The following is a 50276-nucleotide window of genomic DNA, read 5'->3' as shown; positions in this document are numbered from 1 at the left end:
GCTGGATATACACTGAAGTCGGTTGAATGGAACGCTGACCAATAAAATTGGTAATTGAATCAGTTTTTTCTACGGCGCTGCTTCTATGGAAGCGAATGTTGCGGCGTTCTAAGGCACTAAATTGCGAATTATCATCAATTAAACGAAGCTTCTGTGCTTGGATTTGTTCTGTTGAGCTCGATACTTTAAGCTGTGCTTCATCGATCAGCCAGTTAATCCCTTCACTTCTCATCAAACGGGTCAGGAAGTCAAAATCACTTTCAGATGCCTGCATAATGAATGGGCGCACATCATAGTCTTTGCTCAGTCCACTCTTATCTAATGTCAGACTTGAAGCAAACAGTGGGCTGCGTTGTACCCATTCTTGGAACACGGTCTGGATCACATCCACAACAGACTTATTCATAAATACTCTAGAGTTTCTACGGTGTTTCCAAAGTGCTGTTGGGTCTTCTACAGTCAAACGATAGATGGTAAGAGAACCATCAGATGCGCCAATATCGGCTTGGGTCACAATTCCTGAAATACGGGTTAATTCAGATTTATCTGTGACAATATCGATTGCAGCTTGCGTTCCAATAAAGCTTTTTAAAGGAATGCTTGCTGACGTTGCAAGACAGATGAGCTGAAGTCGAACACCCTCATTGATTTGATGTGTTCCATCGATACGTTGTAGGAATACTTGTTGGCTCAATGCCGAATTAGAAAATTGTACGTGGATCGCACGTTTTTGTGCTGATAAGCCAAGCTGCTCCAAAGCAGAGTAAATATTGTTAGACATAAATTTTTTAATATTTATTCAAAAAATCCAACCCAGTCTACAAAAAAAATTCTTATTTTGTCTATGCTTAATTTTATTTAAATAACAACATCTGTTTCATTTTATTTCAGCTTTTTAAAAAATTACGACGACATACAACTCCATTTTAGTAAATTAATTTAATATTTTTTTATTATTATCTACACATCAATGAATTTTAAAAAAAGCTATTCACAACTTCCTAAGACTGATTAACTGGATACAATATTAGAAACCAATTTTTAATTTTATATTTATTAAGCATATTCTTTAAGGTACTATCTAAAATCATTCCTATTAAAGATAAAAACACAACCCACCCAAATATTTTATTAACTATAAACCATCCCATATTATATTTTATCCTTGATTCAAGACAACATAAATCAACAAAAGTAGTTTCCATATTGATTTAAATAAACCACACCCAATTGAAGTATTTAATATTATTTATTACAATAAAAAGATTCTTTACATTTTGTTATTAAATTTAAACTTTTGGCTTATAACAATGAACTTTTAAACAGATACATCATGGTGGGTACAATTAGTAATACAGGCACTTGTTGGGGCTGGTCTCATATTTTTTTAAGAAAATTTACTTAATACTTTCTACTAAAGTAACCAATCCATTCAGAAAAAAAGAAAGGTTTTATAGGAAAATTAGTACGAAAATCGAATTTAAAACAACTTCTAAAAGTAAGATCCTTAATCAATAATGAAGTTAAAATTAACCGTGAAGTTATTAAATAATATACTTATTTGTGTATATTTCTACTAACCATAGTAGTTTATTTATATACATTCATTTCTCTTATAATAATCAACAACTTGCCCAGTATTAAAAAGAACATCCATTTGAATTTAATATCGTTTTTTCAATAGTAACATTACCCATCTATATTTTTGAAATTCTATATTTAGTTCAAAAATTTTTTGTAGATAAAATATTTAATTTTAGAAAAAATTAATTATTATGCTAAGCCCAATCACTGGTAAGGCTTTATCTTTATTATTTAAATAAGCGCACTGAAAGTGTATAAGATTAATCATCAACAATTATTAGAATTTATAATTAATTTTCAACAATTTAAAGACATAGTATAGCTTATTTAAAACAAAATCATTAGAATAATTACAAATACAAAATAATATAAATAAAAAATTTAAATAGGCGATAAAAAACAGAGCGCAAACAGATTTTTTTAATTCTCTCTTAAAAAAATTATAAAAACAAACTGATCATTGTTAGTAATCATAGTATTCTTATCAATTACTTATAGTCAATAATATGTAAGTCAAGCTGGGTATATTCATCAGTAATTATAATTTTTTAATTTATGACCTCTTTGCTGCATCACCTGAAAACTGGTCTTGTTTTTCCACCCATCTTCAGCACACCACTTTTTACAAACATATGCAGATCAACTGTGCATTTTTAAATCTTGGTGGAAAGATGTGAGACAGCATGCCCTGACACACCAAATCAGATATTCAAACCATATCTCTCTGAAACAACAAAACCCCAAACTCTATATAAAGCTTGAGGTTTTGGAGAATATTACTATTCTATATTCTGGTCCCGAGGGTCGGACTCGAACCGACACGTCATCGCTGACAGTGGATTTTGAGTCCACCGCGTCTACCAATTTCACCACCTCGGGAGAAGTTGTGTGCGTATAATAGCGCGTTTCATTTTCTTGTCAACGACAAGTTTTCACATTTGTTTAATTTTAAGGCAGATCTGGTTTTTTTGGATTATAAAACATCAATTTCAGCCATTAATTTGAAAAACGACTATACTAGCGGCAGTTTTTAAATCCCAAATGTCAGTTTTTCTTCCTCATGATGCAACTCTCCGATTTTAATTTCGAACTTCCCGACGAACTCATTGCGCGCTACCCACTTGAAACACGTAGCGCTTCTCGCCTTTTACATCTCAATGCAGAGGGTTCATACCAAGATCTTCACTTCACCGATGTTTTTGATTTATTCAATGAAGGTGATTTATTGGTACTTAATGATACCAAAGTGATGAAAGCACGTTTAAAAGGTAAACGCGCCTCTGGTGGTGCTATTGAAGTTTTGGTTGAACGTATTTTTGATCAGACCATTGCACATTGTCATATCAAAGCCAGTAATTCGCCTAAAGCAGGTGCTGAGTTATTTATTGGCAAAGATGAAGTTAAAGTGACGGTAACAGGGCGTCATGAAAACTTATTTGTGGTGGAGTTTTCACAGCCTATTTTGCAAGTTTTAGATTTATATGGACAATTACCTATTCCGCCTTACTTTAACCGTGAAGCAGAAGCCATTGACACAGAACGCTATCAAACCGTGTTTAACGATCCAACCAAATTGGCAAGCGTAGCAGCACCGACAGCAAGTTTGCATTTCGACCAAGCCCTATTAGAAAAATTAGAGCAAAAAGGCGTAAATAAAGCTTTTGTAACCTTGCATGTAGGTGCTGGAACATTCTTACCAGTACGCACAGATCAGATCGAAAATCACATCATGCACAGTGAATGGTGTGATGTGCCTGAAGCAACTGCAAAATTGATTCAAGAAACCAAAGCACGTGGCAACAAAGTAATTGCCGTCGGAACGACAGCAACACGTGCCTTAGAAAGTGCAGCGCAAGCGTCTGGGGGAAAAATTGCCGCATGGACAGGCGATACACAAATCTTTATCTATCCAGGGTATCAGTTCTGTGTGGTTGATCGCTTGATCACCAACTTTCATTTACCAGAATCTACCTTGTTAATGTTAGTATCTGCATTATCCAACCGTGACAATATTATGAACGCATATCAACATGCTGTTGCAAGCAAATATCGTTTCTTTAGTTATGGCGATGCAATGTTGATTGAAAACGCAAATGGCTAAGGTCTAACGAAGCGCAACCTATTTAAAAGTTATTGCTTAGTCAGACTACCAATATGCAAAGTGTGGTTTAAACACGACACTTTGCATTCAAAATCATTTTTTCGTTACAATCAGGCATCTAAGCACTTGCCACAATAATGAATAAAGATGAATGATTTACTCACAAAAATTCAAAATGCTTTTAGCCAACAACACGCCAACAATGGCAAGACTCAGCACAATATACATGCGATCAATCAGTTACTCTCATCAAATCAAGATTTTGAACAGATCATTACAAGCTTAAAGAATTGGCAAGATGATCCGAGTCTGTCTATTCAAAATTATACTTTTTGGCTTTTTATCGCGATTGCGATTGGCTTATTTGTACTGGCTATTTTTACCCACCCGATACTCTTACTAGCAACAGTCGCTAGTGTGGCTTTTGCTTTCTATAAGCGCACTTCGACAAAAGCCCTCAATCAATTGATTGAGGATACTCATCAAAAGAACCTAGAAGTGAAATATCAAATTCGCTTCTATCCCAATGCCTTTGATGAAAATATTGAGTCTCCCTATAATTTCCCGTTATTTGGTTTAGGGGATCATGAAAATACCATTGGTCATTGCATTTATGGCGCTTGGCAGATCAACAGTATCAACTATCCATATATGCTGTTTAATTATCATTATGTGGATGAAGTCGAAACTCGTGATTCAGACGGTAAGAAAAAGATTGAATATCGTCATTATGATTTATGGGGGATCATCCTAGAGAACTTCCCTGCTCAAGGTATCAGCATTTCATCTAAACAAAATCGAGCCTGCCGTCTTGGCGTAAAATGGTCGAGTGGGGATATTCGTTTCGACAATCAGTACCAATTAAGTGGTACAAATGAAATGCAACTTGCCAGATTTTTCACACCAAATCATGTATTAATGCTTGAACAAGCCATGGCTTATTTTAAAGGTGATTTTTATGTTCAAGTCCAGCGCCCTACTTTGTGCTGGCTGTTTAAAACGGATATTACCAAACCGCAGATGCAAGTCGATAAAGTTCAAACTGTACATGATTTAGCTGCACAACTTGAAAGTATGAACATGCCTAATTATGAACAGCTAAAAGATTCAATGATCACAATTCTACAAGAAATCCAACCCCATTATGAGACAAATAAAGTTGAACAATAAACAATTTACTTTGTCGATACAATAATTTATCGCATACTTATCAATCTGGAATTTGAACTTTAATATCCTTTAATCATGATGATTTGCCATGCCTATAGAAACCGTTGAGCGATTACTTCACCTACGCACAAGAAAAAATAAACATGTGATGCGCAATATCGCTCGGCTTTGGGAAATTGGACAACAGGCTCAATCTGCACAAGATATTTTAGATGGGTTACATCCGTGGGGAGAATGTAGAGAATTATTTTTTCATAACCTCATCCCCAGACTGCTATTTATGATTGGGGTAATGACTGCACTTTTTGGTTGGCTGATTCATCACTATATTCCCTATCCACTGAGCCTATTAGCAGCCTTGTTATGCTGTTTTGGTGCTTATTTAATTTATGAGCAAAGCGATCCAATTGATGAAGTCATAAATTTTTTAGAACAGCGCATGATGTTTCTCCGCTACGAATTAGATTTCAATAAAACTCCAAGTCATATCTCCACAACAAGCAATACCTTTTTGGTCATGAGCAAGTTAAAACAAAGTTTTCCATTGTTTTCGCAAGGCAATGTGTTGAACGAGATTGAACAATTTGCATCCACCAAATGGTTTGATGGTGAACAAGAACATCATGTGATGTTGTTTCAGTATCATTATGTCGATGAGTTTTCACTGCCCAATACTCAGGGTGAAAAACAGAAAATTAAGGAAACCCATAAAAACCACTGGGGCGCTTTTATTTTTCAATTACCCGCCCTCGGCTTTGCTGCCAGTAATAAACACCATGAATTTATTCCGCCCTATACCCAAATATGGAAAACTGCGGATATTCTGGTCAATCAAAATTTATATATTTTTGGCTATAATCAACATCAACTTGCCCGTACCATTAGTCCAAGTATCACCTTAAAATTAAGTGATTTTTTTCAACACTATTCAGGTGATATTGTTTATCATTTTGAAGAAAATATGCTGTGCTATATGGGAGATCAAGATCTCTTTCGCATTCGTCGTAAAAAACAAAAGCTTCAGGATATTTCAGCACTTCGTGGACATTTAAGAACATTAACCATGCCTGAATATGAAAAATTTAAACAGTGCATGCTAAACTTGATTTCATAAATTAAAAGGAATAATCAAAATGGGTTTAATCATATTTATTGGGATTTTTATTGTTCTGATCGCTTGGGGTATTCTGGTTAGAAATAACATTGTGCGTTATTTCAATGCGACACAACGTGCATGGGCTGAGGTTGCCAATTTTGAACGCCAGAAAGTAAAAACACTGGAAACTTTAGAGCAAACTTTGGTGCAATATACACAGTTTGAAAAATCAACTTTAGAAAAAGTGACCGAGTTACGTCAGCAAATTTTGAATCTAAATCTAAACAATACCGATGTTTCTCAACTGCAACATGTTGAAAAACTCAATCAAGATTTAATGAAAAGTTTAAATGTGGTGGTTGAAAATTATCCTGAACTCAAAGCGGATACTTTGTATGCAAAAATGATGGATGATATTCAAGAACAAAATGAAAATGTCGGTGCAGCAATCACCATCTTTAACCGTAATGTTGAAGAATTTAATAACACCATCGAAATTTTTCCAAACAATATGATCAATACCATTACTTTGGCAAAGAAAACAATTCGTCCATTTTCAGACAATGTGGTCACTCAGAATTTTGATTACAAACCTAATTTTAACTAAGGTCTGTAGACAATTCGTCGAAGTTTGCGACTACGTGTGTTTTTTAAGCGATACTAGCTACGAAATACGAAATTTAGTTATTCTAAATGATGAAAAATATCGTTTCGCAAGGTAATACGTAGCGGTAAAAACATGCTAGTCTCAAAGAAATGTTGGGAAGATTCTTTGATCAAACATCCCTTGATTAACTACATAAAAATGAATCATGATAATGCATATATAAAAGGCTTGGTAAAAAACAATAGGCAACAATCCAGTCCTTGCATACGATTAAACTGAAATTTCAAATCGTCTGTAAGATTTAAATCCGGTATAAATTACCAGCAAATAACACCAGCAGCATTCGTTAGAATTACAAACCCTATGTTGAAACTCTTTTTTCCCTCACCCTTTCGGCTTCTTTTCAAAAATTGGAATGTATTTGAAATTGTTTGGCTTTTTAGTTTTATTTTCATCGGCTGTATCATTACCTTAGTTCAACAGGATACATGGTTTAATTTCGTGGTATTACTCAGCGGAATTCTCTGTGTGGTATTGGCAGCAAAAGGCAATATTCTCAATTATAGTTTTGGTTTATTCAATAGCTGTGCTTATGCATGGATTTGCTATAACAACGGGCTTTATGGCGAAATGGGACTGAATCTCTTGTTCTTTGTCCCAACTGCTTTGATCGGCATGCTACTTTGGCAGAAACACACCAAAGAAAAACAATTACAGCAGGCGTATGTCCTTCGGCATGCTTATTTGATTTTGATCATCCTGAGCAATATAGGTTGTATTGCTATACTCGGTTACCTACTTGCCCAAATTTCCACTCAAAATACGCCTTATATAGATGCAACCACCAATATTCTTGCAATCTCGGCAACGATTTTGATGCTGCTGCGTTTTAAAGAGCAATGGTGGTTCTATATTGCATTAAATATATTCAGTATTTTAATGTGGGCGATCCGAACCCTTGATGGGAGTGGTGATGGTGCAATGATGTTATTGATGTGGTCGGCCTTTCTGATCAATGCCATCTACGGTTACTATAATTGGAATAAACTTGCACAAAACCATTCAAACTCATTCTATTGAATTTAACAACTATGAAAAAAATCGGACTGACACTTGGTAAATATGCCCCCTTACATGCAGGGCATGTACATGTATTTGAAACAGCATTACAGGAAGTGGATGAGCTATATGTATTGATCTATCAAAGTTCAATTACAACCATTCCCTTGAACATTCGCGCCCAATGGATCAGAGATTTATTTCCTCAAATTTATGTGATTGAGGCATGGGATGGGCCTGAGGGTTATTCCAATGATCGGGCTTTTGAAATAGAACAAGAAAATTACATCATTCAAAAGCTCAATGGTGTGAAAATTTCGCATTTTTATAGTAGTGAATTTTATGGTACGCATGTCAGCAGGGCACTCAATGCAATTGATCGTAGAGTGGATGAGCCACGTCTACAGGTGCCGATCTCCGCTACAATGATTCGAGCAAATGCCTTCCAAAATCGGAAGTTTATTCCCAACTGTGTCTATGCAGATTTGATTAGCAAAGTCGTCTTTGTTGGTGCCATGTCTACAGGCAAGTCTACCTTAGTTGAAGCACTTGCGAAAAAGTATGCAACAACTTTTGCCCCAGAATATGGGCGTGAATATTGGGAAACTTACCAAGTTGATCGTCGTATCGGTTTTGAGGATTTCAACATTATTGCAGATCGTCATATCGCCTACGAAGATCAGGCCACTTTAGATGCAAACTGTTATTTATTTGTAGACACCAACGCGATAACCACAGCGATGTTTTGTATGGATTATCATGGCCGACTACCGGAGCACCTCAAACAACTTGCACTCGAAAATGCACAGCGCTATGACTTATTTTTCTTATGTGAAGATGATATTGCTTATGACGACACCTGGGATCGTAGTGGCCCACAAAAAAGAGCTATTTTTCATCAACAAATTATTGCAGATCTCAAACAACGTCGGATTCCATACATCGCTTTAACAGGAAGTTTAGAACAAAGGATTGCCAAGGTTGAACAAGTGTTAAATCAGTTTGATAAATTCAATAATTTTTTTGGGTCAGCTTTAAAGCCATGATCAGGAATAGATTATGGCGATTGAGCATAGTTGACTCGAAACATATTACCTAAATCACTACAGGGAAATTTGAATAAAAATTTAGCCATAATTGTGTTTATTTTCAACATAAAAAATGACATTTCGATCATTTTCTGATATTTTCAAACCGCTAAAAAATGACTATTTTTAGAACAAAACGATCAACTAAAAATGATCAACTTAATAAAAAGACAATCTAAAGATTGGAGTAAATCAAATGTTAAAAAAATTATTCATGATGTTATGTCTGTGTTTTCTCTGGCAGGCGCCTGCTCAAGCGAAAGGCCTGTTAGTTTTCAATACAGGCGATGAAATGTTTAAGGTTGGACCATTTCCACAAGAAATATTAAGTCAATATGAAGATCTTAAAAGTTTAAATGCAGGATATAAATGTAGTCACTTTGGAGTCTTATGGGCAGATGTCAAAACTTGGGACTGCACCTTGGTCGGCATGACTGATGCAGAGCCAGATACTTTTTATGAATTGCCTGATGATGTCATTGCAACATTAGGTAAAAATCCTGAATACCAAGAAAATAAAATGCAACGTAATTTTTGGAATCATTATGGGATATTTATCATGATTCTGGGAATTATCGCCTTGATTATTATCGGTCGTAAGGCAAAAGACTAATTTTCTATCTTGTCCAAATCTAAGTTAAAAAAGCGAACCACTCTTCGCTTTTTAACTGCATAAAAATAATACCTTGATATTCAAACAATAATTATTCAACTATAAAAAATGATTCTTGCATTAATCTATTGATGTTCACAGCGCTAAATCAATAATTTTAAATTTAACATTATGAAAAACAACATGACTGGTATTCGACCATAAAATCAGGGAAAATAGCCCCCTTTTGCAATTATCAATCAGCGAACTGTTTTTTCGCCAGATTTAGGTTATTTATGAAGTTTGAAAAATTAGGTCAGTCGGGGCGTGCTCGTCGTGGTCGTTTAACTTTAGAACATGGTGTAATTGAAACACCTGTGTTCATGCCTGTGGGAACTTATGGCACAGTTAAAGGCATGTTGCCACGCGATATCGAAGATATCAAAGCACAAATTATTTTAGGCAATACCTTCCACCTTTACTTACGTCCTGGACTAGATGTTATCCGTGAACACGGCGGTTTGCATGAGTTTATGAAATGGGGCAAACCGATTCTTACTGATTCAGGCGGCTTCCAAGTATTCAGTCTGGGTGCTATGCGTAAAATCAAAGAAGAAGGGGTTACTTTCCGCTCACCTATCGATGGTTCAAAAGTCTTTTTATCTCCTGAAATTTCAATGGACATTCAACATACATTGAAATCAGATATTGTGATGATTTTTGATGAATGTACGCCATACCCAGCAACCCATGAAGAAGCACAGAAATCGCTTCAACTGTCATTACGTTGGGCGAAGCGTTGTAAAACACAGCATCACGATGTTTTAAAAAATAGAAACGCATTGTTTGGAATCATTCAAGGCGGAATGTATGAAGACCTTCGTGAAGAGTCTTTAAACGGTCTTAAAGAAATTGATTTTGATGGCTTTGCGATTGGTGGTTTATCTGTAGGTGAACCCAAAGAAGAAATGATCAAAGTTTTGGATTACCTGCCTGCAAAAATGCCAGAAGATAAACCACGTTATTTGATGGGTGTGGGTAAACCAGAAGATATCGTTGAAGCAATTCGTCGCGGTGTCGATATGTTCGACTGTGTGATGCCAACTCGAAATGCACGTAATGGTCATTATTTTGTTACTGATGGTCTGGTCCGAATTCGTAACAGCCAATATCGTCATGATCAAAGTCCACTGGATCCACATTGTGACTGTTATACCTGTAGCAACTTCACCCGTGCTTATTTATTCCATTTAGAAAAATGCGGTGAAATGCTTGGTTCTATGTTGGGCACGATCCACAATTTACGTTATTACCAACGTTTTACCCAAGATATTCGTGATGCTTTAGATCAGGGAACTTTTGATGAATACGTGACTGATTTCTATCAACGTCGCGGTTTAGAAGTTCCAGCTTGTCCTGCTGATTAGTGCCCCAATGTAAAGTTGAATTGAAGATTAATTCAACAGTATTTGCGCTGAAACCCAAGACAAGGTAAATTGCTGAACAAGTCAATTTAAAAGCCATGAAAATGGCAGATAATTTTTAACATTAGGAAATTAGAATGAGCTTATTTATTTCTTCTGCTCACGCTGCAGCAGCGCCTGCACAAGGCCCAGGCATGATGGCAAACATATTAATGATTGTGGTATTTGTTGCCATCTTTTATTTTCTGATCTGGCGTCCTCAAGCTAAGCGTGCAAAAGAACACCGTACGTTAATCGAGAGCTTAGGTGTTGGCAGTGAAGTTGTATTTGCAGGTGGATTAATGGGTCGTATCCTAAAAATTGATGGCGACTTTGCAGTGGTTGAATTAAGTAAAGGCAATGAAGTCAAAGTTCAACGTGCAAGTGTTATTTCAGTACTCCCTGAAGGCACATTAAATAACCTTTAATCATAAAACGGTCGTGCACTTAGCACGACTTTTTCATTTTAAGAAGAAAGCGAATGCGTTACCCTGCATGGAAATATATATTGATTCTAGTGGTCCTAGTAATCAGTACATTATATGCGCTGCCGAGTTTGTATCCTGACGAACCTGCTGTTCAAATTTCTGGTGCCAAGGCTGGTACCACAATTGATCAGTCTGTCATACAAAAAGCAGAGCAAATTTTAAAAAGTGAAAATATTAGCAGTCATGATAATACCTTCACTAACAATGCTGCCCTTCTGCGTTTAAATACGTCTGAAGCACAGTTAAAAGCAAAAGATGTCCTCAGCAAAGGTTTGGGTGATAACTATACCGTTGCATTAAACCTTGCACCAACCACACCTGAGTGGTTGCAAAAAATTGGCGCTAAGCCAATGAAGCTTGGTTTGGACTTACGTGGTGGTGTTCATTTCTTACTTGAAGTAGATATGGACAAAGCTATTGCACAACGTATGGAAACCTCAGCAACAGACTTACGTCGTGAGTTCCGTGACAATAAGATTAAATTTAATAGTCTTTCATTGAACAACAATACCATTACGATTCAGTTTGCAAATAATGATGACCGTGCAGCGGTAATGGACTTTTTACGTCGTGATGGGAATAAGTTCAATCAACAAGCTCTAGCAACAGATACAGGTTCTACGCTTAAGTTGACCTATAATGATGCGACCAAGCAAGACATTCAATCTTATGCACTCAATCAAAACTTAACCACCTTACGTAACCGTATTAATGAGTTAGGTGTGGCTGAAGCTTTGGTACAAAGTCAAGGTAGCAATCGTATTGTGGTTGAACTGCCTGGTGTACAAGATACTGCTGAAGCTAAACGTGTCTTAGGGCGTACTGCAAACCTAGAATTCCGTTTAGTGTCCGATTTAAATGATCAATATATTGACCGTTTCTCAGGTAAATATAATGGTCAACCGTTACCGCCTGGTACTGAAGTTTTTGCTTACGAATCTTTGGACAGTGGTCGTGAACTATTATTAAATCGCAGTCGCATCCTTACCGGTGAACGTGTACAAAATGCATCAAGTGGTTTTAGCCAAGATAGTGGTGGTGCTGAAGTAAATATTACTTTAGATACTGCTGGTGGTAAGTTGATGTCAGATGCAACCCGTACTGCTGTTGGCAAACGTATGGCGGTTTTGTTTATTGAAAATAAACAAAAAATCACCTCTGTTGCTGATCCAGTTACAGGTGCTATGACAGAAGTTCGTACACCATATACTGAATCTGTGGTAATCAATGCTGCAAATATTCAAGCGGTTTTAGGTTCATCTTTCCGTATTACTGGTTTAGATTCTCCTCAAGAAGCGGCTGAACTTGCATTGATGCTACGTGCTGGTGCTTTAGCTGCCCCAATGTACTTTGTAGAAGAACGTGTTGTTGGTCCAAGTTTGGGACAAGAGAACATCGACAAAGGCGTATTATCAACTCAAGTTGGTTTCCTGCTTGTTGCAATCTGGATGATCGTGTTCTTCCGTCTATTTGGTTTAATTGCTGATGTAGCATTAGTGATTAACTTGGCAATGCTTCTCACCATCATGTCTTGGATCGGGGCTTCACTTACCCTACCAGGTATTGCGGGTATCGTCATCACCATTGGTATGGCGGTCGATGCCAACGTACTGATCTGTGAGCGAATACGAGAAGAAATGCGCTGGGGGGCCTCGCCCAAACAGGCCATTATTGCCGGTTATGATCGAGCCTATAACACCATTCTCGACTCAAACTTAACCACATTCTTGGTTGCATTTATTCTGTTTGCAATTGGTACAGGTCCGATCAAAGGCTTCGCTGTAACGCTGATGATTGGTATTATTTGCTCAATGTTTACTGCAATTACAGTAACACGTGCAATTGTCCAATTGGTATATGGCAGAAAACGTAACTTGAATAAGTTGAGCATATAGGAGATCGATGATGACTGATGTGACTCAACCGAAAAAGAAATATGGTCGCCCTGATGATGAGCATGTAATTAATTTCATGAAGATTGCCAAACCAGCGGCAATCATCTCAATCCTTTTGACCATTGCAAGTATCTTCTTTATTGCAACCAAAGGCTTAAATCTTGGTTTAGATTTCACTGGTGGTGTTTCTGCAGAGTTGAACTATCAATACGCAGCAAAACCAGCAGACGTTATTTCGAATTTGGATAAAGCAGGCTTTAAAGATGCAGTTGTACAAACCTTAGGTTCAAACAAAGACTTAATTGTACGTATGCCTGCGCAAGACCTCAAAGTTGAAGACTTAAGCAATACCATCACTAAAGCGGTTCAACTGCCGAATAACGCTGCTGTTGTTCATAAGGTTGACTCTGTCGGTGGTCAAGTCGGTAATGAGCTATATTTACGCTCTGCAGGTGCTGTAGCGCTTGCAATGCTACTTATGCTGATCTACGTGACCATTCGCTTCGAGTTTAAACTTGCAGTGGGTGCAGTGCTTTCATTATTGCACGATGTGATCGTAACGATTGGTATTTTTGCAATGATGCAATGGCCATTTGATCTTACTGTTTTAGCGGCTATTCTTGCCTTAATCGGCTTCTCGTTAAACGATAACATTGTTGTATCGGATCGTATCCGTGAAAACTTCCGTAAGATTCGTGGCGCGACACCGTTAGAAATTGTGAATATTGCGTTAACTGAAACCTTAAAACGTACCATTCATACCTCGATGACATTATTGCTGGTTGTACTTGCAATGATGTTCTTGGGTGGTGATGGTCTACACTGGTTCTCAGTTGCTATGTTTATTGGTGTATTTGTAGGTACGTATTCTTCAATCTATATCGGTACTGCATTTGCATTGTGGCGTGGTCTTAACCGTCAAGACTTTATCGTACAAGTTAAACCTGAATTTGAAGATGAAGAGCATATTCCTCATTAAGTTTCAGTTTTAATTGAAAAAGCTCATCTTTGGATGGGCTTTTTTATGCTTAAAATTTAACATCACACCGAAAAGAAGTCATTCTATTCATAAAACCTTACTCTGCCCCACAATTTAGCATCACGCTATAGTCAACCTAGCAAAAAACTCATACATAAGAATATAATCTCTCTTAGTTAATATTTTTTAATTAAATCAATTATATGGAAGAATAATTTTTTTGATTATAAAAAAGCTTGCAATGCCACACCTTACACTCAAAGTTTAAATACCTTTGCGCAGGCGATGCCTCACTTTTCAAAGATGACAAAAATCTTTCGTTTAACAGGGCTCTTGCGCTGCAAACAAAGCAGTGCTTTATTTTTGCTCATATACCCTCACCCAACGACGACATCCATGTCGCCCCACGGTAGGATAACCATCTAGGATCCAAAAGCACAAAAAACCAATTGATAACCAATAGTTTCTAAAAGTTCATACAAAAATATAAGCTTCATTTCTGATCAATGACTCGATGCAAGTCACGTGTATGAACAATTAGGTAGAGTTTGGCTATAGGTCAATACAAAATAGCGATACGAGGTAAATTGTGACTACTGAGCATAATATTTTGCAGTTGGATAATACTTGGTCTTTTCCTTCCATTTTCCATTGACCAGATTGCGATCTGTGACTTCAACTTGATCACCTCTTGGTGAAGTAGCATCCTCAATAAACTCTCGAACCAGCAATAAACCTTTTCTAGGTACAACTTTATACTCAGAACGAATATGGTAGCAACAGCCACTTTTATTAAAGGCGATGATGCGTTTGCGCTTTTTGTCTAGCTCGAACATGCCTAAATTTTCTTGAGTGAGTGCAGACAGTTCCTGACTCAAAACAAATTTATTCTTGCTTTGATTAAATACATAAATGTCATACACAGGACCGCCATAAGAACCATAATTACCGTTTCTAATCGCGAGGTCTTCTGTTCCATCGAAGTTAAAATCATCAAAAATCAAAGGACTTTGTTCACCATAAAGCTGTATAACATTGACACTCGGTTTAAACTTTTCGTCTAAATACATAGTCAACTCATCAGAGTGAAATGTTTGAAATACCGCTTTACTGCCCTTTTTTAATAGCTTTACTTCGGCCTTAGCCCCACATTCATCTTTTTCACATGCAATATCAATTACGGCATCATAGTGTTTCGAACCATCTTGAATTTCAAAAACTTGTGCATTCGTTATAGACAAGGAAAATGCCAAATAGATGCCTAAGCTGTTACAGATTATTTTAAATGGTTGATTCATCATTTTTTATTCAGTCGATTTTTATCAAAATCATAACATCAAACTGTGAATAATAAAAAACCGCCCGAAGGCGGTTAGGCTCCCTCCTTTCTCAAAGGAGGGTTGGGGTGGATTTAATCCAAGAGCAGCTTAGTGCCCACCACCATTGATTGCTTTCGTCATCTCTTCAACAACTTTCTTGGCATCACCAAAGATCATCATGGTTTTATCATTGTAGAATAAGTCATTGTCTAGACCCGCATAACCTGTTGCCATAGAGCGCTTGATCACCATAATGGTACGTGCTTTATGTGCTTCAAGAATCGGCATACCATAAATTGGTGAGCTTGGATCATCTTTAGCTGCAGGGTTAACAACGTCATTTGCACCAATTACCAGTACAACATCAGTCGCTGGGAAATCAGAGTTGATCTCGTCCATTTCCAAGATGTCTTCATAAGCAACATCAGCTTCCGCCAACAATACGTTCATATGACCAGGCATACGACCCGCAACTGGATGGATTGCAAAACGAACTGTTACACCTTGCTCTTTCAAGATTTCACACAATTCTTTCACTGCGTTTTGTGCACGACCTTGCGCCATACCATAACCCGGTACAATCACAACGCTGTCAGCATTTGACATCAAGAAACCCGCATCATCCGCAGAACCAGAACGGTAATTACGTTGAACTTGCTCACCTTTATCAACCGATGCTACAGCCGTACCACCCATCGCACCACCAAACAATACATTGATGATTGAACGGTTCATTGCTTTACACATGATGTAAGACAGAATCGCACCTGATGAACCCACCAATGAACCAGCAACAATCAACATGTTGTTTTCAAGTGTGAAACCAATACCTGCCGCAGCCCAACCAGAGAATGAGTTCAGTAGTGAAACCACAACTGGCATATCACCGCCACCGACTGGTGCAATCCAAACCCAACCAAATGCCAGCGCCAGTGCAGTCATCGCCCAGAATGCTTGCATGTTACCTGTGGTAAAGAAGTACACACCACACGCCAGCATAGCGAGGAAAATAATCGCTTGAACGGGTTTAACCCAAGCACCTGAAATGGTTTTTGCCCATTTCTTTGCAGCTAACTTACCATAAGCAAATACAGATGCAGTAAAGGTAATCGCACCTACGAAACAACCGACGAATAATTCAAATAAATGAACTTTACTCATATGTGCATGCTGTACACCAGCAGCCGTTAAAGCAGATTCATTTTGAGCAAACAAAGCAGTCAGTTGGTTATTATGTAAAATTGCAGCAATTGCAATCAGTACCGCAGCCAAACCGACAAGTGAGTGCATCAATGCCACTGTTTCTGGCATTTGTGTCATTGGAACTGTACGTGCACGAGCAATACCCACAATTGCACCCAACACCATGGCACCACCTATCATCCATACAACAGGATGATCTGCGACAAAGAATGTGGTGATTACTGCAATCGCCATGGCAATCATACCGTAACGGTTACCAGCAATCGCAGTTTTAGGACCTGAAAGACCACGTAAAGTTAAGATGAAAAGGACAGCACCTACAAGGTAGAACCAATCCGCATATTCTCGAATAAATTCCATAGATTAGCCCTCTTTTTTCTTTTGTTTTGGCTTAAACATTTCAAGCATACGTGCAGTCACTGCAAAGCCACCAAAAATGTTAATACTTGCCAAGAACACTGCAATTGCACCAAGTACACTAACAACATTCACGGACTGGAATTGTACACTTGCCTCTACAACACCAGGAATTCCAACAGTTTGTATCATCGCACCCACAACGATAATTGAGGACAATGCATTGGTTACTGCCATTAACGGCGTATGCAATGCAGGTGTTACACCCCAAACCACGTAGTAACCAACAAAGATGGCTAAGACGAAAATAGTAATAGTTTCAACCATGATGACTCTCCTTAACCACGCTTCAGCAGTACTTGACCGCCATGAGTTACTAGAAGTGCTTTTTGAATTTCGTCTTGTTGATTGATCGCAAAGTTTTTCTCTTGATCAAACAAAGTTTCTACGAAATTGAAAACATTACGTGCATACAGTGCCGAAGCTTCTGTCGATACTGTAGAAGGAATATTTGGAATACCTAAAATCGTCACGCCATTGTCAGTGACAACATTTTCACCATTCTTAGAGCCTTCAACGTTCCCGCCTGATTCAACCGCCATATCTAGGATGATTGAACCCGGTTTCATTTTGGCAACAGTTTCAGCTTTGATTAAGCGAGGTGCATCACGACCTGGCAACAACGCAGTGGTAATCACGATGTCTGCATTTGACACGGCTTTATCTACGATGATGGCTTGGTCTTGAATATATTGCTCACCTGGCATCCAGCCATAACCATTTTTAGCGGCATCAGCAGCTTTTTGTTTTTCTTCATCAGACATCGGTACATCTAACCACTTACCACCAAGCGATTCGACTTGGTCACGTGCAGTTGGGCGTAAATCTGTTGCTTCAACAACTGCGCCTAAGCGTTTTGCAGTTGCAATGGCTTGAAGACCTGCGACACCCACGCCCATAATCACGATACGAGCGGGTTTTACAGTACCTGCAGCGGTCATCAGCATTGGGAACATACGTTGATATTCCGCAGCGGCCAGTAACACCGACTTATAACCTGCAAGGTTGGCTTGAGAAGACAATACATCCATATTTTGCGCACGAGACAGTGTTCGTGGCAAAAGCTCTAACGCAAATGCAGACACTTGTTGTGACGCAAATTGGTCAAGTTCAGTATTACGGTATGGGTCAAACATTGCTACCACAGCTGTTCCTGCGGCAAGCTTTTGAATTTCCTCACCTTGTGGTGCACGAACTTTCAAAATAATTTGACTACCTGTATAGGCATCATCTGTAATTTTAGCGCCGACTTGTTCATAAGCACTGTCAATATAAGCCGCTTTTTTACCAGCGCCTCGTTCAATGACAATACTATGACCAGCACTAATCAACTTTTTTACTGTCTCTGGCGTAGCGGCTACGCGGTTTTCACCGACGACAGATTCTTTTGGGATTCCAATCTGCATGAGCGTTCCTCAAGCTAATTTTTCTTCAAGTAAACATCGTAAATAACCCGATGTTTCCCCCAGATGCGTTGTTATGAATTTTTGGATTCTAATTGAACTTTTTTAAAATACCACCCAATATTTATTTAATAAATACCCATATTTTGAACTGATGATTCATAAATATAATTGTGCGACATACCCTATATTTAATTTATTGTATTTTTCTTGCATTATCCTGCTCAGTTTTTTTGACATATCCTGTCTCCAATTTTTAAAAACGATGTTTTTTTAAGCTTATCTGGATGTTTTAAGCTGCTTACCCTACCCTACCGATTGGCATTTACAGCAGTATGATTCACTTTTAAGCATTCCAACTTGCTGTTTAAATACTCCATAAAACAATAGATTTAGCACAAAAAAGAACATCCCTATTGACCTTTCTGACAAATTACATGGTTTTTTTATCAGCTTATATTGGCCTTTTCTATCATTTTTTCCGTCAAAAATGTAAGTCGGTTTTTATAACATTTTTTAATTTCATTAATAAAAAAAAGTACTTGGGATAACCATTAGAATTACACTAGACCCGAGCCTAAAGCAATTACAAAAAATTTTAGTTTTTTTTTATTTGCCATTTTGTCAGTTAATAATACTCGAACAGCTTGAACCAGTCATGGTGATATTGCACCTTTTTTGTGCAAAAAAATAACATATAGAATTTGAGTAATTTATAAACAAGAATTTCAAGATTGATTTTTATACATTTTTTGTTTCCATCTCTTTAAATAACACTTAAATCCACAAAGAATTAAGTAAGCAATTGTGCTTTATATTCCTTTTATTGCGCCAATTCATTCTTTTTTTGTATTTCCACTGATTGAAAACAACATTTATACTGCTTGTTCAAATTTACATGTCGTATAGCGACATTGTCAATGCAGTCAAATTCATGAAACTTTCGTTATCCAGTACTCAACTCGGTTCGATTTTCGCACTTGGTGCGGCTTTCTTATTTAGTACCAAAGCTATTTTTATTAAACAGGCTTACGCATTATCGCCATTAGTCGACAGCACCGTGCTCATGGCATTGAGAATGGCAAGTGCCCTGCCTTTTTTCCTTTTATTGTGTTGGTTCAATCGCCATCACAATAAAAATATGACAGGAAAAGACTGGGCCTTCTTAGTTGCTGCTGGTTTGATGGGCTATTACCTTTCAAGTTGGCTCGACTTCGCTGGTCTGATGTATATCAGTGCTTCGTTAGAACGTATTATTTTATTTCTCTATCCAACACTGACAGTGATTGCCACAAGCTTTATTTATAAGCAAAAACTCAACTTTAGAACCATCCTAGCGATTGCATTAAGCTATGGTGGTACAGTGATTGTGATGCTGCAAGAGCAAAGTACAGTACCCCATGAAGGAAATTTCTGGCTAGGCGTGAGTTTAGTCTTTGCCAGTGCGGTCTGTTTTGCGACGTATTTACTCATGACCCCGCGTTTAATTCAAAAATTTGGTTCATGGAATTACACTGGTTTGGCATTAAGCATTGCATGTTTTGGTACGCTAACCCATTTTATCATTGCAACTCCCCAGCCGATTCAACTGCTAATTCAACTTCCGACACAAGTCATTTGGTATGGTATCGCCTTAGGCTTATTGGTGACGGTTTTACCGACGATTTTGGTCGCGCAAAGTATTTCTCGTTTAGGTGCTGCACAAGCAGCTATGATTGGTTCGATTGGCCCGATCCTAACCATTATTTTGGCTGTGGCTTTGCTCGGTGAGCATATGAATGCGATACAATGGTTTGGTTGTTTACTGAATATCATCGGTGTCATGATGATTACTTTGTCTAAAAAGAAACTTGCACACTAAATTGTGCAGAAACTTGGAAGGAATATGCATTTTAAAATTGTATCGCCGAGTGCCTGTGTAGATGTTGAAAATATCCAGTTGGCACAGTCGCATTTGGAACAGTTAGGTCATACAGTCAGCTTAAGTGAACATGTATTTTCACAACATCGCTATTTGGCAGGTACAGTTGAACAACGTATTCAAGATTTAAAACAAGCATGTATAGATCCAGACATTGATGCAATTTGGTGTGGTCGTGGTGGTACTGGTGCTGCCATGTTATTGCCATTTTTAGATGAGTGGATTTTAAATAAACCCATTATTGGCTATTCAGATACAACGGTGTTATTAAACTATATCGCGATGCATCATGGACAATCTTTACATGCGCCTGTATTTCAGGAAATTGCCGTTAAAAATTTAGACAATAGCTCCCTGTCGTATGATGCTTTAAAAACCATTAGCCTGTTATCAGCGGATATAAACCAACACGGTCATTATCCCTTATCCAGCGCAAATGGTTTTGCTCAAGATCAGCACATTGAAGATGTTAAAATCTTAGGCGGGAATCTTACTGTACTGTGTACTTTACAAGGCACACCGTCTGCGTTAAAACTGAATCAGCCGAGTGTTTTACTGATTGAAGATGTAGGCGAACCGTATTATCGAATTGAACGTTCATTGACTCAGCTCCTACAAAGTATTGATACTTCAAACTTAAAGGCTTTGGTCTTGGGTGATTTTTATCAATGCCCACAAAAAAATGTCCCGCAAAGTATTGTTGAGATTGTGAAAGAACATCTCGATCCACTGCACATCCCACTTTACCAATGTGACTGGTTTGGTCATGGTGAAGTCAACCGTCCATTTTGGTTAGGGAAAACGGGCAAGATTGTAGATTCACAACTCATTATTTAACGGCTAGGTTATTTAATGACTGAGTTATTTAAAGTACAGTGCCATTTCAGCACATTGAATATAAAAAATAGCCAATAAATTGCACAAGATATGCCTCTATGGAATCCTAGTCAGTGCTTACTGGGATTTTCTAAGAGTATCAAAGCAAAGATAAACAACCTATATACTTTTAATACTGAGCAATACTTCACTTGTATGCCCTCTCTTCTGATCACTTTTCTATATGACGGTTTTCTCGTTTAACAGCCCGTTGAATGTCCATTCATAAATACGATCAGTTGCTTCGGTTTTTTCTAGGTATTTTTACTTGACCTTAAGTTAACTTGAGTTTTGATACTAACGGAAATTTCCAGTCAATCAAAAGAGTCATCCATGAATTCCAGATCAGAATCTGCACAGATCAAATCGTTCCAAATGATTAACCCAAATACACTTTATAATCCAACAGCATTTGCGTATAGTCATGTGGCCGAAGTACGCCATTATTTACGTATTTTGCATATATCTGGACAAGGTGGTGAAAACCAACAAGGACAATTATCCCAAGATTTTGCACAACAAGTTCATCAAGCTTTTGTCAATCTGCAACATGCCCTACAAGCGGCTGATGCATCATTATTGGATATTGCTGTTTTAAGAGTGCTTGTGGTCGATCACAGTACCAAAAAACATCAGTTTTTAATTCAGGAAATGCAACAACTTTGGAAAGATCAACCTTTCCCTGCGTGTACACTGATTCCTGTCCCGTGTCTTGCTTTACAAGGAATGCTCATTGAAATTGAAGCAACTGCCTATTGTATGTAACTCCAAGAACTAGGATATTTTTATGAATGCTCAACTCGATATTAGCCAAAATAAAGCATTACTTTGGCTGATGGCGATTGCCTGCGGTTTATGCGCAGGAGCAAATTATTATAGTCAGCCGCTGATTCACTCGATTCAACTCTATTTCAACATGCCAGAATCACAAGTGGCACTTACAGTGACCTTTGCTCAAGTGTCTTATGCACTTGGTCTTTTATTCATTGTGCCCATGGGCGATATCGTCAATAAAATCAAATTTATTCCGTGGTTAATGTTTTGTGCTGCGATTGGTTTATTGATGTGTGCTTTTGCAGTCAATTTACCCATGCTTTGGGTTGGCACAATTATTACAGGTCTATTTTCAGTTGCGGCTCAGGTGTTAATCCCTCTTGCAACGATGGCAGTTAAACCTGAAAAAACAGGAGAAGTTGTTGGCTTTTTAATGAGTGGACTATTGGTTGGATTACTACTTTCCACCAGTCTTGCCGGTTTGTTGTCTAACCTGTTTAACTGGAAACTGATTTACTTTGTTAGTGCGGTATTGATGTTAATACTTGCCTATTTATTGAAAAAACGTCTGCCGCATGTACCTGTGTTTAAAATGAGTTATGGCAAAATTTTCTACTCGATGGGTGTGCTGTTAAAAGAAGAACGTCGTTTAGTCTATCGTGCAATTATTGGTGGCTTTGCATTTGCAGCCATGAGTATTTTATTTTCAACGATTGCTGTTTTACTAACTTCTGAACCGTTTAAATTACCTGATGTTTTGGTTGGTGTTGCAACGATCATTGGGGTATTTGGTGCTTTAGCCACTGCAAAAATTGGTAAAATTGCAGACCGTGGACATACCAGTATCCTGACATGGATTGGGGTAGCGTTGATGATCATCAGTTGGGCGCTGCTTTATTTCGGTGGAAAGTACCTCACCAGTTATATTTTAGGGTATGGCCTGATTAGCTTTGGACTCGCTGTGGTTCATACCAGCAATCAAAATATCATTTTCCGTTTACGCCCAGATGCGAAATCTCGGATTAACTCTATCTATATGACAGCCTATTTCACAGGTGGTGCATGTGGTTCTGCTTTAGGGGTTTATGCATGGCATCATGGAGGTTGGACCATGACTTGTCTTGTTGGTGTATGTCTGGTTATGGGGTCTGCACTATTTTCTCTGCTAGATCGTCTATATCTCAATAGAGCACAGACCATTTAAAGCATTCTAAAATCACAATCCTTCAAAATTTGAGGGATTTTGATTTTTTAAGAGACTTATTATTTTAATAAAAAAACGGATACCCAAATCATTCTATTTGAATAATATTCACTGTAACTATTGTGTGAAAAAACCGATCATAATATATTCATACAAATAATATTCTAACGTGGGTTTGACCTAGCTATATCTTTAACTTATTGAAAAAAATGATCTTGGCGGAGTCTTGTTTAACTCTCATCGAATTTCAGGATCAGCCTGCGGCTTGCCCTACTTTTCTTTTGGGAAAACTAGGCAAAACCATTGTCACCCGCAAAACTCGTCGACGACCAGCAATGCATTTAATAAATCACAGAAACAATACTTTATGAATGAAGTCCTGCCTCAGACAGTTGCGGATGACGTTTCCGAGTATCATATTTCATCAAGACTTTTATATCGAACTCAGGTTATTCTATAAAATTCAAAAAAATGCGATGTATACAATTTTAATTTAAATGGATATACGGGTTACTATCTTGAAGCTATATGAATAAATAGTTGAGGAGCAGAATTATACGGAAGATAAATTTTAGAGCTTTAAAGAAATTTGTACAGGGCAATCTATGTTTTTTGGAAAAAATATCCATGATTATTCAAGTTTAAAATTGGTACACTTTGGTCAAAATGATAACCCTGTTTGTCTTTGCTAAAGCGTGATTGACGATACTCAAGCAAAGTTTTATTTAGCTCGCACAGTAGCGAACATTGATCCTCAATCAATCATACAGCACAATAGTTTGCCTATAACATACATCCTGATAAATCAACCAAGAGCTTATCCCTTATGAAAAAAATACGATTAGCATGCTTACCGATTAGTTTTTTATGTACTTTTTCAAGTTTGGTCTTCGCTGCGCCAATAGGTAATGAAAACTTATTAAGCCAAGCTTTTATAAACTGTGACAACAGTGCCCAAGGTATCATTGAACAGGCAACTTGTCTAAAAGATGAGGCTAAACGTCAAGATGCGCGATTGAATAGTACCTATAAAAAATTACAATCGCATTTGAATGCTAACCAGAAAACAAAACTGGTTGCATCGCAACGCATTTGGCTACAATCACGTCAAAGTGATGCTGAACTGGAAACAACGCTGTATGGTCAATCACAGCCAGACAACTTGCAAACTGAACTTAATGATATACAGCGTATCGCAGGCCGTACTGCACAATTGCAACGCTATCTGAATTTACTTCAATAATGCGAATTAAAGCATAGAGATATTCAAGAACACATAGCGAGATCAATATAAAACTAAAGGTTAAATATATGAAAAAAATTAAAAGTATTACATTGTTGTTCATCTTTCTTCTGCCTTTTGCAACTTTTGCCGATGATGAAATGTCTCGTCCCCTTCCAGATGATTCTTATATTCATGCCAAATTAAGCAGCAGTTATGGCCAATGTATAAAACAAAGTGGTGCAGTAACATTTGAAATGCAAAGCTGTATGGACCAAGAATATGCTCAACATAAGAACCGCGTTCAACAGGCCTTTGCCAAAATCATCAGTCGTCCAGACAGTGTGAAAAAAGACCGGCAGATGGATGAAATCGCAGCATGGTGGGAAAACACCGACAAGTATTGTAATTGGGATCCAAAAACCGAAGGACAAGGACAAATGTTAGATGCACAGTCTTGCCGTCTGAACCGTATTGCCAATCTTGCGGATAAAATCAGCCACTATTGAGTCTCACAAATTAAAACTGAGCATCCCATAGTATTCAATAAAGTACTGTTGATTGGCATATTGTAATCCGTGAAACTGGGCTTACCTATGCCCAACGGTTGCATACTTATCTTCACCTACTCACTTGGACTTTCTGAGAGTCTGTCAATCTTGTTGAGTAAGTAATTGATGCCCGAATGTAGCTAAAAAGTATTTTTATAAATTATTGTCATTCACAATCAATACAATAGCGTATCTGCTATTTTGAGGTTGTACTTTTGGATAAATTTGCCTTCTTAAAGAATATTCAGGAATGGTCTGATCAGTATCCATGGCTAGAGATGCTAACATCATTATTCATTCTAATTTTTTTCGCTTTTGTCGCAAATTATATTGCAAAACAAGTTGTTGTTCGTGGGATACGTAAACTTATTTCAAAAATGAAGTTTGCACATAGTGAAATTTTTTCTCAGCATAGTGTTATCCGCAGAGTGGCGAATATTGTTCCTGCCATTGTTATTTTAAATGGTATTTCCACAGTTCCACATTTGTCCTTAAAAGCGGTTGGCCTGATACAAATGGCTGCACAGGCTTTTATCTTCCTGACCATTGCACTGGCCATCAGTGAACTTTTAAATGTTTTCAATCTGCTTTATCAACGTAATCCAAAATCACTGAATAAGCCCATCAAAGGCTATCTTCAACTGATCAAGCTGATTCTGTTTATCGTTTGTGGTCTGCTAATCTTGGGTACTTTCTTAAAGAAAGATGTTTTTACCTTGCTTGCTGGTTTTGGTGCGATGGCAGCGGTATTGTTACTGGTTTTTCAAAATACGATTCTGTCCTTGGTAGCGTCGGTGCAAATCTCTTCCTACGATATGGTTCGTATCGGTGATTGGATTGAAATGCCAACATTAAATGCAGATGGTGATGTTATTGATATGTCCTTACATACCATTACTGTACAGAATTTTGATAAAACCTTTACCACAATTCCCACCAATAAGTTGGTCACGGATACCTTTAAAAACTGGCGTGGGATGAAATTGTTGGGGGCGAGACGAATCAAGCGCTCAATCTTTATTGATCAAACCAGCATTCATTTTATTACCCATGAAGAACAACAGAAATTAAAAGCTTTCCTGTTACTGGATCAGTATTTGGATAATAAACAATCTGAACTGGACAGCTTTAATCAGCAGTTTGAAGATCAGTCAGTCTATAACCAGCGCCGCTTAACCAATATTGGAACATTTCGGGCCTATGTGGAGTTCTACTTAAAACAACATGCTGGTATTGCTAAAAACCAATCCTTAATTATCCGTCAGTTACAACCGACGAGTGAGGGATTACCACTGGAAATCTATGCATTTGCCAATACAACGGTATGGAATGATTATGAGGCAATCCAGTCTGATATATTTGACCATCTGATGGCAATTATCCCTGAGTTTGGGCTAAAAATTTATCAAGCGCCTTCTGGTTCAGATCTACGCTCATTGTCAAAACATGCTGAAAGTAGCTCGGAACTTCTGTTCTGAGTTGTTGGTCAGGGGGTTCTGCCCCTGATCATTTACATTAAAAATGCCCATGCGATAAGCATGGGCTTGCTTGCAATGAACGAAGATTGCAAATAGAAAAGCTTTCCTCTATTGCTTTTAATGTATCTTTTAAAATTACTACCCCCCAATATTGGCAAAACTTAAAAATTAATTTTATACATAGATTTTTTCAAGTTTATGTGAAATATCTAAATAAAAACCTTCTTAATAGGTAATGGATTGCCTTAATGTCTTAATTAACAGTTCATATAAATGATCGACCGCTTTTGAATTAAGCGAGGCTCTACTTCTATATACAGATGCTTCCATGGGTGCTAATGGGCCTAGTCTATGCTCCGCTCCCAAAATTTCTAAATGCTGAGGGGCGCTACATTGTGTGAAAACTGCGACGGCCAAACCACTTTCAACTGCTGCAATTTGCCCGATTAAACTTGAACTATTATAAACCACACGATAACGGCGACCTTGCAATGCAAGCGAATTGATCGCACTTTTTTTGGCTAAACTGGTACTTTCATAAACAGCAATAGGTATCGGATCTTCACGCCATAATTCAAATTGGGGAGAACCTACCCACACCATTGGCTCATGAAACAATAAAGTGCCTTGACGGGGGTTATCCCTTGAAATCAATGCTAAATCAATCTCGCCATTTTCTATACGTGGGATCAATGAAGTCGATTGTTCACAAATAAATTCTATTTCAACGCCGCTATAACGTGGTGCAAAACGCTTAAGCACTGGCGTTAGATATTTAGCAGCGTAATCATCGGGTACACCTAGTCTAATCCGACCGGTTAACTCTTCTCCATTAAAAGCCATTTGTGTTTCATGATGTAGATCAAGTATCCGTCTTGCATAACCTAAAAGAAGTTGCCCTTCAGAAGTAAGTTGAATTTGTCTATGTGTTCTAACTAAAAGTTGGCATTTTAAAGCACCTTCCAATTTTTTTAACTGCATACTGACAGCGGACTGTGAACGGTATAGCTCAGGTGCTGCATTTGAAAGAGAACCAGTATCAACAACTGCGACAAAACATTTTAACCAATCAATCTGTAGATTTTGTAGATTCATGATCACCCCCAAATTATTCGATTTCCGAATAGTATATGTAAGAATTATGCGCTTTTCATTCTAACTTTCTAAGTCCATAATTTATTAAGAAAAGAAGGAAATTTCCCCTAATTTTCATCAGCGACCATTAGGTATATAGCTCACTAGAAAATTTAAAAAGATAAGGAAATTATTTTGTCGAATGTTGACCCAAATATTTACAGTTTAAGTTATTCCCAAGTTTGGTCAGGCTTTAAAAGCCTTCTTCCAATTTCATCTTTCGTGGTGATTTTTGGGGCTGCTTTCGGCTTAGCTGCAACGCAAACAGGACTAGACAATAGCTCTATCATGTTAATGAGTAGCTTAGTTTTTGCAGGAGCATCTCAATTTGCGACTTTAGAACTATGGGGTGCGCAAATATCACTGATTCCCTTAATAGTCACAGTTTTCTTTATCAATGCTCGGCATCTTTTAATGGGCGCATCTCTTTATCCTTGGTTACGTCACCTGCCTCCCATCAAACGATACAGTATCTTGCTGGTTATTTCTGATGCCAATTGGGCACTCTCACTACAAGCATTTAATCGTGGTGAATCAGGGATGGGCTTATTGTTTGGAGGGGGCATTGCGCTTTGGCTCGCGTGGGTTTTAGGCACAGGACTGGGTTTCTATTTTGGTAATGTCATTCATCATCCTGCACTACTGGGATTAGATATGGTCATGGCTTGTTTTCTACTGGCGATGGTTGTGGGTGGACAAAAAAATCTCAGAATACTCATCATCTGGGCAATCGCTGCCTGTAGTTCATTACTAGCCTATTGGTACTTACCAGAAAATAGTCATGTCGTTGTGGGTGCCTTATTTGGCGGAATTGTCGGAATTTTCTGGAAAGAGAAACGGGTATGAACCTAGAAATTAGCACTACTTATCCCTTGATTATTATTTTTATTATGGCCGTTGTGACATTAGCCACTCGCTGGGGTGGTGTTTTAATTATGTCTTATGTTCCTATTAGTGATCGTGTACAACGATTCATTAACGCAATGTCGGGATCTGTACTGGTTGCACTTTTGGCCCCTATTGCGGTTGAAGGTGATCATGGCGCTCGATTAGCATTACTGACGACATTAATCGTTATGCTACTGCTTAAAAAACCGCTGTTGGCGATTGCAGCAGGAATATTGGCAGCAGCTTTATTCCGTCAGTATTTTGTATGAAATGATAGAGAGTTCAAGAGATTTAGGGCATTTATAGCTCATGTTATTGCGTACTTGTAGTGCTAGGTTCTAATCCTAGATAAGCCACACCGTATTTTGTTCAACCAATATGCTCTACCAACACACTAATTTTATTTTTAAGCAGTTTCACCAAGTTGATAACGCTTTAATCAAGCCCCATAAATCTTACTTTCTCACATTTAAAAATCACCATCATAATCAAAATTTTAATTCGATTTACAAATTCTATCTTTTGAGTATGGCTATTGATTTTAAAATAAAGCACGTATAATCCGAACTTGCTTTTTTTCTATCTTTTTCAGGTTGACTGTATGTCTGAGCTCCAATCTTTAACGCCTCGTATTTCGGTCGCCCCGATGATGGATTGGACAACTCGTGACTATCGTTTCTTTGCACGTTTGTTTAACCCCAATATTATCCTCTATACAGAAATGGTCACCACAGGTGCCATCATCTATGGCGGAGCAAATCGTCATTTGGACTATAACCATGAAGAACATCCAATTGTTCTACAGCTCGGTGGTTCAAATCCTAAAGATCTTGCAACGTGTAGCAAAATGGCTCAAGACTGGGGTTATGACGAAATCAATTTAAATGTGGGCTGTCCAAGTGACCGCGTGCAAAACAATAAGATTGGTGCCTGCTTAATGGCAGAGCCTGATTTGGTTGCAGAATGTATTGCTGAAATGCGTAATGCAGTTGATATTCCAGTTACTGTAAAACACCGCATCGGTATTGATGACATGCAATCTTATGAAGAGATGCTACATTTTGTCGATACAGTTGCGAAAACTGGATGTGATAATTTTATCGTACATGCCCGTATTGCCTTGCTTCAAGGTTTATCACCAAAAGAAAACCGCGATGTTCCACCACTACGCTACGAAGATGTTTATCGTTTAAAACAAGAGCGTCCTGAGTTGCTGATTGAGATCAATGGTGGGGTTAAGACTTTTGCTGAAACTCAAGCACATTTAAAGCATGTTGATGGGGTCATGATTGGGCGTGAGGCTTATCACAACCCTTACCTCTTGGCAGAATTAGGTCAACTCTGGAACTTAGACTTACCTGATCGCTTTGAAATTATCGATCAAATGCTGCCTTATATTGCCAAACGTATGCAAGAAGGCGCACCTCTATCGATTATTACGCGCCATATTTTAGGCTTATTTCAAAACCTTCCCGGTGCGCGTAAATGGCGTCAAGCTTTAAGTGGCGGTAATGCCAAAACATTTGCAGATGTTGAAAATGCCATTATCAATATTAAAGAAGCCATGAAGCGAACAGAAGATTATATTCGAGAACAGTCTGTCTGATCACGACTGAAAATTTCTACGATTCAATACAGTCTTAATCCACAGCTATCTTTTCAATCAAACGATGGTCTTTAAAATCGTTGAAACTGTTTGATCATGTATTCAGTACATCGCTGAATGACACCATCTGCATTTTTACTCCAGACCATCACAACATCAGACCATGCATTTTCTGCATCCAAAGCAATCAGTCTTACCTGTTTAGGCAGAATATGTCTAAATTCTTCAGGAACAATACAAATTCCAATTTCAGCAGCCACCAATTGCAATTGTGAAACTTTACGGGACTGAACCGCCGCTTTCTTTGGAGAAAAACCAGCACTTAAGCAAAGGTTTGCAACCAAATAACTTAAACCTCCCCGTTCTGCATGTGGTGTAGAAACAAAATTTTCATGCTTTAACTGTTGGATTTTGATACTGCGTTCTGAAGCTAAAATATGATTTTGATGTAGTGCAACGTATAAAGGTTCAGGGTAGAGCGTGGTTGTATATAACTCATCTAGGCAATTTAAAACAGGTGGGCGAATAAAACCAACATCAATATTTCCTTTCATCAGTGCAAGAATTTGGTCTTCAGATGACAAGGTGTTGATTTCGAAATTAACATTGAGATGCTTTGCGGTTTGATCAAATATTTTGACTTTTTCTAAGCTCATGCTAATGCTACTTGAGTGTGCAATTTTGATGAGTCGATTTTTTCCATCTGCAATATCTTTAGCATTTTCAATAATATGATCTAAGTTAAGCAAATTATTTTTAATTTGAGCATAAAAGAACTGTCCAGCTTGGGTGAGTTTTATTTTTTTATCACTGCGGTCAAAAATTTCAAATCCTACTTCGTCCTCCAAAAGCTTAATCTGGCGACTTAAAGCAGATTGGGCAATAAACAACTTTTCAGAAGCCGCAATAAAACCACCTTCTTCCACAATTCTAATTAAATAATTAAATTGTTTGAATGTCGCCATATCCATCTCAAAATTAGATCAATTCTGCTTTTTTCTATATTAGATTAGATTGTTTGATTTCACTAGACTTTACTTAAAGCGACTTACATCAGAGAGAAATAGTATGAGGACATCCAAACAATTACTGGTTTTTATTTGTATTATTTGCGCTGTTGTTTTACTCAATCTTTATGATGGTTTTATCGCAAAACAAACAGGCAAAGTGCCCCAACAGCATGAGTTTATTTATTTGCAGGACTGATTGAGCTGAACAGATAAAGTATGTTTTTTACAAACGCGTGCAAGATTTCACCAAAGCATACTTTTTTATATTGGTGACGCATGTTGTGGTGCTTTTTTTAAAATCATATTGGTAAGTAATATACTTGCCAGCAAGATCATCACTCACAAAAGCGTCTTTTCGAAAATGAGCACGTATAATACAGCCGTGTAAATCAGGTGCTGCATACACGTTTATACTTTCAACATATTTGCTGTGTTGTTGAATATTGACCTCCCAGCCCAACAGTTGCTTGATCTTTTGAATCTCTTCCTGTTTGCTGATCTGTTGGATATTTTGCAAATTACAGACTTGAATTGCATTTGCTTGAGGTTGAAGGATTGACCAGCCCAACAAGTTCTGTATATCACGCATTATTGTTTTAGCTTCATCCAATTGGTTGACCGCCTGAAAATGACGAACCGTTGAATAAAGGTAATATGCAATCCCGCCAATCAACAGGATCGCCAATATGGTTATTTTAAGATCGGGTATAGGTCGATTAAAAAGCCTCTTCATTCTCTAAGCTGTCCATGTTTATGGTCTGAATGCTATAGCGCATTTCAAGCGACTTTTCAGCATAGTTAACGCCCAAACTTATTTAAACAACGCCAATATTTATCTTTAAATAGGCTGACATCGATTTCAAAGTTGTTCTGATATTTTTCAACAACCTGATCTATAACTTTGGCGGGTTTTCTAAACTCTTTACAAGCAAAATACATGGTTCTTAAGTTATTACCGGTTTCTCGTCCAATATTTAAATATCCTTCAAAATCCTTTAACTCATTTAATAATTCTTCTTCAATCTCATTAAGCAACTCATAATCTGTTGCGGACGGCATACCACTTGAGTTCTGACCAGCATAAGGTATTTCTACCAGCAGCATCCACGGATGAGAAGCCTTTTGATCCCATGTTAAAAGAGTACTGTTTAAGATCGCCACCAAAGGTAGCCCTTCATTGGTCTCCCCCTCCAAACTGATATATTCATCTTCATCAGTACTTGAACGGGTTATTTTGTCTAAGCGAGAAATTTCACTGTTCTTTAAAATTAAAATATTCTTTAAACGATCGATAGGCATTAATTCTTTTTCAGCATCTTGTCTGAATTGTAGCGAAACTTGATCTAGCTTTGTGATCGAATCATATTCGCCCAAATAATTATCCAAAAAGATATAAACCGCTTGTAAGAATTCAGCTTTTTGAGCTTCATTATATTGATCATGCACAACCACGAGATCAGTTTCATCTGGATATTCTTCATGGTCTTTTAAATAAAACGATAGCGTTTTTTGACTAAACTCATGACCATGCATACCAATACTGGTTTGCTGAATATCACTTGCGGGTTTAAGTGCGGTAAATTTCCAGCCAGGAATTTCAGGGGCTGCTGCCACCAACTCCTCTACAAATACAATATTTGCCACAACACCATCTGGCGTTAAAATCAATTCAGCTGTTTGTGGGTCAAGCATCCCGGTAAGGAAAAAAATTCCACCATGAACTTTGGCCAATTCAGGCGATAATTTATCAAAGAAATCCGCCTGAATGGTATCTTGATTTAACTCATCCACAATACGATGGAAATCCTGTTGATGCTGTTCAAACCATTGCCAAAATTCAGCATAGCGGTTTCGATTGATTTGTATTTGTTGTTCTTTCTTTCCAAATAACTTTTTGAAAAAACTCATTTTGATTGTTCTCTGTTATTGCGTTTATTTCAGATTAATTTAACTGAATTTTTATGATTTTTAAATGCATCTAAACTTTTACTTAAAAATACCAAACGCTTATTTGATCCGATCTAACTTTTTCAACACTTCTGCAACAGCGACCATCGCAAAACTAGAAGTCACCACCACTGCCGAGCCATATCCACCACAGCGCAAGCCTGCACTTGCACACACATCAGCACTAGAAAAAGGATTATCAATTGAATACACACAAGTAATGCCAAATTTTTCTTTTGGTTTCTTACAAATGCCTTTGGCGCGCAACTGGCTCCGCAATTTTGCAAGCATTGGATCTTGTTCTGTTTTAGATAAATCAGCAACACGAATTTTTAGAGGATCAAGCTTACCACCTGCCCCACCCGAAACAATCAAAGGAATTTTATTAAAACGACAATGTAGCATAAGTGCAAATTTTGCTTTAACGTCATCGATGCAATCTAAAATAATATCGGGAACATTTTCTAGAATTTCTTTCACATTATCTGGGCTGAGATAATCATCAATCAAATTGATCTTGATCCGAGGATTAATTGAACGGCAACGTTCCGCCATGACTTCAATTTTCTCATGGCCTAAAGTTGAGGTCATTGCAGGAAGCTGTCGGTTGATATTTGAAGCAGCCACTGAATCCATATCGACCAGTGTTAACTCGCCAATCCCTGTACGTGCTAAGGCCTCAACCGCCCATGAGCCAACCCCACCAATACCGATCACCATGACATGACTTTTTTCATAGTGATTGAATGTCTCTTCTCCATAAATTTTGGCTACGCCTGCAAAACGGCGCTCATATTCATCATTTTGGAAAAGTTCAGTCATGTCAGTATCAACTCAAAAATACCCCGCTATTTTACTCATTTATCGACAGTGTGTCTTGCTCCAACACAATAAAAAAAGCCCTGCATTTTATACAGGGCTTGGAGAACTGAAATATATCGTGATTTATTGATTAGGCTATGAAGCGATTAAATTACGCAGTACATAATGCAAGATACCACCTGCTTTAAAATATTCCACTTCATTCAAAGTATCAATACGGCATAACACTTTGAAACGATCTATTGAACCATCAACACGTTTAACCTCCACATCTAAACTTTCATGTGGTTGTATGTCATCAGAAAGTCCATAAATCGACAGTTGCTCACGCCCAGTTAAGTTGAGTGATTGACGAGTTTGACCATCCACAAATTGCAACGGTAAAACCCCCATACCAACCAGATTTGAACGATGGATTCGTTCAAAACTTTCAGTAATTACCGCTTTTACTCCTAAAAGATTGGTGCCTTTCGCCGCCCAGTCACGTGATGAGCCTGTACCATATTCCTTACCTGCAATGATGACCAACGGCGTACCATCTTGCTGATACTTCATCGCAGCATCGTAAATGGCTAACTTCTCATCTGTCGGGATATAGAGGGTATTGCCGCCCTCTTCACCATTGAGCATTTCATTCTTGATACGAATGTTGGCAAAGGTTCCTCGCATCATCACTTCATGATTGCCACGACGAGATCCATAAGAGTTAAAGTCCTTTTGATCGACACCCTGCGCTTCTAGATAACGACCTGCTGGACTGTCTTTCTTGATATTCCCCGCAGGAGAAATATGATCTGTTGTGACTGAGTCGCCAAGAACGGCCAAGATATTTGCATTGAGAATATTTTTAATTGGTTTCGCGGGTTGATCAATGCCTTCAAAGAATGGAGGATGACGAATATACGTTGAGTTTTCATCCCATTCATAGGTTTCAGAGTCAGGGATTTGAATTGCTTGCCATTTTTCATCACCATCAAAAACTGCCGCATATTCTTTATGGAACATCGCTGTATTGACTTTTTGCAGCACCTCATCAATCTCGATTTGACTCGGCCAAATATCTTTTAAATATACTGGTTGTCCTTGCTGATCATGCCCCAATGCTGTGCTGGTAATGTCACTACGAATGGTGCCCAATAAGCCAAATGCAACCACTAAAGGCGGTGATGCTAGCCAATTGGTTTTTACCAAAGGATGTACCCGCCCTTCAAAGTTTCGGTTGCCTGAAAGTACCGATGCAACATTCAGGTCGTGGCACTGAATAGCATCTTCAATCGGTTGGGGTAATGGCCCTGAATTACCAATACATGTGGTACAACCATAACCAACCAGGTTATAGCCCAACTGGTCTAAATAAGACATCAAACCTGCCGCTTCTAAATAATCGGTTACGACTTTAGAGCCTGGTGCTAGAGAGCTTTTCACCCATGGCTTACGTTGAATGCCTTTTTCGATGGCTTTTTTTGCCAACAAACCCGCAGCCAACATCACACTTGGATTAGAAGTATTGGTACATGAGGTAATCGCAGAAATCACCACATCCCCATCCGTCAATGGGTAGCGTTTACCGTCAATCACACAATGTGGTTCTTCATTTTGTAATGCAGATTGTTTTGAATCAATGGCGTTACCGGCCCCACCCTCATTGGCTAAACGTTCTTTTTCCTCACCTTTAGCTGGCTTAAGATCCAGCGCCATTAAGTCACTAAAAGTTTGTGGGATATCAGGCAATGCCACTCGATCTTGCGGACGTTTCGGGCCAGCAACACTTGCTACAACGGTTCCCATATCCAATGCAAGCACATCGGTAAATACAGGTTCATCCCCAGTATGACGCCATAAGCCTTGTTCTTTACAATAAGCCTCAACCAATGCAATACGATCTTCTTTACGACCCGTTAAACGCATATACCCTAGAGTGATTTCATCAATCGGAAAAAAGCCACATGTTGCACCATATTCGGGCGCCATATTGGCAATGGTTGCACGGTCTGCAAGCGGTAGAAATGCGAGCCCATCACCATAAAATTCAACAAATTTACCCACCACGCCTTTTTTACGTAGCATCTGAGTAATAGTTAAAACTAAATCCGTTGCGGTAATTCCTTCACGCAATTTTCCTGTCAATTTAAAACCAATCACTTCTGGAATCAGCATTGAAATCGGCTGTCCAAGCATGGCCGCTTCGGCTTCAATCCCCCCCACTCCCCAACCCAATACACCTAAGCCATTAATCATCGTGGTGTGTGAATCTGTACCAACTAAGGTATCGGGAAATGCAAATACCTCACCCTCACTTTCACCCAGCCACACTGCTTGAGCTAGGTATTCTAAATTGACTTGGTGACAAATCCCTGTTCCAGGTGGTACCACACTAAAATTATTAAATGAAGACTGCCCCCAACGGAGGAATTGATAACGTTCTCCATTGCGTTGCATCTCAATTTCAACATTTTCTTCGAACGCATGATCTGTCCCAAAATGATCCACCATCACAGAGTGATCAATGACCAAATCTACTGGAGATAAAGGATTAATTAAATTGGGATCTTTATTGGCTTTTTGTACAGCTGCACGCATCGCAGCCAAATCTACAACAGCAGGTACACCAGTAAAATCTTGCATCAATACTCGTGCAGGGCGATACTGGATTTCTTGATCTGAAGTTTTATTGTTCTGCCAATCGACAATCGCTTGAATATCGCTTTGCCTCACTGTTACATCATCTTCAAATCTGAGTAAGTTTTCCAGCAGTACTTTGAGTGATTTAGGCAATTTTGAAATATCACCTAAACTCGCTTGAACCTGATTTAAACTAAAAATTTTATAATTTGTATTCCCTACAGTTAAGTTTTGCAAAGAATTTAAACTATTGATATGACCATATTTTGCCATTGGTTAAACCTCCAGCTTGGCGTTGACTTTCTTATTGGCTACTTGGAGTACTTCTTTAAATCTAAGACAAATAATTATTTTAGGTGTTGTTGATTGGTTATTTTTATTCAAATTTACATCGGTAAATGTAAGCATTCATGTGAGTTTTTCCACAATACACCTGCAAGTGTTGTTCGTTCAATTGCCAAGCTTTCAGCTAAACCCGTCAAGACAAAAGGCAAATTCACCGGCGTATTACGGGTATGCTGCTGGTCAGATGTCTGGCAACACAACGGTGTCATATCTGGACAATCGGTTTCTAGTACTAAATGTTCCGCACCAACCGCTTGTACAACTGTATGCAGTTTTTTCGCATTTGGATTGGTAATTTGCCCTGTGATACCGAGTTTAAAGCCTAATTTAATAAAGGCTTTCGCCTCTTCTACCCCCCCACTAAAAGCATGTGCAATACCACCATGTTTAAACTGGTGCTGTTTCAACATTGCAAGAACTTCAGCATGTGACTTACGAATATGTAGAAGAATTGGCTTATCGTATTGCTGGGCGAGTTCAATTTGGGCTGAAAAAAAATCTTGTTGTTTTTGAAAAATTTCAGCTTGTTTATGCTGTTTAAGAAACGTGTCCAAGCCTATTTCACCAACCGCAATACAAGCTTCAGTTTTCAGTATATTTTCCAAAGCATTTAAATGCTCTAGGCGGTGTTGTTCGATATAAAAGGGATGCAACCCCGGTGCAAGATGGCTTCGGGGTGCATTATTTAACTGATTTAAAAATTGTTGAGTGTCAATCAAATCTTGAAAGCGTTCATATAAAAACCCAATCAAAATCAAATGTTCTACACCTACCTTTTTTGCTTGATAGGCCAATTGTTCTCGATCCAGATCAAAATCAGGAACATCAAAATGTGTATGTGTATCAAACAAAGGCCAAGGCATTAGGATTTCGCTTTCCCACTTGCAACAGGTGCAGAACTGCTTGGCTGATCAACTTGCATCTCCGCTGGGAAATATTGACTTTTCAACACGCCTTTTAACTGATCGTAAGGAATCATCAAGCGCGGTAAGCCAACAACATAAGGCCCGATATCATATTCACCATATTGTAAAATCAGACCTTGTTTACCCAAATAGAAATTGTCTGATAATGTAAACTTCCAGGCCTGTTCATATTCATTGACGCTTTCAGCAAGTTTTGAATCGATAACCCAAGTTTTAAATGCATCATGTGCCAATTTTTCAAATTTAGCTTTTTGATTGGCTTCAATGATTTGATCCAAGCCAACCTGTTTTTTACTCACCAAATCAAAGTTAAAATAGGTTTGCGCAGATGCCCCATGTGCGCCACCTAAATAACTACTGGTATTTAATACCACCGTCGCTAAAGGTTTATCTGAGTTTAAAATTTTAGGACTTAAACTAATCGTGATCTGGCCACTTGCCCCTAATGTTTTAAGCTCTTTATCCATCTCAAGGAATGAATTTGCATAAGGTTGTACACGCTCTTGCAATTGCTGAACAGGGGTTTTATTGACTTGCACTTCACTTGCTGAAGCTTGTGAAGCCGTTTGTTGCTGATCTGCGTCTTTTTTCGCTTTACTCAATTGCGCGATATCCAGCATTTTATCCAGATTATCTAAAATCGCTTGATCAATCGTTTCATCAACAAAAGCCTGATTACTTTTTAGTCTTTCTATAGAAAACTCAGGGCATGTATTGCCATTACACTCAGGTAATGTCAATTTTACTTTTTCTGTATCGCCCTGTAATAACATTGAAGTATCAGGCACTTGAGATGCAGCACTTTGATCAACTTTTGGCTCTGCTTTTTTCGAGTCAGATTTTTGACATGCAGTTAACCCTAAAGTGATCACCAGAATTGAAAGCGCTAAAGTACTTTTTTGATTTAACATTTCACAAACCTATCCAATGAATCAAGCCAAGATTTTTTAATCTCTATATTCATTAGCCTATTCTTCTCTATACAAATCCTCAATCAAAATTTGTATGAAAATTGAAGCGTTATGCAATAAGTGGCTCAAGTTTATTGATCGCCGAGTCAATTCAACAAGGACCAACTAATCTTAACCGCTCTGCTTTAAAATCCCGCTAAAATTGGCAGAATGATCAAGATACACCTTAGAACATATGTTGATACACTTCAGGCTTAAGTATTTTTTGCGTCTGTTCTTTGCTCAAATAAATATCCAGCTGGGTACCATCTTCGACAATTTCATTGGCGCGATAATGCAATCCAACACCTTCACCATCAAAGAACCAATCGGCTTGTCCCCAATATAACTTTTTAGGCGCATTCTTTTTCACATCGCTATTTTGCTTTTCCAACCATTCTGCATATTTTTCTTGGACCCAAGTATTCAGTTGGTTCTGATGTTTGGCATCAATCACATCTAAAATACTTAAGCTTTTCTTCAATTTCCGGTCAGCAACAAAAAAGTATTGTCGTTCTTTGATACTGACATCTGCTTGTAAACTATTGACTGAAACTTGCAACAAAACATACTGATTACGTTGTGAAGCCATACGCGTTTGCATATGCAGTTCAAACGCTTTATTTTTCGGGAATTCTTCTTGCCAAGTATCTGATTTTTTGACAAAAGCATTAATGGCCTGTTGTAAGGTCATGTTCTGTTTTAAATCAATCTGTGCCTGAATCACGTTGGACTGACTATTTGCAATCCACTGATTTAACCAATTGTCTTGAGTCTTAATGGTTTGAATATCGATTTCAATGCAATTATTTTTTTCACAAAACGGTAAGGCATAATCAGCTTTGGTTTCTTGAATATTTAAATAAGGTAAGACTTCAGCGGCTTCTTGTTTGGGTTGGAATACAGAACCATCTTTGTCCTGATCTTTTTTAGAATCACATGCAACCAAAACCATTGTACTTAAGCAAAGCACTGAAATTATTTTTTTTGAAAATTGCACTGCATAAATCCCTTTGGACAAAAAGCATTGTATTTTGATACAAAAACAGCTTCACAAGGAAGCTGTTTTTACATTTTGCAATAAGTTAGCTGAACTTAATGCTCACGTGTAGAACGGAATTGAATATCTGGATAACGCTCTTGCATTAATTGTAGATTTACTCGGCTTGGTGCGAGATAAGTTAAATGCCCACCACCATCGACAGAAAGTTGGTCATGTGCCTTTTTCTTAAATTCATTAAATTTCTTTTCATCATCACAAGAAACCCAACGCACTGTGTTGATGTTCACTGGCTCATAAATACAATCTACTTTGTATTCTTCTTTCAAACGGTATGCCACTACATCAAACTGAAGTACACCTACAGCCCCAACAATCAAGTCATTGTTGATTTGCGGCATAAACACCTGCGTTGCACCTTCTTCTGAAAGCTCTTTTAAACCCTTTTGCAATTGTTTAGATTTCAATGGATCTTTTAAGCGTACACGGCGGAACATTTCAGGTGCAAAGTGTGGAATCCCCGTAAAATGAAGTTTTTCACCAGAAGTGAATGTATCACCAATCTGAATCGTACCGTGGTTATGTAAACCAATGATATCACCAGGCCAAGCTTCTTCAAGTTGCTCACGTTCACCCGCAAGGAATGTCAATGCATCACTGATACGTACATCTTTACCAAGGCGTACATGATTCATCTTTAAACCTTTCTCATACTTACCTGAACAGATACGCATGAAGGCAATACGGTCGCGGTGTTTTGGGTCCATATTGGCTTGGATTTTAAATACAAATCCACTGAAGCCTTCTTCCGTTGCTTCAACAGTACGTTCATGTGTTGGATGCGCTTTCGGTTGTGGTGCCCACTGAATAAATGCATTTAATACATGGTCAACCGCAAAGTTACCCAAAGCGGTACCAAACAGTACTGGGGTTTGGCGCCCTGCTAAAAACTCCGCTGGATCAAGTGGATCATTCGCCATTTGCACCAGTTCTAAAGACTCTTCAAATGAAGCAAAGGCCAGATCACCGACTTTTTCACGAATGTCTGGATAGTCATATCCATCACGGATTTCAATATCTGTAATGGTCGAACCAAAACCCGCTTTATATACATAAAGCTTATTTTCAATGATGTTATATACACCAGCGAAGTCACGCCCCATACCCAATGGCCAAGTAATCGGCACACAACGGATTTTAAGCACGCTTTCAATTTCATCAAGCAATTCTAATGGCTCACGGATTTCACGGTCCATTTTGTTGACGAAAGAAATGATCGGGGTATCGCGCATACGACACACTTCCATCAATTTGATGGTCCGTTCCTCGACCCCTTTTGCACCATCAATCACCATCAACGCTGAGTCAACGGCAGTTAAAGTACGATAGGTATCTTCAGAGAAATCTTCATGCCCTGGAGTATCAAGTAAATTGATGACATGATTTTTATAAGGGAACTGCATGACTGAGGTAGTAATCGAAATACCACGCTCTTTTTCCATTTCCATCCAGTCAGATGTCGCAGAACGGTCAGACTTTCGACTTTTAACCATACCTGCAACTTGGATTGCTTTACCCCACAACAACAGTTTTTCTGTCATTGTGGTTTTACCAGCATCGGGGTGGGAAATAATAGCGAAGGTACGTCGCTGAGCGACTTGCGCTGCTAATTCATCTTTAAACATAAAAAATCTACAATATTTACACAGTTATGTACACATTTATAAATATGTACTTGAACTGGAAAATGGGAATTCAAAAATTGGCGATATTGTATCAGATTTAGCGTCGTTTTTAACGGTTGTTGCTATATCATTAAGCACTTTGATGGAGCATATTTCTGAAAAAAATTCTGAAATGGAATTAGACATACAGACCTAAAAGCAATACAGCACGTCATTTATACTAACTATTTCGTGATTAGTCTGAAGATAAAACAAAGTAGCCTTATAAATCAATTAAGACTATATTCTTTAGCAAAAATCTCAGATGGGAATTGATTTAAATCAGTTAGCATCTTACTTTTCGGATTAGCCCTTTAAGCGATCTAACTAAGTAACAACTAACAGAGCAAAGTCAATGACATAAGCCCAACCTATAAGCAAGCAGACAAAAATCTGCGACTCGTTTTCACTCTCTTGAATTTATCCAATAAGATCTGCAGAAAAATATTATTTTCCAATATTGCGACCAAAATAATTGGTCACAATACTTTTTACAATCGTTTATATCCAGAATTTTAAAGTTTTCCTCATAGGAATAGATACCAAAATCAAAGTGATTCTTAACGCTATTATTATCATTTGCATAAGCTAACCCACTACAAAATAGAAGAGCAATAATTTATAGCTACTTTTTAGTTACATGTCACATCATCTCATTCCTAATAAGTAAAGCGCCAATAGTGAATCAAAAATTTGAATTTTTCCCAAAAAAAATCTTTGTTCACTGAATCCATTTTAGTTTGTATCATTATAAGTTCCTCTCCATCACTCTGCTTTTTTGTAAATCATATTATTTTACTGAAAATACTTTTTAAATTAAGTTTATAAATTATAGAATAACGAGCTTAAATTTTTAAATAACATAAATTTAATTAGCCCGTTATTTTTAAACCGGGTATAATTAAGGCTATATTTTTAATAAATTTATTTTTTTGCTGCTTTATCTAAAATCCTTTGTATAACTGTGCGAGTCACTGTAAACCGTTTAGCAAGGGAATAAACGCTCTCACCTCTTTTAAATAGCTCAAGCACTTGTTTTTTTTGATCATTTGTCAAAATTTCTGGTCTTCCAACTTTTTTAACGATTTTATTTTGTTTTTCAGTATTAAAATTAAATAATTTTTCGAATTCAAAACATAACCTTAAGAAATGAAGAAAAAAAATTTTCATGTATCCATTGATCTCACTTTTTGAGTAGTCTAAACAAATTAATCTTATTTTTTTTTGATGAATTTTATCTGTTATAGATAAGATTTCTTCAAAGCTGCTACCTAAACAATCAATACTTTTTATTACCAACAAATCATCATCCTCTAAGGAATAATCAATCAAATTTAATAATTTATCTCTAAAAATTATTGACTTATTAACTGAAACTTCCTCAAAAACCAATCGATTTTTTTGGATTTTATAACCATATTCGTTAAAAAATGAAAGAAATTTACCTGATTCAAACTCTGCATTGGGTTCAATTCTAACATAGGCATACGTACGCATATTAATACACCAAAAAGTAACAAAAATAAACGCAATAAAACTAGCATATAAGTTTTTTAAAAAACATGATACAAATCACACTATTCTTTTAAACAATGTATAAAACTGACGAAATTATTTTCAAAAGCAATCAAAAAAAAACCAAAAAAAACCAAAAAAACCCTTAAGAAAAAAACAAAAACAACATATAAGTCAATAATATTATTAGTTTATTTTTAACCATGATGAATAATTAAAATTTACGAGGCGTAAGAAAGGACATTCTAAAGTTCTCTAAAGATGCAATATATTAAATATATGAATTAAATCTAATGTTTTTTAAAACATATAAATAAAACAAAAGAAATGTCTTTACCTTTACCCAAAAATACGCTCAGATACTGTAAAACTTAAAAAATATAATATCAGAGCAATATAAAAAAACTGCAAAGATAAAAATAAATCACATTAAAAATAAATAATTTAAATAAAAAAACACCTTAACACTGACTAAAAATCAACGCCAAAATTAAAAAAATCTTTAAATACACAATGTTTAATTAGATTTATTTAAACACTCGAACAAAAATACTCGATTATTTAAAATATAATTTTAAAATACTTTAATAAAGTATACTAAAAACAATATTAAAAATTACTTAACAGAAAATTAAAACAGTTTAAAGTAACTTAAAACTTTGCAAAATATAGAAAAAGAAGTAAACACCACTAATTATCATCCTATTATTAAAAAATTAAAAGTTAAAGTTGCCCTGAGACATAAATTGAAAATTTGGTATGAGATTCTTAATTCAGAAGATTTATTCAGTATGGTTATAGGAGCATGCACTTCGTTGACCTAACTTTAAAAATGCTTTGCTGACAATTTATCGCTGAAATAATTTAATACATTGCATCTTGGTTTCGACCAATTTAAATAATAGTACCCAACAATATTCCATATTATTCGATTCAAGTATTTGACTGTTTTGAGTAGATCATTGCACTTAATGTAAGTCTTCCTAAGGCTTGGCATTTTTTTGGGTGAAATTACAGCAGAAGCATGCCATCTAAAATTGCTTGTCTACAGTGTTATGTATCATGAACTCCATCTATATAGTCTGAATCAATTCGATCATCTCATGGAATTGGATCAAGTTGATTACCGAGCGCCTGTTAATCACTAAGATTATTTGTCCAAAGCTAAGCAATAAGTATTTGCAGGTTTTCAGCATCAATACCCATATGGATTTTATGCCATTACCGATGATATTCTGGTTATTATTTCTTAGTCTTCTTTCGCCATCACCTATGAGTTTTAATGAAGTCAATCAATGCTTTTGGGGTGACCAATATCAATATTACTTTATCATTTTCATGATGATAAAATAATTTCTGACTAACCAATTTAATCCACAAAAAATGAATGATACTTTTATCTAATCCCGTGGTCATTTCTCAAGATAACTTGAATAATAATTTAATCATTAAGACAGCACAGAGTAGCAATATTTGAGTAGATTTAATTTTGTTCTTGCTGCCTTTTGGTTGCGCACACCACTAATTTTGCGAACAAATCAGATCGAGAAATTTCATCTCTTTAGCAAAGTTTAGCTATAAGAAAGAAAATTGATCATTCGATAGATTTAGGTATAGGCTTATCCATCTGAATAATTATATTAATGAATATGCTTTGAAGATCAGTTTTTGTAACAAAGCCTCTTTAAAATAATCCAATATAAGTGTAGAGAAATAAGCTTAATTAAGAGAACCTTAATACCAACTTAAAAACCATATTTAATTAAGAATATAAAAACTATGCTTTTAATCATATATAGGTTAAAAACATACCATAAAAAATTTAATAACAATCATCAGCAACATACAACTTTAAAACTAAAACATTGATTTAAATAAATTTTAAAACCAATATGAAATATAAAAAATTTATAATTTACAACATATTGAAAAAAAAAATAAAGCATACAATAATTATTTGTATTTCACAAAGTCATCAAATTAGAAAACAATTTATATAGGATTAAAATGAGCACACATCTAGATAACCTAAACCAAATTAGTGCTAAAATTTCTTCTTTTGTAAAAAAAACAATTAATAACAATGATACAATCTTAACGGAAGAAGAGAGGGATAATAAAATTATTGTTTTTATTTCTTATGGATCAAATGATATCAGAGCTAAGGTATGGAATACTGCACCATTAAATGCAGATATTGCAATTAAGAAAACTCTAAATTATATAAAAAATATCTATGAAAAAAATAACAAAATATCCAATTACTTAAAAATTGATATTGTTCACGACTTAAAAAAAATAAAATTCAAAGATCTTTTACAAATCATTAGTGAAGAAAAATTAAATAATTACTTTAGAAAAGGCATTGCATTTGATGAAAATTTCAGTATTGCTTTATTAGAACAAGAAATTTATGGAAATGCAATTATTCAAGGGAAAACTTGGGATAAAGCAAGTTCATTTAATGAGATTAATTTAAATAAATATTTAAAGCACAAATATAATATAGGTTCTAGAAGAAAAATCAAAGACCAAGATTTAATTTATACATTTAGAAGTAAAGGTATTTTTTTTAAAAATTTAGATTTTTATGAATTAAACTATGACTATATAAATAATGGTATTAGAACTATTGATGATAGTAAAAAAAGACAAAGTATATTGGAGATAATTAAAGATAATTGTATATATTTAAATTCGCAAATTGATCAAGAAACAGGAAAATTTATTTATGGATATATCCCTGCTAATAATGAAAGATTAACCAGTTATAATAGTATTCGACATTGTACCTCCTTATACTCTTTACTAGAAGTATTTGAAGTTTCAGAAAAATTTATAAATTATGATAAAATCAAAAAAGGAATTAACTATACTATTAAAAATCTTATTAAATACCCCACGGACCAATCTTCAGCATTTATTATCGAGCAAAATAAATCTAACATTGAAATTAAATTAGGTGCAAACGCAGCTGCAATTTTAATGTTCACTAAATACCAGGAAGTTACAGGAAGTACTGAATTTTTATTAATTACCGAAAAGCTAGCCAATGGCATAAAAAAAATGATAAAGCCAAATGGTAAGACCATACATATTTTAGATTATCCTTCATTAGAAGTAAAAGAAGAATATAGAGTAATTTACTATGATGGTGAAGCTGCTTTAGCCCTTTTGAGACTATATCAATTAAATAATGATCAAGAATTACTAAAAACAGTTAAAATTATGTATGAGCATTTTATTGATAATGATTATTGGAAATATAATGACCATTGGCTTAGCTATTGTACAAATGAGCTTAGTCTATTATGTCCTGAAAAAAAATATTTTGAATTTGGAATTCAAAACTATTTACCATATTTAAAAAGATATAAAAATCGAAGAACGGCTAGAGGAACTTTTCTCGAAATGCTTATGGCCTCTTACAAAATGGTTTCTCGACTCCCTCATCAGGAAGGTAATGAGCTATTCGAGAAATCAAAATTCTCTGAATTATGTGATGTTATAAATACAAGATTAGAATATCAACGGGTAATTGGTTATTTCTATCCAGAAATTGCGATGTATTTCAAAAAGCCAAATATCATTTTAAATAGTTTTTTTGTTAGACAAGAAAATTTTCGCACAAGGATTGATGACAACGAACATAACTTGTCTGGTTATATTGCTTATTACTTACACTTTAAGGATTAACTATGAAAAATTATAAAGATGCTTTATCAAATGAAACCACTCAAATTGAATTTTTTAAAGTAGAAAAATTACTTCAGACATTAAATATTAATATGCTCTTCTTAAAAAGAAACCCAAATAGGCTTATTAACTTAAACAATGATTTAAGAATTGAAGGGCATAATAATTTTTACAGCAATATCTTAAATTTATGTACTATTGGTGCATTTTCTTATTCTTCTTCAAATTTAGGTTATGGTGTTTCTATTGGACGTTACTCAAGTCTAGCTACCAATATTAAAATTATGGGAGCACACCATTTCCCCGAATGGATATCTACTTCACCTCACTTTTATGCTGAAGATTATCATAGTACTGATCCTCTAAAGGTAACCCATCTTCAACGAACCAAACGAAATGTTACTATTGGAAATGATGTATGGATAGGTGCTGATGTCGTTTTGAAAAGCAATATTAACATCGGTGATGGTGCTATTATTGCATCTAACAGTGTAGTAACTAAGGATGTTGCACCTTATATGATAGTCGGTGGAAATCCAGCAAGAATAATTAGATCCAGATTTAGTGATGATATTGTTGAAAAATTAAAAACTTTAAAATGGTGGAGATTCCATAAAAAGGATTTAAAAGAATTAATGTTTGACCACCCTTACTTTTTTATAGATTCTCTTAGAGAAAAAATCGAATTAGTAGGGCTAAAGGAATACACTCCTCCAATTTTCACAAAAAATGATTTATTAAAATCGACCCACATTGAAAACATATGATATTAATCAAAAAATTACAGAATATTCTATTATGAAAAATCATTATTTCTTTTTATTTCCTAAAATTGATGAGAAAAAAAATGGATTGGTTTTTGCCCTATTAAAACGTGCAAAAATACTTCATGAAAAACTTGGTATTGATCCAATCATTATTACAACTGATTATGATCGTTCTTTGGCACAAAACTATTGGAACTTAGTTTCCAGCAACCTTGCCCCATCCTCTATTGGTTACCTTAATTTATATGGAGATTTACAAGGAACCCCCTTACGACTAGCTGAAAAAAAATATCATAAAAATGATAAAAAAATGTTCAATGAAAATATATCAAAAACACAGATTTTTGATACTTTTAATCAAAGACTTCATGACAAAAATAATAAAAATTATCTTTATGAAATAAGACAAAAGGACTCACCTACTTTACGTTATGTAAATACATTTCAACAAGGTATAAAAAATGGTCGGCTCATTTATGATAGCTATGGCCATCTTAGTTGTATTCAAACTATAAGTTTAGAAACTCAAACAGTTATAACCGAAACATATTTTCATATTAAAGGCTATCCAGTAATTATTAAGAATTACCAATTAAATGAGAAAAAGAAGAATATCCTTTTAAACATTTTTTTATTAGATGAAAATGGTGTTATCACTGAGGTATTTGATCTAGAGTCCCAACTCATTCAATACTGGTTTTCAAAAATATCGAAAAACTATATAAATGATCTCATGTATATTCTAATTGATCGTGCCATTCATTTTTATGAACCCCTGAGGCACATCAAGCAAAAAAATATGCGTTTTATTGGCACAATCCATGCGACTCATTTAAATGGGGCAGATATTTATCGAGCCAGTATTAATCGTCATTACCGTAGCTATTTTGAACATAGCGATGAACTGGATGCATTGGTTATTTTAACTGAACGGCAAAAAGAACATATTCAACAACGATTTGAGATACATGAAAAATTATTCGTTATTCCACATATTTATGAGAAGTCTATCAAGCACGTAAAATTTACTGATCGCAATCCCCTATCCTGTTTAACTATAGCACGTTATGACAAAGCAAAAAACTTGGATAGCCTTATTCGAGTATTTAAAGAGGTTATAAAGGAAATACCGAATGCGTATTTAAATATTTATGGTTTTGGTGGCGAACAGACCTTTCTGCAAAATGAAATAGATAGTTATCAGTTAAATAATCATGTTAAATTAATGGGCTATAACGAAAATACAGATAGTTTATACGATCAAGCAAGTTTATTTCTTTTTTCAAGCCGGTCAGAAGGTTTTGGCATGGCAGTTTTAGAAGCTTTATGTCATGGCTGCCCAGTTGTTAGTTACAATATTGATTATGGCCCATCAGATATGATTAATGATGGTATCAATGGTTTCTTAATTCCATTTGAAAATGAAACATTATTTGCTCAAAAAATTATTTCTTTACTTAAAGATGAACAAATGAGACAAAACTTTAGTGAAGCTGCATATGCATGTACTCAGCTAACAGACCAAGAACAATTTGCTCAAAAATGGCAAGCTCTTTTTGAAGCAATTCGATGATAAAGCAACTTTCATCAAATAAAGGTCTGATTTTATTATTCTCTATGCTTCATTTAGGCTTTTGCATCAGTGCAAAAGCCGATTGCGGCGCTAGTCGTCCTTCTGTAGTAAGTCAACTTGACAATGTCTATTATGGCAATAAAAATCTCCGCATTTTTTATACAATATCTGGAGAAAACGCCCTTGAATTTCCTGAAGATCAAAACAAAAATAATGTACCCGATTATATTGAAAATATTGCGATTCAAGCAAATTCAATACGTAAAGCTTGGACGTTGCTAGGTTATCAAGATCCGTTAAAAAGCCCGCGTTATAAAGAAAGAGTCCGATATATTGATATACAAATACAAAAATTAAATGGTCTCGGTCTAGCTTATGACGAGCCACATCAACATATCAATAATCCATTAAAGCAGAATGCATGTGCATTAGTTATATTAATTAGCAATAATATTCCGAATCTAACTACAAACTCTTCTACAGTTGCCCATGAACTATTTCATCTTTACAGCTATGGATATACAATGTTTAAGCAGCCTTGGCTTACAGAAAGCCTAGCGGCATGGTCAGAAGGATTGATTAGAAAAGGAAAAGTTGGCGCTTATGGAGAGAGAAGTTTACCTAAAAATCCAGAAAACTTTGACAAATTTATATTGAATCGTACCTATAAAACTTCTCAATTATGGAGCCGACTCACTACACTTATTGATATATCTAATGGGCAACTTGATCTACCACCTATGCTGCTACAAACAAAGTATACTGACGGTCAATTTGTTTTTCATGATCAATTTCTAAAAGGTACACTTTTTATGCGTACTTTTCTTGAGAACCTTGGCAATAGTGATCGACGAATTTCTAATCTAAATAATTGGAAACTGTACCGCTGGAAGGAAAGTCAGCAAAGATCTTCTCATTTTGACCCACAGGTATTAGAAACTTTGTTAGAAACGCTAGAAAAATCAAATAAAAGTAATGCAGAAAAAAAAGAATTTCAGATCTTGTTAAGAAAAGTAATTAAAGATAAGAACCTTAATTAAAAGACTTATTTTCATTGTGATAATTATTTAAATCAATGCCGCACAGAATTAAGTTGACACCTTCTAAATTAAACTTGGATAGTATGCCTAGTTATAATAATCCACTGAGATAACTGATTAGTTTAGAGGTGGATCAGGAAATTTGAACAACACTTATAAGTGATATTTTGCTCCCCAAATGATGTTATAAACATCAATATATGGAGTATTTTATGGCACGT

Annotated in this window: 42 protein-coding genes and 1 tRNA gene; 26 read left to right on the top strand and 17 right to left on the bottom strand. The window is 36.4% G+C overall.

Going from position 1 to position 50276, the window contains the following annotated elements:
• Positions 1-781, bottom strand: a 781-nt coding sequence (locus tag ACG916_RS17890; protein WP_419340082.1) for a contractile injection system protein, VgrG/Pvc8 family, incomplete at its 3' end; no start/stop codon positions are given.
• A 1595-nt stretch (positions 782-2376) separates the two neighbouring features.
• Positions 2377-2463: transfer RNA gene (locus ACG916_RS17885), tRNA-Leu, on the bottom strand.
• A gap of 184 nt (positions 2464-2647) precedes the next feature.
• Here ACG916_RS17885 and queA point away from each other — a divergent pair.
• The 11 genes from queA (at position 2648) to secF (ending at position 14122) form a co-directional block, all read left to right on the top strand.
• Positions 2648-3685 (top strand): tRNA preQ1(34) S-adenosylmethionine ribosyltransferase-isomerase QueA, encoded by a 1038-nt coding sequence (queA, locus tag ACG916_RS17880; protein ID WP_336953455.1) that lies wholly within the window; start codon positions 2648-2650, stop codon positions 3683-3685.
• A 147-nt stretch (positions 3686-3832) separates the two neighbouring features.
• The gene (locus tag ACG916_RS17875) at positions 3833-4855 is read left to right on the top strand and encodes a hypothetical protein (protein WP_419329055.1); all 1023 of its coding nucleotides are present in this window, start codon (positions 3833-3835) and stop codon (positions 4853-4855) included.
• Positions 4856-4943: 88 nt separating this feature from the next.
• On the top strand, positions 4944-5969 hold the full coding sequence (locus tag ACG916_RS17870) for a hypothetical protein (protein ID WP_419329056.1): 1026 nt from the start codon (positions 4944-4946) through the stop codon (positions 5967-5969).
• A gap of 19 nt (positions 5970-5988) precedes the next feature.
• Positions 5989-6558 carry a LemA family protein gene (locus ACG916_RS17865; RefSeq protein WP_419329057.1) on the top strand — a complete coding sequence of 190 codons (570 nt, stop codon included), beginning with the start codon at positions 5989-5991 and terminating at the stop codon, positions 6556-6558.
• A gap of 363 nt (positions 6559-6921) precedes the next feature.
• Entirely contained in the window at positions 6922-7638 is a 717-nt protein-coding gene (gene pnuC, locus ACG916_RS17860) for a nicotinamide riboside transporter PnuC (protein WP_336953416.1), read from the top strand.
• Positions 7639-7649: 11 nt separating this feature from the next.
• Complete coding sequence (locus ACG916_RS17855) at positions 7650-8663, top strand: AAA family ATPase (protein ID WP_336953417.1); 1014 nt, start codon at positions 7650-7652, stop codon at positions 8661-8663.
• A gap of 238 nt (positions 8664-8901) precedes the next feature.
• Positions 8902-9318, top strand: coding sequence for a hypothetical protein (locus tag ACG916_RS17850; RefSeq protein WP_419329058.1), 417 nt, complete (start codon positions 8902-8904; stop codon positions 9316-9318).
• A 275-nt stretch (positions 9319-9593) separates the two neighbouring features.
• Positions 9594-10724, top strand: coding sequence for a tRNA guanosine(34) transglycosylase Tgt (gene tgt / locus ACG916_RS17845; protein WP_419329059.1), 1131 nt, complete (start codon positions 9594-9596; stop codon positions 10722-10724).
• A 134-nt stretch (positions 10725-10858) separates the two neighbouring features.
• The gene (yajC, locus tag ACG916_RS17840) at positions 10859-11188 is read left to right on the top strand and encodes a preprotein translocase subunit YajC (protein WP_336953420.1); all 330 of its coding nucleotides are present in this window, start codon (positions 10859-10861) and stop codon (positions 11186-11188) included.
• Between the two features lie 53 nt (positions 11189-11241).
• The gene (gene secD, locus ACG916_RS17835; protein WP_336953421.1) at positions 11242-13143 is read left to right on the top strand and encodes a protein translocase subunit SecD; all 1902 of its coding nucleotides are present in this window, start codon (positions 11242-11244) and stop codon (positions 13141-13143) included.
• A 7-nt stretch (positions 13144-13150) separates the two neighbouring features.
• Positions 13151-14122 carry a protein translocase subunit SecF gene (gene secF, locus ACG916_RS17830; RefSeq protein ID WP_419329060.1) on the top strand — a complete coding sequence of 324 codons (972 nt, stop codon included), beginning with the start codon at positions 13151-13153 and terminating at the stop codon, positions 14120-14122.
• 593 nt (positions 14123-14715) lie between these two features.
• On the opposite strand, the gene ACG916_RS17825 is transcribed toward secF, so the two are convergent.
• The 4 genes from ACG916_RS17825 to ACG916_RS17810 all read right to left on the bottom strand — a co-directional run bounded on the left by ACG916_RS17825 (position 14716) and on the right by ACG916_RS17810 (position 18467).
• Positions 14716-15423 (bottom strand): XAC2610-related protein, encoded by a 708-nt coding sequence (locus ACG916_RS17825; RefSeq protein ID WP_419329061.1) that lies wholly within the window; start codon positions 15421-15423, stop codon positions 14716-14718.
• Between the two features lie 126 nt (positions 15424-15549).
• Positions 15550-17004, bottom strand: coding sequence for an NAD(P)(+) transhydrogenase (Re/Si-specific) subunit beta (locus tag ACG916_RS17820; protein WP_151801647.1), 1455 nt, complete (start codon positions 17002-17004; stop codon positions 15550-15552).
• Between the two features lie 3 nt (positions 17005-17007).
• On the bottom strand, positions 17008-17328 hold the full coding sequence (locus ACG916_RS17815) for a proton-translocating transhydrogenase family protein (protein WP_336953423.1): 321 nt from the start codon (positions 17326-17328) through the stop codon (positions 17008-17010).
• Between the two features lie 11 nt (positions 17329-17339).
• The gene (locus tag ACG916_RS17810) at positions 17340-18467 is read right to left on the bottom strand and encodes a Re/Si-specific NAD(P)(+) transhydrogenase subunit alpha (RefSeq protein WP_004723168.1); all 1128 of its coding nucleotides are present in this window, start codon (positions 18465-18467) and stop codon (positions 17340-17342) included.
• A 931-nt stretch (positions 18468-19398) separates the two neighbouring features.
• On the opposite strand from ACG916_RS17810, the gene ACG916_RS17805 reads away from it, so the two are divergent.
• The 7 genes from ACG916_RS17805 (at position 19399) to ACG916_RS17775 (ending at position 26490) form a co-directional block, all read left to right on the top strand.
• Complete coding sequence (locus ACG916_RS17805) at positions 19399-20325, top strand: DMT family transporter (RefSeq protein WP_336953425.1); 927 nt, start codon at positions 19399-19401, stop codon at positions 20323-20325.
• Positions 20326-20349: 24 nt separating this feature from the next.
• Complete coding sequence (locus ACG916_RS17800; RefSeq protein WP_336953426.1) at positions 20350-21222, top strand: S66 peptidase family protein; 873 nt, start codon at positions 20350-20352, stop codon at positions 21220-21222.
• A gap of 372 nt (positions 21223-21594) precedes the next feature.
• Positions 21595-22026, top strand: a complete 432-nt coding sequence (locus ACG916_RS17795; protein ID WP_004723174.1) for a RidA family protein — start codon at positions 21595-21597, stop codon at positions 22024-22026.
• Between the two features lie 22 nt (positions 22027-22048).
• Positions 22049-23239: an MFS transporter gene (locus ACG916_RS17790; protein ID WP_239046468.1), complete on the top strand. Its 1191-nt coding sequence runs from the start codon at positions 22049-22051 to the stop codon at positions 23237-23239.
• A gap of 826 nt (positions 23240-24065) precedes the next feature.
• A complete protein-coding gene (locus tag ACG916_RS17785; protein ID WP_336953428.1) occupies positions 24066-24482 on the top strand; it encodes a lysozyme inhibitor LprI family protein in 417 nt (138 codons plus the stop codon).
• Positions 24483-24574: 92 nt separating this feature from the next.
• Positions 24575-24970 (top strand): hypothetical protein, encoded by a 396-nt coding sequence (locus ACG916_RS17780; protein WP_419340083.1) that lies wholly within the window; start codon positions 24575-24577, stop codon positions 24968-24970.
• 257 nt (positions 24971-25227) lie between these two features.
• Complete coding sequence (locus ACG916_RS17775) at positions 25228-26490, top strand: mechanosensitive ion channel family protein (protein WP_336953430.1); 1263 nt, start codon at positions 25228-25230, stop codon at positions 26488-26490.
• Between the two features lie 225 nt (positions 26491-26715).
• Here the strand turns inward: ACG916_RS17775 and ACG916_RS17770 are convergent, their stop codons facing one another.
• Positions 26716-27585: a LysR family transcriptional regulator gene (locus ACG916_RS17770; RefSeq protein ID WP_419329062.1), complete on the bottom strand. Its 870-nt coding sequence runs from the start codon at positions 27583-27585 to the stop codon at positions 26716-26718.
• Positions 27586-27759: 174 nt separating this feature from the next.
• Between ACG916_RS17770 and ACG916_RS17765 the strand changes: the two genes are divergently transcribed.
• The 3 genes from ACG916_RS17765 to dusA all read left to right on the top strand — a co-directional run bounded on the left by ACG916_RS17765 (position 27760) and on the right by dusA (position 30118).
• Positions 27760-28470, top strand: coding sequence for an AzlC family ABC transporter permease (locus ACG916_RS17765; protein ID WP_419329063.1), 711 nt, complete (start codon positions 27760-27762; stop codon positions 28468-28470).
• Entirely contained in the window at positions 28467-28781 is a 315-nt protein-coding gene (locus tag ACG916_RS17760; protein WP_209826898.1) for a branched-chain amino acid transport AzlD family protein, read from the top strand. Before ACG916_RS17765 ends, ACG916_RS17760 begins: the two co-directional genes overlap by 4 nt.
• A 332-nt stretch (positions 28782-29113) precedes the next feature.
• Entirely contained in the window at positions 29114-30118 is a 1005-nt protein-coding gene (gene dusA / locus ACG916_RS17755) for a tRNA dihydrouridine(20/20a) synthase DusA (RefSeq protein ID WP_419329064.1), read from the top strand.
• Between the two features lie 71 nt (positions 30119-30189).
• Here dusA and ACG916_RS17750 read toward each other — a convergent pair whose 3' ends face one another.
• Positions 30190-31083, bottom strand: coding sequence for a LysR family transcriptional regulator (locus tag ACG916_RS17750; RefSeq protein WP_419329065.1), 894 nt, complete (start codon positions 31081-31083; stop codon positions 30190-30192).
• Between the two features lie 103 nt (positions 31084-31186).
• On the opposite strand from ACG916_RS17750, the gene ACG916_RS17745 reads away from it, so the two are divergent.
• Entirely contained in the window at positions 31187-31324 is a 138-nt protein-coding gene (locus tag ACG916_RS17745; protein WP_336953436.1) for a hypothetical protein, read from the top strand.
• A gap of 27 nt (positions 31325-31351) precedes the next feature.
• Here the strand turns inward: ACG916_RS17745 and ACG916_RS17740 are convergent, their stop codons facing one another.
• From ACG916_RS17740 to ACG916_RS17700, 9 genes are all read right to left on the bottom strand, one after another.
• Positions 31352-31861, bottom strand: a complete 510-nt coding sequence (locus ACG916_RS17740) for a hypothetical protein (RefSeq protein ID WP_419329066.1) — start codon at positions 31859-31861, stop codon at positions 31352-31354.
• Between the two features lie 65 nt (positions 31862-31926).
• Entirely contained in the window at positions 31927-33036 is a 1110-nt protein-coding gene (locus ACG916_RS17735; protein ID WP_419302122.1) for a DUF695 domain-containing protein, read from the bottom strand.
• A 99-nt stretch (positions 33037-33135) separates the two neighbouring features.
• A complete protein-coding gene (locus tag ACG916_RS17730; protein WP_034609779.1) occupies positions 33136-33897 on the bottom strand; it encodes a tRNA threonylcarbamoyladenosine dehydratase in 762 nt (253 codons plus the stop codon).
• 135 nt (positions 33898-34032) lie between these two features.
• Entirely contained in the window at positions 34033-36792 is a 2760-nt protein-coding gene (gene acnA / locus ACG916_RS17725; protein WP_336953441.1) for an aconitate hydratase AcnA, read from the bottom strand.
• A gap of 113 nt (positions 36793-36905) precedes the next feature.
• Positions 36906-37727: a TatD family hydrolase gene (locus ACG916_RS17720; protein ID WP_419329067.1), complete on the bottom strand. Its 822-nt coding sequence runs from the start codon at positions 37725-37727 to the stop codon at positions 36906-36908.
• Positions 37727-38701 (bottom strand): RsiV family protein, encoded by a 975-nt coding sequence (locus ACG916_RS17715; protein WP_336953443.1) that lies wholly within the window; start codon positions 38699-38701, stop codon positions 37727-37729. The genes ACG916_RS17720 and ACG916_RS17715 overlap by 1 nt, the downstream gene beginning before the upstream one ends.
• Positions 38702-38927: 226 nt before the next feature.
• Positions 38928-39695 carry a hypothetical protein gene (locus ACG916_RS17710; RefSeq protein ID WP_336953456.1) on the bottom strand — a complete coding sequence of 256 codons (768 nt, stop codon included), beginning with the start codon at positions 39693-39695 and terminating at the stop codon, positions 38928-38930.
• Between the two features lie 140 nt (positions 39696-39835).
• Positions 39836-41425, bottom strand: a complete 1590-nt coding sequence (locus ACG916_RS17705; protein ID WP_336953444.1) for a peptide chain release factor 3 — start codon at positions 41423-41425, stop codon at positions 39836-39838.
• Positions 41426-42388: 963 nt separating this feature from the next.
• On the bottom strand, positions 42389-42961 hold the full coding sequence (locus ACG916_RS17700; protein WP_419330678.1) for a recombinase family protein: 573 nt from the start codon (positions 42959-42961) through the stop codon (positions 42389-42391).
• Between the two features lie 2025 nt (positions 42962-44986).
• Here ACG916_RS17700 and ACG916_RS17695 point away from each other — a divergent pair.
• The 4 genes from ACG916_RS17695 to ACG916_RS17680 are packed head-to-tail and all read left to right on the top strand — an operon-like array spanning position 44987 to position 50055.
• Positions 44987-46675: a hypothetical protein gene (locus ACG916_RS17695; protein ID WP_419329068.1), complete on the top strand. Its 1689-nt coding sequence runs from the start codon at positions 44987-44989 to the stop codon at positions 46673-46675.
• 2 nt (positions 46676-46677) lie between these two features.
• Entirely contained in the window at positions 46678-47442 is a 765-nt protein-coding gene (locus ACG916_RS17690; protein ID WP_419329069.1) for a CatB-related O-acetyltransferase, read from the top strand.
• A gap of 31 nt (positions 47443-47473) precedes the next feature.
• The gene (locus tag ACG916_RS17685; protein ID WP_419329071.1) at positions 47474-49015 is read left to right on the top strand and encodes a glycosyltransferase; all 1542 of its coding nucleotides are present in this window, start codon (positions 47474-47476) and stop codon (positions 49013-49015) included.
• Positions 49012-50055: a gluzincin family metallopeptidase gene (locus ACG916_RS17680; RefSeq protein ID WP_419329072.1), complete on the top strand. Its 1044-nt coding sequence runs from the start codon at positions 49012-49014 to the stop codon at positions 50053-50055. Before ACG916_RS17685 ends, ACG916_RS17680 begins: the two co-directional genes overlap by 4 nt.
• The last annotated feature ends 221 nt before the right edge of the window (positions 50056-50276 follow it).

The sequence above is a fragment of the Acinetobacter legionensis genome, assembly GCF_048552295.1.
Lineage (GTDB): Bacteria > Pseudomonadota > Gammaproteobacteria > Pseudomonadales > Moraxellaceae > Acinetobacter.
The sequence above is the reverse complement of the archived record's forward strand: the minus strand, read 5'-3'. Positions and strand labels throughout refer to the sequence as shown.

Coding starts and splice junctions, on each gene's coding strand:
- queA (WP_336953455.1), top strand. CDS start 2,648: ATGCAACTCTCCGATTTTAATTTCGAACTTCCCGACGAACTCATTGCG.
- ACG916_RS17875 (WP_419329055.1), top strand. CDS start 3,833: ATGAATGATTTACTCACAAAAATTCAAAATGCTTTTAGCCAACAACAC.
- ACG916_RS17870 (WP_419329056.1), top strand. CDS start 4,944: ATGCCTATAGAAACCGTTGAGCGATTACTTCACCTACGCACAAGAAAA.
- ACG916_RS17865 (WP_419329057.1), top strand. CDS start 5,989: ATGGGTTTAATCATATTTATTGGGATTTTTATTGTTCTGATCGCTTGG.
- pnuC (WP_336953416.1), top strand. CDS start 6,922: ATGTTGAAACTCTTTTTTCCCTCACCCTTTCGGCTTCTTTTCAAAAAT.
- ACG916_RS17855 (WP_336953417.1), top strand. CDS start 7,650: ATGAAAAAAATCGGACTGACACTTGGTAAATATGCCCCCTTACATGCA.
- ACG916_RS17850 (WP_419329058.1), top strand. CDS start 8,902: ATGTTAAAAAAATTATTCATGATGTTATGTCTGTGTTTTCTCTGGCAG.
- tgt (WP_419329059.1), top strand. CDS start 9,594: ATGAAGTTTGAAAAATTAGGTCAGTCGGGGCGTGCTCGTCGTGGTCGT.
- yajC (WP_336953420.1), top strand. CDS start 10,859: ATGAGCTTATTTATTTCTTCTGCTCACGCTGCAGCAGCGCCTGCACAA.
- secD (WP_336953421.1), top strand. CDS start 11,242: ATGCGTTACCCTGCATGGAAATATATATTGATTCTAGTGGTCCTAGTA.
- secF (WP_419329060.1), top strand. CDS start 13,151: ATGATGACTGATGTGACTCAACCGAAAAAGAAATATGGTCGCCCTGAT.
- ACG916_RS17825 (WP_419329061.1), bottom strand. CDS start 15,423: ATGATGAATCAACCATTTAAAATAATCTGTAACAGCTTAGGCATCTAT.
- ACG916_RS17820 (WP_151801647.1), bottom strand. CDS start 17,004: ATGGAATTTATTCGAGAATATGCGGATTGGTTCTACCTTGTAGGTGCT.
- ACG916_RS17815 (WP_336953423.1), bottom strand. CDS start 17,328: ATGGTTGAAACTATTACTATTTTCGTCTTAGCCATCTTTGTTGGTTAC.
- ACG916_RS17810 (WP_004723168.1), bottom strand. CDS start 18,467: ATGCAGATTGGAATCCCAAAAGAATCTGTCGTCGGTGAAAACCGCGTA.
- ACG916_RS17805 (WP_336953425.1), top strand. CDS start 19,399: ATGAAACTTTCGTTATCCAGTACTCAACTCGGTTCGATTTTCGCACTT.
- ACG916_RS17800 (WP_336953426.1), top strand. CDS start 20,350: ATGCATTTTAAAATTGTATCGCCGAGTGCCTGTGTAGATGTTGAAAAT.
- ACG916_RS17795 (WP_004723174.1), top strand. CDS start 21,595: ATGAATTCCAGATCAGAATCTGCACAGATCAAATCGTTCCAAATGATT.
- ACG916_RS17790 (WP_239046468.1), top strand. CDS start 22,049: ATGAATGCTCAACTCGATATTAGCCAAAATAAAGCATTACTTTGGCTG.
- ACG916_RS17785 (WP_336953428.1), top strand. CDS start 24,066: ATGAAAAAAATACGATTAGCATGCTTACCGATTAGTTTTTTATGTACT.
- ACG916_RS17770 (WP_419329062.1), bottom strand. CDS start 27,585: ATGAATCTACAAAATCTACAGATTGATTGGTTAAAATGTTTTGTCGCA.
- ACG916_RS17760 (WP_209826898.1), top strand. CDS start 28,467: ATGAACCTAGAAATTAGCACTACTTATCCCTTGATTATTATTTTTATT.
- dusA (WP_419329064.1), top strand. CDS start 29,114: ATGTCTGAGCTCCAATCTTTAACGCCTCGTATTTCGGTCGCCCCGATG.
- ACG916_RS17750 (WP_419329065.1), bottom strand. CDS start 31,083: ATGGCGACATTCAAACAATTTAATTATTTAATTAGAATTGTGGAAGAA.
- ACG916_RS17745 (WP_336953436.1), top strand. CDS start 31,187: ATGAGGACATCCAAACAATTACTGGTTTTTATTTGTATTATTTGCGCT.
- ACG916_RS17740 (WP_419329066.1), bottom strand. CDS start 31,861: ATGAAGAGGCTTTTTAATCGACCTATACCCGATCTTAAAATAACCATA.
- ACG916_RS17735 (WP_419302122.1), bottom strand. CDS start 33,036: ATGAGTTTTTTCAAAAAGTTATTTGGAAAGAAAGAACAACAAATACAA.
- ACG916_RS17730 (WP_034609779.1), bottom strand. CDS start 33,897: ATGACTGAACTTTTCCAAAATGATGAATATGAGCGCCGTTTTGCAGGC.
- acnA (WP_336953441.1), bottom strand. CDS start 36,792: ATGGCAAAATATGGTCATATCAATAGTTTAAATTCTTTGCAAAACTTA.
- ACG916_RS17720 (WP_419329067.1), bottom strand. CDS start 37,727: ATGCCTTGGCCTTTGTTTGATACACATACACATTTTGATGTTCCTGAT.
- ACG916_RS17715 (WP_336953443.1), bottom strand. CDS start 38,701: ATGTTAAATCAAAAAAGTACTTTAGCGCTTTCAATTCTGGTGATCACT.
- ACG916_RS17710 (WP_336953456.1), bottom strand. CDS start 39,695: ATGGTTTTGGTTGCATGTGATTCTAAAAAAGATCAGGACAAAGATGGT.
- ACG916_RS17705 (WP_336953444.1), bottom strand. CDS start 41,425: ATGTTTAAAGATGAATTAGCAGCGCAAGTCGCTCAGCGACGTACCTTC.
- ACG916_RS17700 (WP_419330678.1), bottom strand. CDS start 42,961: ATGCGTACGTATGCCTATGTTAGAATTGAACCCAATGCAGAGTTTGAA.
- ACG916_RS17695 (WP_419329068.1), top strand. CDS start 44,987: ATGAGCACACATCTAGATAACCTAAACCAAATTAGTGCTAAAATTTCT.
- ACG916_RS17690 (WP_419329069.1), top strand. CDS start 46,678: ATGAAAAATTATAAAGATGCTTTATCAAATGAAACCACTCAAATTGAA.
- ACG916_RS17685 (WP_419329071.1), top strand. CDS start 47,474: ATGAAAAATCATTATTTCTTTTTATTTCCTAAAATTGATGAGAAAAAA.
- ACG916_RS17680 (WP_419329072.1), top strand. CDS start 49,012: ATGATAAAGCAACTTTCATCAAATAAAGGTCTGATTTTATTATTCTCT.